The sequence below is a fragment of the Methylobacterium sp. J-067 genome (assembly GCF_022829465.1).
In the GTDB taxonomy this organism is placed as follows: Bacteria; Pseudomonadota; Alphaproteobacteria; order Rhizobiales; family Beijerinckiaceae; genus Methylobacterium; species Methylobacterium litchii.
The window spans coordinates 275420-331687 of the sequence record NZ_JAKSXZ010000110.1 but is presented as its reverse complement, the minus strand read 5'-3'; the positions used below and the strand labels follow the sequence as shown (position 1 = coordinate 331687).

Annotated in this window: 52 protein-coding genes and 1 tRNA gene (1 of these 53 running past the window's edge); 28 read left to right on the top strand and 25 right to left on the bottom strand. The window is 68.5% G+C overall.

All coding sequences use genetic code 11. The features are described 5' to 3' along the window. The first annotated feature begins 86 nt into the window (after window positions 1–86). The 4 genes from MKK52_RS16690 to aat all read left to right on the top strand — a co-directional run bounded on the left by MKK52_RS16690 (window position 87) and on the right by aat (window position 3604). Window positions 87–863 (top strand): DsbA family protein, encoded by a 777-nt coding sequence (locus MKK52_RS16690; RefSeq protein ID WP_243955685.1) that lies wholly within the window; start codon window positions 87–89, stop codon window positions 861–863. 162 nt (window positions 864–1025) lie between these two features. After that, complete coding sequence (gene accB, locus MKK52_RS16685; RefSeq protein ID WP_243955684.1) at window positions 1026–1493, top strand: acetyl-CoA carboxylase biotin carboxyl carrier protein; 468 nt, start codon at window positions 1026–1028, stop codon at window positions 1491–1493. Between the two features lie 20 nt (window positions 1494–1513). Next, window positions 1514–2866, top strand: a complete 1353-nt coding sequence (accC, locus tag MKK52_RS16680) for an acetyl-CoA carboxylase biotin carboxylase subunit (protein WP_243955683.1) — start codon at window positions 1514–1516, stop codon at window positions 2864–2866. Between the two features lie 57 nt (window positions 2867–2923). Then, window positions 2924–3604, top strand: a complete 681-nt coding sequence (gene aat, locus MKK52_RS16675; protein WP_243955682.1) for a leucyl/phenylalanyl-tRNA--protein transferase — start codon at window positions 2924–2926, stop codon at window positions 3602–3604. 6 nt (window positions 3605–3610) lie between these two features. On the opposite strand, the gene MKK52_RS16670 is transcribed toward aat, so the two are convergent. Together MKK52_RS16670 and MKK52_RS16665 are read right to left on the bottom strand one after the other, a co-directional pair. After that, a complete protein-coding gene (locus tag MKK52_RS16670; protein ID WP_243955681.1) occupies window positions 3611–4261 on the bottom strand; it encodes a DUF2155 domain-containing protein in 651 nt (216 codons plus the stop codon). A gap of 87 nt (window positions 4262–4348) precedes the next feature. After that, window positions 4349–4762, bottom strand: coding sequence for an NADH:ubiquinone oxidoreductase subunit NDUFA12 (locus MKK52_RS16665; RefSeq protein WP_243955680.1), 414 nt, complete (start codon window positions 4760–4762; stop codon window positions 4349–4351). 481 nt (window positions 4763–5243) lie between these two features. On the opposite strand from MKK52_RS16665, the gene MKK52_RS16660 reads away from it, so the two are divergent. Continuing rightward, entirely contained in the window at window positions 5244–8948 is a 3705-nt protein-coding gene (locus MKK52_RS16660) for a vitamin B12-dependent ribonucleotide reductase (RefSeq protein WP_243955678.1), read from the top strand. An 84-nt stretch (window positions 8949–9032) separates the two neighbouring features. On the opposite strand, the gene MKK52_RS16655 is transcribed toward MKK52_RS16660, so the two are convergent. From MKK52_RS16655 to MKK52_RS16630, 6 genes are read right to left on the bottom strand one after another with little or no spacing between them, the layout of a single operon-like run. After that, window positions 9033–10748 (bottom strand): alpha/beta fold hydrolase, encoded by a 1716-nt coding sequence (locus MKK52_RS16655; RefSeq protein WP_243955676.1) that lies wholly within the window; start codon window positions 10746–10748, stop codon window positions 9033–9035. Between the two features lie 4 nt (window positions 10749–10752). Continuing rightward, complete coding sequence (locus MKK52_RS16650) at window positions 10753–13188, bottom strand: glycosyl hydrolase 2 galactose-binding domain-containing protein (RefSeq protein ID WP_243955673.1); 2436 nt, start codon at window positions 13186–13188, stop codon at window positions 10753–10755. Window positions 13189–13191: 3 nt separating this feature from the next. After that, on the bottom strand, window positions 13192–14160 hold the full coding sequence (locus MKK52_RS16645; protein WP_243955671.1) for a DUF1839 family protein: 969 nt from the start codon (window positions 14158–14160) through the stop codon (window positions 13192–13194). A gap of 5 nt (window positions 14161–14165) precedes the next feature. Then, window positions 14166–15134, bottom strand: coding sequence for an amino acid--[acyl-carrier-protein] ligase (locus tag MKK52_RS16640; protein ID WP_243955669.1), 969 nt, complete (start codon window positions 15132–15134; stop codon window positions 14166–14168). Further along, entirely contained in the window at window positions 15134–16297 is a 1164-nt protein-coding gene (locus MKK52_RS16635; protein ID WP_243955667.1) for an acyl-CoA dehydrogenase family protein, read from the bottom strand. Before MKK52_RS16635 ends, MKK52_RS16640 begins: the two co-directional genes overlap by 1 nt. Continuing rightward, a complete protein-coding gene (locus MKK52_RS16630; RefSeq protein ID WP_243955665.1) occupies window positions 16294–16548 on the bottom strand; it encodes an acyl carrier protein in 255 nt (84 codons plus the stop codon). The genes MKK52_RS16635 and MKK52_RS16630 overlap by 4 nt, the downstream gene beginning before the upstream one ends. A gap of 360 nt (window positions 16549–16908) precedes the next feature. Here MKK52_RS16630 and MKK52_RS16625 point away from each other — a divergent pair, with 360 nt between their 5' ends. From MKK52_RS16625 to MKK52_RS16615, 3 genes are read left to right on the top strand one after another with little or no spacing between them, the layout of a single operon-like run. Beyond that, entirely contained in the window at window positions 16909–17673 is a 765-nt protein-coding gene (locus tag MKK52_RS16625; protein ID WP_243955663.1) for an ImuA family protein, read from the top strand. Next, complete coding sequence (locus MKK52_RS16620; RefSeq protein WP_243955662.1) at window positions 17639–19117, top strand: DNA polymerase Y family protein; 1479 nt, start codon at window positions 17639–17641, stop codon at window positions 19115–19117. Before MKK52_RS16625 ends, MKK52_RS16620 begins: the two co-directional genes overlap by 35 nt. After that, entirely contained in the window at window positions 19114–22401 is a 3288-nt protein-coding gene (locus tag MKK52_RS16615; RefSeq protein ID WP_243955660.1) for an error-prone DNA polymerase, read from the top strand. Before MKK52_RS16620 ends, MKK52_RS16615 begins: the two co-directional genes overlap by 4 nt. Before the next feature lie 2 nt (window positions 22402–22403). Here MKK52_RS16615 and MKK52_RS16610 read toward each other — a convergent pair whose 3' ends face one another. Further along, window positions 22404–22580, bottom strand: coding sequence for a hypothetical protein (locus MKK52_RS16610; protein WP_243955658.1), 177 nt, complete (start codon window positions 22578–22580; stop codon window positions 22404–22406). 124 nt (window positions 22581–22704) lie between these two features. On the opposite strand from MKK52_RS16610, the gene MKK52_RS16605 reads away from it, so the two are divergent. Then, entirely contained in the window at window positions 22705–23154 is a 450-nt protein-coding gene (locus tag MKK52_RS16605) for a hypothetical protein (protein ID WP_243955657.1), read from the top strand. Here the strand turns inward: MKK52_RS16605 and MKK52_RS16600 are convergent, their stop codons facing one another. Beyond that, window positions 23155–23322, bottom strand: a complete 168-nt coding sequence (locus MKK52_RS16600) for a hypothetical protein (protein ID WP_243955655.1) — start codon at window positions 23320–23322, stop codon at window positions 23155–23157. A gap of 149 nt (window positions 23323–23471) precedes the next feature. Next, on the bottom strand, window positions 23472–24380 hold the full coding sequence (locus MKK52_RS16595; RefSeq protein WP_243955654.1) for a histone deacetylase: 909 nt from the start codon (window positions 24378–24380) through the stop codon (window positions 23472–23474). A gap of 143 nt (window positions 24381–24523) precedes the next feature. On the opposite strand from MKK52_RS16595, the gene MKK52_RS16590 reads away from it, so the two are divergent. Continuing rightward, complete coding sequence (locus MKK52_RS16590) at window positions 24524–25666, top strand: ceramide glucosyltransferase (RefSeq protein WP_243955653.1); 1143 nt, start codon at window positions 24524–24526, stop codon at window positions 25664–25666. A gap of 10 nt (window positions 25667–25676) precedes the next feature. Here MKK52_RS16590 and MKK52_RS16585 read toward each other — a convergent pair whose 3' ends face one another. From MKK52_RS16585 to MKK52_RS16565, 5 genes are all read right to left on the bottom strand, one after another. Further along, a complete protein-coding gene (locus MKK52_RS16585; RefSeq protein WP_243955652.1) occupies window positions 25677–26159 on the bottom strand; it encodes a hypothetical protein in 483 nt (160 codons plus the stop codon). Window positions 26160–26341: 182 nt separating this feature from the next. Then, window positions 26342–26845, bottom strand: a complete 504-nt coding sequence (locus MKK52_RS16580) for a hypothetical protein (protein ID WP_243955651.1) — start codon at window positions 26843–26845, stop codon at window positions 26342–26344. Continuing rightward, window positions 26842–28548, bottom strand: a complete 1707-nt coding sequence (locus tag MKK52_RS16575) for a chromosome partitioning protein ParA (protein ID WP_243955650.1) — start codon at window positions 28546–28548, stop codon at window positions 26842–26844. The genes MKK52_RS16580 and MKK52_RS16575 overlap by 4 nt, the downstream gene beginning before the upstream one ends. 338 nt (window positions 28549–28886) lie before the next feature. Next, window positions 28887–29537 (bottom strand): metallophosphoesterase, encoded by a 651-nt coding sequence (locus tag MKK52_RS16570; RefSeq protein WP_243955649.1) that lies wholly within the window; start codon window positions 29535–29537, stop codon window positions 28887–28889. Window positions 29538–29856: 319 nt separating this feature from the next. Then, window positions 29857–30072, bottom strand: coding sequence for a hypothetical protein (locus MKK52_RS16565; RefSeq protein WP_243955648.1), 216 nt, complete (start codon window positions 30070–30072; stop codon window positions 29857–29859). Between the two features lies 1 nt (window position 30073). Between MKK52_RS16565 and MKK52_RS16560 the strand changes: the two genes are divergently transcribed. Both MKK52_RS16560 and MKK52_RS16555 read left to right on the top strand, forming a co-directional pair. Then, window positions 30074–30412, top strand: a complete 339-nt coding sequence (locus tag MKK52_RS16560; RefSeq protein ID WP_243955646.1) for a hypothetical protein — start codon at window positions 30074–30076, stop codon at window positions 30410–30412. Next, window positions 30412–30927 (top strand): hypothetical protein, encoded by a 516-nt coding sequence (locus tag MKK52_RS16555; RefSeq protein ID WP_243955645.1) that lies wholly within the window; start codon window positions 30412–30414, stop codon window positions 30925–30927. Before MKK52_RS16560 ends, MKK52_RS16555 begins: the two co-directional genes overlap by 1 nt. A gap of 9 nt (window positions 30928–30936) precedes the next feature. On the opposite strand, the gene MKK52_RS16550 is transcribed toward MKK52_RS16555, so the two are convergent. Next, window positions 30937–31021, bottom strand: a tRNA-Leu gene (locus MKK52_RS16550). Between the two features lie 129 nt (window positions 31022–31150). On the opposite strand from MKK52_RS16550, the gene MKK52_RS16545 reads away from it, so the two are divergent. Then, window positions 31151–31732, top strand: a complete 582-nt coding sequence (locus MKK52_RS16545; RefSeq protein ID WP_243955644.1) for a YqaA family protein — start codon at window positions 31151–31153, stop codon at window positions 31730–31732. A 2-nt stretch (window positions 31733–31734) separates the two neighbouring features. After that, window positions 31735–32223 (top strand): disulfide bond formation protein B, encoded by a 489-nt coding sequence (locus MKK52_RS16540; RefSeq protein WP_243955643.1) that lies wholly within the window; start codon window positions 31735–31737, stop codon window positions 32221–32223. Here MKK52_RS16540 and MKK52_RS16535 read toward each other — a convergent pair. The 4 genes from MKK52_RS16535 to cpdR form a co-directional block, all read right to left on the bottom strand. Further along, on the bottom strand, window positions 32220–32672 hold the full coding sequence (locus tag MKK52_RS16535) for a DUF1178 family protein (protein WP_243955642.1): 453 nt from the start codon (window positions 32670–32672) through the stop codon (window positions 32220–32222). The genes MKK52_RS16540 and MKK52_RS16535 overlap by 4 nt on opposite strands. A gap of 19 nt (window positions 32673–32691) precedes the next feature. Beyond that, window positions 32692–33531: a carbon-nitrogen hydrolase family protein gene (locus MKK52_RS16530; protein WP_243955641.1), complete on the bottom strand. Its 840-nt coding sequence runs from the start codon at window positions 33529–33531 to the stop codon at window positions 32692–32694. Next, window positions 33524–33793 (bottom strand): glutaredoxin 3, encoded by a 270-nt coding sequence (gene grxC / locus MKK52_RS16525; protein ID WP_243955640.1) that lies wholly within the window; start codon window positions 33791–33793, stop codon window positions 33524–33526. The genes MKK52_RS16530 and grxC overlap by 8 nt, the downstream gene beginning before the upstream one ends. A gap of 85 nt (window positions 33794–33878) precedes the next feature. Continuing rightward, a complete protein-coding gene (gene cpdR, locus MKK52_RS16520) occupies window positions 33879–34235 on the bottom strand; it encodes a cell cycle two-component system response regulator CpdR (protein ID WP_003603128.1) in 357 nt (118 codons plus the stop codon). 210 nt (window positions 34236–34445) lie between these two features. Here cpdR and MKK52_RS16515 point away from each other — a divergent pair, with 210 nt between their 5' ends. Further along, window positions 34446–35357, top strand: coding sequence for an N-formylglutamate amidohydrolase (locus tag MKK52_RS16515; RefSeq protein ID WP_243955638.1), 912 nt, complete (start codon window positions 34446–34448; stop codon window positions 35355–35357). A 203-nt stretch (window positions 35358–35560) separates the two neighbouring features. Here the strand turns inward: MKK52_RS16515 and MKK52_RS16510 are convergent, their stop codons facing one another. Then, window positions 35561–36427 carry a UTP--glucose-1-phosphate uridylyltransferase gene (locus tag MKK52_RS16510; RefSeq protein WP_243955636.1) on the bottom strand — a complete coding sequence of 289 codons (867 nt, stop codon included), beginning with the start codon at window positions 36425–36427 and terminating at the stop codon, window positions 35561–35563. Between the two features lie 166 nt (window positions 36428–36593). Here MKK52_RS16510 and galE point away from each other — a divergent pair, with 166 nt between their 5' ends. From galE to MKK52_RS16495, 3 genes are all read left to right on the top strand, one after another. Beyond that, on the top strand, window positions 36594–37586 hold the full coding sequence (gene galE, locus MKK52_RS16505; protein ID WP_243955634.1) for a UDP-glucose 4-epimerase GalE: 993 nt from the start codon (window positions 36594–36596) through the stop codon (window positions 37584–37586). Window positions 37587–37589: 3 nt separating this feature from the next. Further along, window positions 37590–38777: a lytic murein transglycosylase gene (locus MKK52_RS16500; protein WP_243955630.1), complete on the top strand. Its 1188-nt coding sequence runs from the start codon at window positions 37590–37592 to the stop codon at window positions 38775–38777. Between the two features lie 91 nt (window positions 38778–38868). Further along, entirely contained in the window at window positions 38869–40269 is a 1401-nt protein-coding gene (locus tag MKK52_RS16495) for a DUF459 domain-containing protein (protein WP_409564685.1), read from the top strand. A gap of 12 nt (window positions 40270–40281) precedes the next feature. Here MKK52_RS16495 and MKK52_RS16490 read toward each other — a convergent pair whose 3' ends face one another. Then, window positions 40282–41715 carry a glutamate synthase subunit beta gene (locus MKK52_RS16490; protein WP_243955628.1) on the bottom strand — a complete coding sequence of 478 codons (1434 nt, stop codon included), beginning with the start codon at window positions 41713–41715 and terminating at the stop codon, window positions 40282–40284. A gap of 103 nt (window positions 41716–41818) precedes the next feature. Next, window positions 41819–46516, bottom strand: coding sequence for a glutamate synthase large subunit (gltB, locus tag MKK52_RS16485; protein WP_243955627.1), 4698 nt, complete (start codon window positions 46514–46516; stop codon window positions 41819–41821). A gap of 499 nt (window positions 46517–47015) precedes the next feature. On the opposite strand from gltB, the gene MKK52_RS16480 reads away from it, so the two are divergent. Further along, window positions 47016–47849, top strand: coding sequence for a hypothetical protein (locus MKK52_RS16480; protein ID WP_243955626.1), 834 nt, complete (start codon window positions 47016–47018; stop codon window positions 47847–47849). Window positions 47850–47852: 3 nt separating this feature from the next. Here the strand turns inward: MKK52_RS16480 and fdhD are convergent, their stop codons facing one another. Further along, window positions 47853–48629, bottom strand: coding sequence for a formate dehydrogenase accessory sulfurtransferase FdhD (gene fdhD / locus MKK52_RS16475; protein WP_243955625.1), 777 nt, complete (start codon window positions 48627–48629; stop codon window positions 47853–47855). A 235-nt stretch (window positions 48630–48864) separates the two neighbouring features. Here fdhD and coxB point away from each other — a divergent pair, with 235 nt between their 5' ends. The 9 genes from coxB to sfnG form a co-directional block, all read left to right on the top strand. Continuing rightward, a complete protein-coding gene (gene coxB / locus MKK52_RS16470; protein WP_243955875.1) occupies window positions 48865–49704 on the top strand; it encodes a cytochrome c oxidase subunit II in 840 nt (279 codons plus the stop codon). Window positions 49705–49755: 51 nt separating this feature from the next. Beyond that, a complete protein-coding gene (gene ctaD, locus MKK52_RS16465) occupies window positions 49756–51387 on the top strand; it encodes a cytochrome c oxidase subunit I (RefSeq protein ID WP_243955624.1) in 1632 nt (543 codons plus the stop codon). Between the two features lie 202 nt (window positions 51388–51589). After that, window positions 51590–52525: a heme o synthase gene (locus MKK52_RS16460; protein ID WP_243955623.1), complete on the top strand. Its 936-nt coding sequence runs from the start codon at window positions 51590–51592 to the stop codon at window positions 52523–52525. 6 nt (window positions 52526–52531) lie between these two features. Continuing rightward, entirely contained in the window at window positions 52532–52696 is a 165-nt protein-coding gene (locus MKK52_RS16455) for a hypothetical protein (protein WP_243955622.1), read from the top strand. A gap of 11 nt (window positions 52697–52707) precedes the next feature. Beyond that, the gene (locus MKK52_RS16450; RefSeq protein WP_243955621.1) at window positions 52708–53337 is read left to right on the top strand and encodes a cytochrome c oxidase assembly protein; all 630 of its coding nucleotides are present in this window, start codon (window positions 52708–52710) and stop codon (window positions 53335–53337) included. A gap of 109 nt (window positions 53338–53446) precedes the next feature. Then, entirely contained in the window at window positions 53447–54304 is an 858-nt protein-coding gene (locus tag MKK52_RS16445) for a cytochrome c oxidase subunit 3 (RefSeq protein ID WP_243955619.1), read from the top strand. Window positions 54305–54422: 118 nt separating this feature from the next. Continuing rightward, the gene (locus MKK52_RS16440; protein WP_243955617.1) at window positions 54423–54782 is read left to right on the top strand and encodes a DUF983 domain-containing protein; all 360 of its coding nucleotides are present in this window, start codon (window positions 54423–54425) and stop codon (window positions 54780–54782) included. Further along, entirely contained in the window at window positions 54779–55519 is a 741-nt protein-coding gene (locus MKK52_RS16435; protein WP_243955615.1) for an SURF1 family protein, read from the top strand. Before MKK52_RS16440 ends, MKK52_RS16435 begins: the two co-directional genes overlap by 4 nt. A 224-nt stretch (window positions 55520–55743) precedes the next feature. Next, window positions 55744–56268 carry the beginning of a dimethylsulfone monooxygenase SfnG gene (sfnG, locus tag MKK52_RS16430; protein ID WP_243955613.1) on the top strand. Its footprint extends 594 nt past the window's final position, so only the first 525 of its 1119 coding nucleotides appear in the window; its start codon is at window positions 55744–55746; its stop codon lies off the right edge, out of view.

The window sequence follows — 56268 nt, the reverse complement described above, 5'->3', positions numbered from 1 at the left end:
GGGCTATTTGACCGCGCGCCGCGAAAACGCCAAACCCCTCCCTCATAGGCTCGCGCCTGTCAGACGCCCGCGTCCCGCGAGGATCCATGCCCTTCACCCGTTCCCTGCCCGCCCTCGCGCTCGTCCTGAGCCTCGGCGCGTCCGCCACCGCCCTGGCCCAGGAAGCCGCCGCGCCCTTCACCGACGCGCAGCGCTCGGCCATCGAGGGGATCATCAAGGAATACCTCGTCAAGAACCCCGAGGTCCTGCAGGACGCCCTCGCCGAGGCTGAGAAGCGGCAGGTCGAGACGCAGCGCCTCGCCCAGGCCGCCGCCCTCAAGGAATCCCGCGAGATGCTTGTGAACGGCAAGCACGACGTGGTGGGCGGCAACCCGACGGGCGACGTCACCCTGGTGGAGTTCTTCGATTACAATTGCGGCTACTGCCGCAAGGCGCTCGGCGACGTGCAAGCGTTGATCAAGTCGGACCCGAAGCTGCGGGTCGTCATCAAGGACTTCCCCGTGCTTGGCCCGGAATCGCTTGAGGCGAGCCAGGTGGCCATGGCCGTGGCGCAGCAGCTGAAGGGCGACAAGCTCTTCGAATTCCACCAGAAGCTGCTCGAGTCGAAGGGCCGGGTGAACGGCGCCAAGGCGCTCGACGTCGCCAAGTCGATGGGCCTCGACACCGCAAAGCTTCAGAAGGACATGGCGTCCCCGGACGTGAAGGCGGCGCTCTCGGAGAATCGCGGGCTCGGCGACCGCCTCGGCCTATCGGGCACGCCGGCCTTCATCATCGGTGACGAGGTGATCCCCGGCGCGGTCGGCGTGGAGCCGATGCGCAAGACCATCGCCGACGTCCGTCAGTGCGGCCACGCCTCCTGCTGAGGCATTCGACGCAACAACCGTTCATCGCCGCTTGTCGCGGGGCGGCCTCGTCGTCTAAGACCACGGGTGCCCGCGGCGAACCGCGGTGCCCCCCGGCGCCCGGTTGAGCCCGAGCCCCCGCCCGCCGGAACATCGGACCCGATGCCAGACGAAGAAGGCCGGATGCCCAAGCACGACTCCATCGATCCCGAGCTCGTCCGCGAGCTCGCCCACCTCGTCACGGAGACCGGTCTCTCCGAGATCGAGGTCGAAAAGGGTGACCTGCGTATCCGCGTGGTCCGCCGGATCGAGCCCGTTTCCGTCCAGGTCGCGGCGCCGGCCCCCATCGCGGCGGCGGCGCCCGCGCCGATGCACATGCCTGCGGCCCTGGCCCCGGCCGAGCCCGCGCGCACGGAGCCTGGCACGGTGCCCTCCCCCATGGTCGGCACCGCCTATCTGCGTCCCTCGCCCGAGGCGAAGGCCTTCATCGATGTCGGCTCGCGGGTCGAGGTCGGTGACAAGCTCCTGCTGATCGAGGCGATGAAGACCTTCAACGAGATCGTCGCGACCCGAGCCGGCACCGTGACGGCGATCTTCGTCGAGGACGGCCAGCCGGTCGAGTTCGGCGAGGCGCTCCTCGTCATCGCCTGACGCCCCGGGAAGCTGCCGCCATGTTCGACAAGATCCTGATCGCCAACCGGGGCGAGATCGCGCTGCGAATCCTGCGGGCGGCGAAGGAACTCGGCATCGCCACCGTGGCGGTCCATTCCACCGCCGACGCGGACGCCATGCATGTGCGCCTCGCCGACGAGAGCGTGTGCATCGGTCCGCCCGCCGCGCGCGACAGCTACCTCAACATCCCCTCGATCATCGCGGCCTGCGAGATCACCGGGGCGGATGCGGTCCATCCCGGCTACGGCTTCCTCTCGGAGAACGCCCGCTTCGCCGAGGTGCTGGCCCATCACGAGATTGGCTTCATCGGCCCCAAGGCGGAGCATATCCGCATCATGGGCGACAAGATCGAGGCGAAGCGCACGGCGCTGAAGCTCGGAATTCCCTGCGTTCCCGGCTCCGAGGGCGGGGTCGAGACCGGTGACGAGGCCAAGCGCGTCGCCGCCGAGATCGGCTATCCGGTGCTGGTGAAGGCCGCCTCCGGCGGCGGTGGTCGCGGCATGAAGGTCGCCCGCACCGAGGCCGACCTCGATCAGGCCATCGGCATGGCCCGCTCCGAGGCGAAGGCCGCCTTCGGGGACGATTCGGTCTACCTCGAAAAGTATCTCGAAAAGCCGCGCCACATCGAGGTGCAGGTGTTGGGTGACGGGAAGGGCAGCGCTGTCCACCTCGCCGAGCGCGATTGCTCGCTCCAGCGTCGCCACCAGAAGGTGTGGGAAGAGGGCGGCTCGCCGGCCCTCAACGAGGCGATGCGGGCCGAGATCGGCGGCATCTGCGCCAACGCCATGCAGAAGCTCGGCTATCTCGGTGCCGGCACGGTCGAGTTCCTGTACGAGGACGGCCGCTTCTACTTCATCGAGATGAACACCCGGATCCAGGTCGAGCACCCGGTGACGGAGATGATCACCGGCATCGACCTCGTGAACGAGCAGATCCGTGTGGCGGCGGGCGCGCCCCTCTCGGTCGTGCAGAGCGACATCAAGGTCGAGGGGCACGCCATCGAGTGCCGCATCAACGCTGAGGACCCGGAGACCTTCCGGCCCTCGCCGGGGCTGATCACCTATTACCACCCACCGGGCGGCCTCGGGGTCCGCGTGGATTCGGCTGCCTTCCAGGGCTACCGCATCCCGCCGAACTACGATTCGCTCATCGGCAAGCTGATCGTCCACGGCCGCACCCGGAACGAGTGCCTGATGCGCCTGCGCCGGGCCCTGGACGAGTTCGTCATCGACGGTGTCGACACCACCCTGCCCCTGTTCCGTGCCCTGGTCCGCAATCAGGACGTGCAGAACGGCATGTACGACATCCATTGGCTGGAGACGGCGCTCGCCAGCGGCGCCCTGAAGACCTGACGCCGCGCGGCTCCCGGGCCTCTGGCCTTTCGCGCGGCGCCGGGCGACATTTCCGCCATGCATGACGGCGCCCGTATCGACATCACGCCCGAGATCCTGCTCAAGGCCTATGCCGCCGGGATCTTTCCGATGGCGGAGGACGCGGACGATCCGACGCTCTACTGGGTTGAGCCCCGCGCCCGGGGCATTCTGCCGCTCGATGGGTTCCGCATCCCGCGCCGCCTCGCCCGCACCGTCCGCTCGGACGTGTTCGAGGTCCGCTCCGACACCGATTTCGGCGGCGTGATCGAGGGCTGTGCCGGGCCGCGCCGGGACAGCGAGCGCACCTGGATCAACGGGCGCATCCGCGACCTCTACGGCGCGCTGTTCGACGAGGGCTACGTCCACACGATCGAGGTTTATGCCCGCGACACGCAGCGGCTCGTCGGCGGGCTTTACGGAGTCTCCCTCGGCGCGGCCTTCTTCGGGGAGAGCATGTTCCACCTCGCCCGCGACGCCTCGAAGGTGGCCCTCGTCCACCTGATGGCGCGGCTGAGGACGGGCGGCTACCGGCTGGCCGACACGCAATTCGTGACCGACCACCTTGCCCAGTTCGGCGCGGAGGAGATTCCCCGCCACGCCTACAAGCGCCGGCTCGCCACGGCCCTCGACGGCGAGGCGGATTGGGGCATCTGGCCGGGGGACGGCAGCGTCAGCGGAGAGCAGGCGCTGCTGGCACTCGCACCGGTCGAGGTGTGACCGCGACTACCGGAAGATCGCGTCGAAGATCGATTGCGGCTGAGGCGGCGGCGGCGGGGCCGGCGCGGGGCCTTCGTTCGACGGGAAGAATTTCCGCGAGGGTTTCTGCTTCGGCTGCACCGGCACGCCGCGCGGCGCTTCCACGTCCACCTGCCCGGCCGAGTTGACCTGCTGGGCGGTCTTCGTCGCGTCCTTGCGCTTGCCCGACTTCTCGGGCTTCGCCGCGAGGGCCGGTACGTCCTCCTGCTCCTTCGCCTCGGCGATCACGTCGCTGCCGCCCTTACAATCCACGAGCCAGACGTCGTAGATCGGGTGCTCGATGGCGTGCAGGCCGGGGCTCGACGCGAACATCCAGCCGGTGAAGATCCGGCGGTACTTGTTGTCGAGGGTCACTTCGTCCACCTCGAGGAAGGCCGTGGTCTTGGCCGGCTCGGTGGGCGGACGCGAATAGCACACGCGCGGGGTGAGCTGAAGGGCGCCGAACTGGACGGTCTCGTCCACGGCGACCTCGAAGGACACGATGCGGCCGGTGATCTTGTCGAGGCCGGAGAACACCGCCGTCGGGTTCTTAATCTTGTCGGCCACGGCCGGCACGGCCGCGAGGCACGCGGCGCCGAAGCAGAGCGCCCGGACGGCGCGGAAGAGGGTGCGGCTCAAGGCGTCTGCCTTTCGGCGGTCTGGGCTAAGCGAGGTGCGCCCGTTTCAACACCGCAACGGTGGCGGCAAAAGGGCGCTACGCCGCGCCTATTCCGGCGACCAGGGGGCGTAGTCGCCCGTCGCGGCGGGACGCGAGCCCCAGGAGAGCTGCGAGCCCTGCGGCCGGTAGGCGTTGGCCGTGCCGGTCTGGTTCTCGACATGCGGCTTCTGCCAGGGCTTGGGCGTGTACTGTTCCTCGCTCGGCGCCACATCGACGTTGTGGCACAGCCAGCCGCGCCAGCCCGGCGGCACCTTCGAGGCGTCCGCGTAGCCGTTGTACACGACCCAGCGCCGCTCGCTGCCGACCGAACGGTCGATCAGCGCGCCCTGCGCCTTGTAGTACTTGTTCCCCAGCTCGTCCTCGCCGACGAAGATGCCCGAGCGCGCGGTTTGGACGGCGACCGAGACGGTCTGGCCGTTCCACCACGTGAAGATGCGCAGCAGGGTGTCTTTAAGTGCCATCACCCGATCCGGTCTGGGCCGCGCCCGCGGGCGCGTCGGAGGCGGTTATGGGCAGGCCGCGCCCGCGAGTCCAGTGCTGCGTTGCGGCCGGCCGACCTGTCGCACGGATGTCACGGCCACGCTCCGGCATTTCCGGGCGGCTCGCGTTGCCATGTGGACGCAAAATAATCCCGACGGAAATCATCGACGCCGGAACGACACTTAGGCGAGGCGCGATGGATATCCACAGGGATTTCTCGCACACCACAAGATGTAGCGGGAAACCTTCCGCCCGCACACCACTTGTTGACGTGAAAGGCGGGTAGGCGTTAATCTCTCGGACATGGTGGTGCCCCTTCGGTCACGGCGTTCAGTGGGCCGCCCCCGTCTCTAAAATTAACGTCGCGGAACCGAACCGAGCCCAGTGCGGGCCGGGTCGGAACCGCTGCCCCCGCCGCTGGCGGGATCGGGGACGCGTGCCCCGTTGGGAGAGGTGTGACTAATGCGGTTCGAGCGTCGCTACACCACGGCCGGGCAGTCGCCCTATGCGGCCATCGCGTTCCGCAAGACGCTGAGCGAGATCCGTAATCCGGATGGGTCGGTCGTGTTCCGCCTCGACGGCATCGACGTGCCGGAGAGCTGGAGCCAGGTCGCGAGCGACGTCCTCGCTCAGAAGTACTTCCGCAAGGCGGGCGTGCCGGCCCGGCTGAAGAAGGTCGAGGAGAACGACGTTCCCTCGTTCCTGTGGCGTTCCGTGCCGGATGAGGCGGCGTTGGCCGAGTTGCCGGAGGAGGAGCGCATCGGCTCCGAAATCTCCGCGACGCAGGTCTTCGACCGTCTGGCCGGCTGCTGGACCTATTGGGGCTGGAAAGGCGGCTACTTCTCTTCGGAGGAAGACGCCTCGGCCTTCATGGACGAGCTGCGCTTCATGCTCGCCCGCCAGATGGTGGCGCCGAACTCTCCGCAATGGTTCAACACCGGCCTTCACTGGGCCTACGGCATCGACGGGCCGGGCCAGGGCCACTTCTACTGCGACTACCGCACCGGCGAGTTGACCCGCTCGGCCAGCGCCTACGAGCACCCGCAGCCGCATGCCTGCTTCATCCAGTCCGTGCAGGACGACCTCGTGAACGAGGGCGGCATCATGGACCTGTGGGTCCGTGAAGCGCGCCTGTTCAAGTACGGCTCCGGCACCGGCTCGAACTTCTCCATGCTGCGCTCGGAGAACGAGAAGCTCGGCGGCGGCGGCAAGTCCTCCGGCCTGATGTCCTTCCTGAAGATCGGCGACCGCGCGGCGGGCGCCATCAAGTCGGGCGGCACCACCCGCCGCGCCGCCAAGATGGTGATCGTCGACATCGACCACCCGGATATCGAAGCCTTCATCGACTGGAAGGTGAAGGAAGAGCAGAAGGTCGCCGCCCTGGTGACGGGCTCGAAGGTCGTCTCGAAGCACCTCACCGCCGTCATGAAGGCCTGCACCCAGTGCGAGGCCGAGGGCGATGCCTGCTTCGACGCCGAGCGGAACCCCGCGCTGAAGCGCGAGATCAAGGCCGCCCGCAAGGCGATGGTGCCGGACGCCTACATCAAGCGCGTGGTGCAGTTCGCCAAGCAGGGCTTCACCAAGATCGAGTTCCCCGTCTACGACACCGATTGGGATTCGGAAGCCTACCTCACGGTCGCCGGCCAGAACTCGAACAACTCGGTCTCCCTGACCGACGGCTTCCTGCGCGCCGTCGATGAGGACAAGGATTGGAACCTCACCGCCCGCGTTACCGGCAAGGTCACGAAGACCCTGAAGGCCCGCGACCTGTGGGAGAAGATCGGCGAGGCCGCCTGGGCGTCGGCGGATCCGGGCCTGCACTTCAACACCACGATGAACGACTGGCACACCTGCCCGGCGGGCGGGCGGATCCGGGCCTCGAACCCGTGTTCCGAGTACATGTTCCTCGACGACACGGCCTGCAACCTCGCCTCCACGAACCTGCTGACCCTCTACGACCGTGAGTCGAAGCGGTTCGACGTCGAGGGCTACGAGCACGTCAACCGCCTCTGGACGGTGGTGCTCGAAATCTCGGTGCTGATGGCGCAGTTCCCGTCCCGCGAGATCGCGGAACTCTCCTACCGCTACCGGACGCTCGGCCTCGGCTACGCCAACATCGGCGGCCTGCTGATGACGATGGGCCTGTCCTACGACTCGCATGAGGGCCGCGCCCTGGCCGGTGCCCTCACCGCGATCATGACCGGCGTCGCCTATGCGACCTCGGCGGAGATGGCGGCCGAACTCGGCGCCTTCCCGGCCTACGACGAGAACGCCGACGCGATGCTGCGGGTGATCCGCAACCACCGCCGGGCGGCGCACGGCGAGGCCGACGGCTACGAGTTCCTGAACATCGCGCCGGTCCCGCTGGACCATGCCAACATCCCGCAGGGCGACCTGGGCGAGCGTGCCCGTGTGGCCTGGGACCGCGCGCTCGCGCTAGGAGAGGAGCACGGCTACCGCAACGCCCAGGCGACCGTGATCGCGCCCACCGGCACGATCGGCCTCGTGATGGATTGCGACACCACCGGCATCGAGCCCGACTTCGCCCTGGTGAAGTTCAAGAAGCTCGCGGGCGGCGGCTACTTCAAGATCATCAACCGCGCCGTGCCGGACGCCCTGCGGACGCTGGGCTACCGGGAGAGCGAGATCGCCGAGATCGAGGCCTACGCGGTCGGCCATGGCTCGATGGGTCAAGCGCCGGGCGTCAACCCCTCGACCCTGCGCGCCAAGGGGTTCACCGACGAGAAGATCGCCTCGGTGGAGAAGGGGCTGAAGTCAGCCTTCGACATCAAGTTCGTGTTCAACCGCTGGACGCTCGGCGACGACTTCCTGACCCAGACCCTCAAGGTCCCGGCCGAGAAGCTGGCCGACCCGACCTTCGAGCTGCTGCCCTTCCTGGGCTTCGGCAAAAAGGAGATCGAGGCCGCCAACACCCATGTCTGCGGGGCGATGACGCTGGAAGGCGCGCCGTTCCTGAAGACCGAGCATTACGCGGTCTTCGATTGCGCCAACCCCTGCGGGCGGATCGGCAAGCGGTATCTCTCGGTGGAGAGCCACATCCGCATGATGGCAGCGGCCCAGCCGTTCATCTCGGGGGCGATCTCCAAGACGATCAACATGCCGAACGACGCCACGGTCGAGGATTGCAAGGCGGCCTACCTGCTGTCCTGGCGCCTCGCCCTCAAGGCGAACGCTCTCTACCGCGACGGCTCGAAGCTCTCGCAGCCCCTCAACTCGGCGCTCATCGCGGACGAGGACGAGGATGCCGACGAGGCGATCGAGGCCCTGGTTCAGGCCCCGGCGGCGGCCAAGGCGGCGGCGGCGGCCGAGCGGATCGTGGAGCGGGTGATCGAACGGGTGGAGCGCATCCGCTCGCGGGAGAAGCTGCCCGGTCGGCGCAAGGGCTACACCCAGAAGGCGGTCGTGGGCGGCCACAAGGTCTACCTGCGCACCGGCGAGTACGACGACGGACGCCTCGGCGAGATCTTCATCGACATGCACAAGGAAGGCGCCGCCTTCCGCAGCCTGATGAACAACTTCGCCATCGCGATCTCGCTGGGCCTGCAGTACGGCGTGCCGCTGGAGGAGTTCGTGGAGGCCTTCACCTTCACGCGCTTCGAGCCGTCGGGCTTCGTGCAGGGCAACGACGCGATCAAGAACGCGACCTCGCTTCTGGACTACGTGTTCCGCGAGCTGGCGATCTCGTATCTCGGCCGCACGGACCTCGCCCACGTCAACCCGAACGAGATCGGCAACACGGTGCTCGGCGGCGGTGAGGCGGGCGACACCACCCGCGAGGGGCCGAAGTCGACCTCGGCGGCCTCCATCGTGTCGCGCGGCCTGCTGCGCGGCTCGGCGGACCGGCTGACCGTGATCCAGGGCGGCCCGGCGGGGGCGACCCTCGCCGTCTCTCCGGCGACATCCGTCGGCACGGTCCACGCCATGCGCGGCGCCACGGCCCTGAAGGCTGAGCCCGTCGAGATGGCGCAGATCGCCGAGACCCTGCCCTTCGCCGCGCCGACGCGCACGGTGGAGGATCGCCGGGCCGAGGCGAAGATGAAGGGCTATGTCGGCGAGGCCTGCCCGGAATGCGCGAACTTCACCCTCGTGCGCAACGGGACCTGCCTGAAGTGCGACACCTGCGGCGGCACCACGGGCTGCTCGTAAACCCTCCGGCACCGCGATAAAAAGAAACCCCGCCCGGCTGATGAGCCGGGCGGGGTTTCTCGTTTCAGTCCTGGCCGGCGGCGATCAGCGGCGCGTGGAAGCGAGCGTATCGGTGATGAGGCGGCGCATCCGGTCTTGAGCGCCTTGCGTGCTCATGTTGTGGTCGGTGTCGGACAGCACGACCATGTCGTGGCCGAGGCGCCGGGCCACCGTCGCGGGCGAGCGTCCGAGATGGACCGCCACCTCGCCGATGCCGGATTCCCCCGCGCTGAAGACGAGGACGAGCTTGGCGCCCCGCTTGCGGAAGGCGGCGATACGGCCCGCGACGCTGGTCGCGGAGGGGAAGGGCTGCATGATCTTCCCCGCGATCTGGCGCAGCCGGCCCATCGCGATCCCGGCGAGCCGCCCGGCGATGGCGCGGACCTTCACTTCACCGCGCAGGACGCGGCGCCACGCATCCTTTTGCTTAAGCAGAGAGGCATAGGCCGCCGGGCTGCGGAAGCTCGGCTTCAGGGCCGCCGCGAGGTCGTTCGCCGGATCCCAATCGAAGCAATACAGGTTCGAGATCACGGCCGCCCGCACGCGCGGGTCGGTGCAGATGAGGTGGAAGCCGAAGAAGGCGCCGCTGCAATTGCCGGTGACGACGACGCCGTTGCCCTCGTCCAGGCGGTCGATGCCGGCGCGGGCCTCCGGCAGGGCGTCGAGGGTGTAGAGGGGCGGTGCCTTGTCCGGCCTGTCCTCGGCATCGCCGACGCCGCGCATGTCCATGCGGAGCGACCGCACGCCTTCGGCGGCGAGGTGGCGGGCGAGTTCCGTGGTCTGGCGCCCGTAACCGGAGCGCGGGTTCACCCCGGAATTGAGGAACAGCACGGCCGGCGTGTCCGGGGCGGGGCTCTCGGGGGCACAGACGATGCCGACATTGTCGGCGAAGCGGATCACGGTCTCGCTCCAGCCCGAACCGGTGATCGGCGAGGCGGCCGGGGCGAGGCTCGGGCTGCCGAACGACGCGGGGGCGCCCTGCGCGACAAAACCCGCCACCGTGGCGAAGACATTCGTGGGGGTCTCGGAGATCAGGGCGTTCGAGAGGAACGGCGCGAGGCCGGGGAACGGCCCCGTCGTCACGGTGCTGCCCCCCGCGCGCAGGCGGGCGGCGAGCCCGGCCGGGTCCGGCCCGAGCCAGAGCACATCCGGCACGGGGGCCGGGGGGCGCTTGGCGAGGTCGACCGTGGCAAGGCTCGCGAGCAGCGAGGGCGCCGGGCGGAAGCCGCCGAAGACCGGCGCCGCCGGGTCCTGCGGGAAGGGGCGACCATCCGGCAATTGGTCGATGGTCTTGGTGCGGATCGTCATCTCGCGCAGATAGGCGCGGCCGGAGGCGAAGGGCGCGAGCAGCACCAGCCGGTCAATGCCGCCCTCTTCGGCAGCCAGCGCGGCGAGGGTGGCGCCGAGGCGGAGGCCGACGAGGACGATCTCCTCGGCGCCGCCCTGCTCCCGCATGAAGCGGACCGCCTTGCCGATGGCGGTGACCAAGGTCTCGACATCGGCGCTGGCGGGATCAGCGGAATCGCCCTCGCCCGGGTAATCGAAGCGCAAGGTCGGGTAGCCGGCGGCGGTGAGGTCGGAGGCGAGGCGCCGCCAGCCGCGCCCGGCCGAGATTTGCTCGTAGCCGAGGGTGCCGCAGAGCACGACGCCCCGTCCCGAGAAGCCGGCGCTGTACCAGCCGAGCATACCATCGAATGTGACGGGCATGGCCGGCGCCGGGGTGGAATGGGCGAAATCGGTGTCGGGTCGGGCGAGCGTCATCGCGTCAGATCCTCACCACAGCGTCGTCGTTGAGGGCGCGCACGGTGCCCAAAGGGTGGCCGGCGAGGCCGATGAATGGGATCCTGCGCCGCAGGCCCGGCATGAGGTGAAACCCGTTCTCGGCGGGTCGCCCGTGTCCTTCGAGGTCGATCTGCACGCCGAGCGCGGGGCGCGCGGTCGAGAGATGCAGGCTCCAGCCTTCCGGACCCTTGGTGCATTCGGCCGCAAGGCCCGTCGCCTCGGGCGCCACGTCCCGGCCGGCGGGAAAATGGAAGGCGTCGGCGATCAGGTCGCCCTGGCTGTCGAGCAGGATGGCGTGGGCGATGCGGTGCTGCGCCGGGCCGAAGCGATAGGCGCAGGTCGCGTCGAAAAATCGCCCGAGCATCTCGGCGGAGGTGAGGGTGATGGCCCCGCGCGGGGCCAGCGTCACGGCACGCTCGGCCTTCACCACCGCCTTACCGGCGGCATCGAGGAAGGCAATGCGGAGCACGGCCTCGACGGGAAGGGTCGTCTCGTTGAGGGCGTGGACATGCAGCCCGTTCAGACCCTCGTCGGAGAGCATCACCTGAACCGGCCGGAAGGCGCGCTTCAGGGCGTACCACGCCGATTTCGGCAGCCCGTCCTGCGCGATCACACCCCAGCCGGCGCCGGGGGCGAGGTCTCGCCAGGAGAGAACGAGCCCGCCCATCGTGCGGGATTGAGTGCGGCGCCATTCGGCGAAGGTCGCCTCCAGGCACTCGGCCACCGCCGCGCGGCCGAGGGCGAGGTAGCGCTCGGGATCGTCATGGCGCAGCCGCGCCGGGTCGGCGCCGTAGAGGGTGGCGACGTAATGGTCGCGCACCGTCTCGAAATCCCAGTACGCGCCCCGGTCGCGGGGGACGCCGGCCGCCCACCGCGGATCGTTCGGGTCGGTGAGGCCCGCGCGGCGCAGGCTCTCGGGCTCCGGCACGTTGGCGAAGGCGAGGCATTCGCTGGCGAAGCCCACTTCGGCCCGGCGGGCATCCTCGAACGGGCGCAGATAGGCGCCGACGCCGAAGTAATGCGCGACGCCCGCGCTCACCGAGAACGGCAGATCGCCGCCGGAGGGGGAGTTCGGCACCACGATCAGGTCGGGCCGCATGTCGGCGACGAGGCCGGGCAGGGTCTCGGCGGGGAAGCCGCCCGACCATGTCTCGCGGGGGAGCCCGAGCATCGAAGCCTGCTGCCAGACCTCGCTGCCGCCGCAGATCACGCAGAGCGAGGGGGAGGTCTGGGTGCGGTCGAGGAACGCCGCGGTCTCGGCCGCGAGACTGTCGCGGAAGGCGGGATCGCCGTGCGGGTAATCGAAATTGGCGAGCATCTGGTCCTGCCAGACCAGGATGCCGAGTTCGTCGCAGAGGTCGTGGAAGGCGTCCGCCTCGTAGAGGGTGATGCCGGGCACGCGCAGCATGTTCACCCCGGCCTCGCGGGCGAGGTCGAGGAGCGGGCGCAGGGTGTCCCGGTCGCCGGAAAGGCCCACGAGGTCGGCGGGCGTCCAGATGGCGCCCCGGCAGAAGACCCCCTCGCCGTTGATGGCGAGGCTCAAGCCGTCCTCGAACGGGCGCGTCATGGTGATCGCACGGAAACCTACGCGGCCGAGGTCGAAGCGGCGCCCGCCGATCTCGGCCTCAACCGGATGCAGGCGCGGCTCGCCATGGGTGTGCGGCCACCACGGCGCGACGCCCGGCAGGAGGAGTTCGCCGACGTAGAGGCCGGGCGACTCCTCTGTGAGGGCAGCTTCGCGGCCGTCGCAGCGGAGCACGGCCCTGCCCTCACCGCCGCGCAGAGTGAAGCGCGCCACGAGGTAGCCGGTGGTCTTGTCGAGGCTGGCGCGCAGCTCGGCCGTCGGCGTGCCGGTGGGCTCGCGGAGCACCGGCCGGAAGGGGCCGACATGGTCGATCACCGGGGACCAGCCGGGCATGAAACCCAGCAGGCTCGTGCGCGCGTTCCGCAGGGAGCCCGGCGTCGCGAGGCGAGGCCGCCAGCGGCCCCGCTTCTGCGGCTTGGCGAGGGAGGCGGCGAGCGAGCGGAAGCAGAGGGTGAGTTCGCTCCGCGCAGTCAGATCCGCTTCGACGGTGTAGGGGCGGAACATCGAGTCCGTCGCGAGGAGCAGCACGCCGTCGAGCCAGATCTCGGCGTTCGTCGCCAGACCATCGAAGCGCAAGCGCTCGCTGCCCGATCCGGAGATCGGCGCGCGGTACCAGATGTCCTTATCGTGGAGCGGTGCTGGCTCGGCCTCGAACCATTGGCCGGCCTCGCGCAGGGCCAGCGCGGCGGTGCCGGGCACGGGGGCCGGGATCCAGCCGTCCCGTCCATCGAGGTCGCCCGGCCCGGTGCAGGCGCCGGCTTCGGTGACGAGCAGCCGCCACGGGCCTTCGACGGCACGCGAGAGCGCCCCATCGATGGCATGGATCCGGGTCACGGCTCAGGCCAGGGTGTTGCGCAGGCCGGCGAAGACCTCGTCGTAGGTCTCGGCGGCCTTGTCGAGGCGCTGGGGCAGGCCGGCGGCGCTGCGTTTGGCGAAGGCGCGGGCCAGTTGGAACTGGAACGCCTTGGCCTCGCTCCCGAGGCGGGTGGCACTCTCGGCGGCGGCGGTGAAATCGCCCGCGCCGGAAGCCGTCAGCCACCCGAGGTGGCTGCCCAGCATCTCGAAGTTGGCGCCGAGCTGGCGCGTCGTGTTGAACGCGTATTTGTGGAACACCGAAAGCGGACGCACGACCAGCCCGTCGCCGGTCTCCGCGAGGGCGCCCGCGAAGGCCCTCACCGGGTTGCGCCGGGGGGCGCCCCGCAGGTTCGTCCGCAGCAGGTCGAGGGCGACGTGCGGCAGGCGCGCCGCCGGCACCGGATCGGCCACTTGCCTCACGAACTCGGCATAGGGCGGCAACGTCGTCTCGGCGAAGATGCCGTCGTAATCGGCACCGGAGAGCGTGAAGCGGCCGGCGTTGTGAAGGTAGTCGAGCCGGCGGCCCGCCTTGTCGATGGCGAGGATGCCGATCGTGGTCTTGGAGTGCTCGCGGCCGTAGGTCGTGCCCGCCGTGTCGGGCAGGAAGATCGCGTCCACCTCCACCATCACGACACTGCCGCGCGCGGCCTGGATGAGGGCGTGCCGCTCCAGGCCATCGTAGACCGCGAGCTCATCGAGGCGCAGGCCGTACAGCGCCTCGATCTCGGCCATGGACGGCTTGAAGAAGGTGAACTGGTCGCCCTCGAAATCCTGCTTCACCGTGAAGCCCAGCATCGCCTCCGGGGCGAGCCCGCGATGGTGCAGAAGCTCGATCCAGAGATCCACGTAGCAGTTGGTCTCGGGCCAGGCCCGGTCCTGCACGTGAAGCGGATGCGCCGCATGAGCGGGCGCCTCCGTCCGGTCTTCACGGATGGCAAGGCTGACGGACACGTCGCTCAGCCCCAGAGCGTCGCGCGGACATCCGCCGGCCAGCGGGCGAGGTCGAGCCCGTGGTGGCGCAGCAGCGCGAGGGTGATCCGCTCCAGCCCGAACCCGACGCAGGCCGTGTGCGCGACGCTGCCATCGGCCTGGGTGAGGCCCCAGGTCGTGCCGAAATGGTCCTGGTGATAGTTGAAGCTGAGGCAGGCGGTCGGCTTCTCGACGCTGTTGACCGGTACGTTCAGCTCGAACTTCAGGTTCTGGTTGCGCTGGTTGTTGGCGAGCATCTTGCCGGCGCGGCCGAAGAACGGATCGTTGGCGAGGTCCACCGCCAGCGGCAGGCCGAGGCCGGCCATCATCTTGGTGCCCCGGTCGAGCCATTGCTCGCGGAAGGCCAGCACCTCGTCCGGGCTGCCCATGCGCACGTATTCGCGCATGCGGAACAGCTGCATCCGGGTCGGCTCCAGCGAGGGCTCGTGCCGGAAGCAGTAGGATTGAAGGTCGAACAGCAGGCCGCCTTCCGGCAGCGGGCCACGGGCGGCGGCCGTCGGGTAGAGCGGGTAGCAGGCGGCCGGCGTCAGCACGATGTCGGTCGCGGCTTGCTTGTCGGTCCAGTCCTTGCCGGCCTCGACGCAGGCCAGCAGGCGGGCATGGTCCGCCTCGTTGCCGCAGAAGCTGTGCACGGTGCCGGCGAGGTGCGGGAAGCCCTTCAGGTAGCCGCTGCGCTCGAAGGTCGCCCGGCTCATGCCCGGCGGGAAGCGCATCACCTCGGCGCCGTCCTCCGCGCCGAGGCGGGAGACGAGACGGTCCAGGGCCTCGACGACGGATTCGAACGCGCCGCTGCGGCCGTAGAGGCCGTCCACACCGGTGCGAACGAGGAGGCCGGCATCGAACAGCCGGTCGAGGAAGGTCGGGGATTCCACGGTGGTGGAATCCTGCGGCACCTCGGTGGAGGTGTCGATGTCGAGGGCGGGCAGGCTGTCCATCAGGCGCTCAGGAGCTGGCCGCCGCCCTTCTGCACGAGCAGGAGGTTGGCGGTGTTGGAGAGGATGCGGTCGTTGGCGATCATCAGCGGCGCGGACATCACGTCGCGCAGCGGGCGGCCGAGGCTGAACGGCGTGTCGTTGCGGTAGCCGGAGATCCCGACGATCCCGAGCGAGCGCTGCACGATGTCGACGGCCATGGAGGAGGCGGTCGTCTTGACGTTGTTGAGGCTCACCGCGAACCCGATGGAGCTGAGCTCGTCCGGTTCGTGCTGGGCGCCCTCGTATTTACGCAGGCCGGAGAGGACGGTGGCCTTCATCGATTGCAGGGCGCTGGCGGCCTCGGCGAGGCGCATGGCGCTGGGGGGCACCGTGCCGGGGCGGCGGCGGGCCTCGCCCTGGACGAAGCTGCGCGCCCGGTCCACCGCGTAGCTCGCGATGCCGAACCACACCGCGCTCCAGAGGAGGTGGGAGGAGGCGAGCATCGACTGCGCCGCGATCTCGGCGAAGGGCTTCGGCATGATCTGGACAGTGGGCACGCCCTTGGCTTCCAGGCGGAAGCCCTCGCTGCAAGTGCCGCGCATCCCGAGCGTGTCCCAGGTCGAGGTCCGGTTCAGGCTCATCTGGTCGCGCATCAGGGCGACGAGGACCTGATCGGAGGTCGGGGCCTCCGGGTTGCGCCGGGCGGTGACGAGGACGACGTCGGCCTGCGCCCCGTAGGAGATGACGCTGGCGTCCTTGCCGAGGTTGAACAGGTCGCCCTCGGCCTCGACGGCGCACAGGCTGTTGCGCAAGTCACCGCCGATGCCGGCCTCGGTGGTCGAGGAGGCGATGAGCAGTTGCTCGTTGGCCACCTTGGCCATCAGGCCGCAATGCCAATCGCTGGTGAGCCCGTGGGTGACGAGGCTCGCGAGCTTGATGTGGTGCATGGCGAACACCATCGCCGAGGCGCTGCACGCCTGGCCCAGGGTGCAGCACACCTCCGCGATCTGCGCGAGGCCGGCGCCTTCGCCGCCATACTGGCTCGGCACCTGAAGCCCGAGCAGGCGCTCGGCCTTCAGCGCGGCCACGGCCTCGGCGGGGAAGCGGCCCTCGCGGTCGACCGCATCGGCGTGCAGCGCGGCGACCTCTGCGACGCGCTTCGCCCGGCGAGTGAGGTCGTTCACGCGGCGGCTCCCATGGAGAGCTTGCCGACCGTCTCGCGGATGATGCGGATGGTCGAGAAGGAACGGCGGTTCAGAAGCGTGTCCGGGAACTCGACCTCGAAGCGTTCCTCCAGGGCCAGCATCAGCTGAACAGAACCGAAGGAGTCGAGACCTTTCTCGAACAGGTCTTCGTCTTCGCCCAAGCTGTCTACGATCCCGGACATGGCTTCGTTCTGCCGAAGGATGTCCCGGACGACTTCATCGGAAACCATTGCGCTGTCCTCTATTGGAGGTTGTACTCATACGCCGCGCTGGCGCCTTGTCAAAGCTAACGGTGATCTATCGTAAATTTGAGCTTGTTAACGCAAATGCGTTAAGCTTTGATTCCGAAATAGACTGCTCTTCCGGACACACATTCGCAGACGATCACGAATGAATCGTTCCGGAATGCCGCTGAGATGAGAGATTCTCATCCTTAGGGTTGTGGAATTTCCATACCCCGGGGGGCATCCACAGCCATCCACACCAGTCCACAGGCCAAGCCGCTGGCAGGGCGTCAGATTCTGGAATGGCCAAGGATCGGGTTGAGTTTGTTCCTGTTATGTTCCTATCTCGAAACATGACCGGACCCGATGACGATGGCACAGGCGCCGACGAGCCCCCCGAAGCCGGCGAGTCCAACGGACCGCTTGGCCCGGCTGCGCGCGGAGCTTTCCGCCGAGACCTCCCGCGCCGTCGCCGTGATGCCCCTCGGGCATCCGGTGATCGACGCTCATCTCCCCTCCGGTGGGCTGTCCCTAGGGCCGCCTCACGAGATCGTACCCGCCGAACCCATCGACGCCATCGCCGCCCTGGCCTTCGCCCTGGCCCTCTGTGCCCGCCGCCTCGCGGAGGCGCAGGGAGAGGCGATGATCGCGTCTTCGGGGCACCCTCTCCCCTATGGGCACGGGCTCGCCTCGCTCGGCCTCAATCCGGGGCGCCTGCTGCTGCTGGAAGCGGGGGGCGACGGGGAAGTGTTCCGCGCCCTGGAGGCGGCGCTCCACGCGAATTGCCTGTCCGCGCTGATCGGGCTCGTGGGCGAGGGGATGCCGCTCAAGGCCGGGCGGCGCCTGCAACTCGCCGCCGAGACGGGCGAGCCGCCCCTCCTCCTCGTCCTGCGTCAGGCGGGGCCGGGCCTGCCCAACGGGGCGGCCACCCGCTGGCGCGTCGCCGCCGCCCCGGCCGGGTCCGACCGCTTCGGCGGCCTTCACGCTCCGCGCTGGCGGGTGCGCCTCGAACGGTGCCGCAACGGACGCGGCGGATCCTGGCTGGTGGAGTGGGACAGTGCCGCGAATCGTTTGCATCTGCCTGAGCGACTGGCCGATGACGCGGCTGCAGCGGGCCGGGCTCGCCCCTGAGGAAGGCCCGCACGCGGTCGCCGCCATCGGGTCCGGGGGCCTGCGCCTCGTCGCCCTCGACGAGCAGGCCCGCGCCCTCGGGTTGGCGGTCGGGGAGTTGCTGGGCCGGGTCCGCGCGCGGATCGGCGTGCCCCTGCGCGTCCACCCGGCCGAACCGGAGGCGGAGCGGGATGCCCTGCACCGCCTCTGCCGCTGGGCGATGCGCTACGCCCCCATCGTCGCGCCCTTCGGCCCGGCCGAGGGGTGCCACGGGCTCGCCATCGACATCGCGGGCGCGTCCCATCTCCATGGCGGTGAGGCAGCGCTTCTCGACGATCTCGCCGGGCGCCTTGCCCGGTCGCGGATCCCGGCGCGGATCGCGCTGGCCGACACGATGGGCGCCGCCTTCGCCCTGGCACGGAGCGGCCGGACCTCGCCGGCCCTGGTTCCGCCGGGCGAGCACGGGGCGCACCTCGCCCCCCTCCCCGTCGAGGCCCTTCGCCTCGATCCCGAAGTCGCCGCCGGGTTGCGGCGGCTCGGCCTGCGCCGGATCGCGGACGTGGAGGCCCTGCCCCGCTCCGGCCTCGCCCGGCGCTTCGGGCTGGCGCCGTTGCTGCGGCTCGACCAGGCCTATGGCCGCCGGGCCGAGCCCCTGGCACCCCTGGACGAAGCCCGCTCCTTCTCGGCCGCGCGCGGTTTCCTCGATCCCATCGGGCGGCAATCGGACGTGATCGCCGCCGCGCGCGCCCTCATGGAGGAGATCGCCCCCCGGCTCGAACGAGCCGGGCTCGGCGCCTGCGCCCTGCGGCTCTCTCTGCACCGGGTCGATGGGGCGGTTCGGACCCTGGAGATCGGCCTGTCGCGGCCAGAGCGCAGCCCGGAGCGCATCGCCGGCCTGATCGCGCTGCGGCTCGAACGGCTCGGCGCGGGCCTCGATGCCGGGTTCGGGTTCGAGACGGCGGACCTCGCCGTCACCTCCGCCGAGCCGATGGCCGAGAAACAGGCCAGCCTCGGCGGATCGGGTGCAGGGGAGCGTGTGGCCAACCTCGCCGACACCATCGCACAGCGCATCGGCCGGCGGCTTCAGCGCCTCGCGCCGCGCGAGAGCCACGTCCCCGAACGGGCCGAAGGCATCGTCTCGTGGGTCGCCCCGCCCCTGCCCTATCCGGCCATCCTCCCGGCGCGGCCCCTCGTGCTCTTCGCCCGCAGCGAAGCCGCACAGGACGTCTTCGCCACGGCGCCGGACGGGCCGCCCCACCGCTTCCGCTGGCGGGCGCGGGAATACCGGGTCGCCCGCGCCGAGGGGCCCGAGCGCATCGCCCCCGAATGGTGGCGCGAGCAGGCCGAGCCGCGCGACTATTACCGCATCGAGTGCGAGGCCGGTCGCCGCTTGTGGCTCTACCGAGATGGGCCGCACGGGCAGGAACGCCCGGCCGCGTGGTTCGTCCATGGGATGTTTCCGTGAGCGGCTATGTCGAACTCGGTGCCACCACCAATTTCTCGTTCCTGCGCGGCGCCTCGCACCCGCAGGAATACGTGGTCCAGGCGGCAGCTTACGGGCTCGCGGGGATCGGCATCGCCGACCGCAACACCGTCGCCGGTCTGGTGCGGGCGCATTCGGCCGCCCTGCAGATGACGCAGGACGGTACGCCGATCCGCTTCCTGCCGGGGGTACGCCTCGTGACGGAGGACGGGTTCGAGGCCCTGACCTACCCAATGGACCGGGAGGCTTGGGGGCGCCTCTGCCGCCTGCTCACCGCCGGCAACCGCCGCGTCCGCAAGGGCGAGTGCCGCTTCTCCTTCACCGAGATGCTGGAGGCCGCCGAGGGCCAGGTGTTCATCGCCCTGCCGACGGGGCGCCGGCCGGAACCGCACGCCGGGTTCCTCGCCCGCCTCGAAGCCCTGGCCGCCGCCGCGAGGGGCCGGGTCTGGCTCGGCGCCAGCCATCGTCGCCGGGGGGACGAGCGCCTGCGCCTGCGGCTCCTCGACGAGATCGGCCGCCGGACGGGCACGCCGATGGTGGCCGTGGCCGACGCCCTCTACCACCACCCGGACAGGCGCCCGTTGCAGGACGTGCTCACCTGCATCCGCGAGGGCTGCACCCTCGATGCGGCCGGCTATCGCCTGGAAGCCAATGCCGAGCGGCATCTGAAGCCCGAAGCCGAGATGGCACGGCTGTTCCGCGACCATCCCGAGGCCCTGACGCGCACCGCCGAGATCGCCGCCCATTGCGATTTCGAATTGTCGCAACTCCACTACGAATATCCGGATGAGCCCGTGCCCCCCGGCCGGGAGGCCCAGGAGTATCTGGCGGAGAAGACGTGGCACCGCGCCCGCTACTGGCGCTATCCGGACGGCATCCCCGAGACGGTCGAAAAGACCCTGGCGACGGAACTCGCCTTCATCGCCAAGCAAAAATTCGCCCATTACTTCCTAACGATCAGCCAGATCGTGGATTTCGCCCGCGACAAGGGCATCCTGTGCCAGGGGCGCGGCTCGGCGGCCAATTCCGCCGTGTGCTTCTGCCTCGGCATCACCGCCGTCGATCCGTCGAAGCACTGGCTACTTTTCGCACGCTTCATCTCAGAGAACAGGGGCGAGCCGCCGGACATCGACGTCGATTTCGAGCACGAGCGGCGGGAGGAGGTGATCCAGCACCTCTACGAGCGCTACGGCCGCGAGCGGGCGGCCCTATGCTCGACGGTGATCCATTACCGCCCGCGCATGGCGATCCGCGAGGTCGCCAAGGTGCTCGGCCTGTCGGAAGACGTGGCCGCCTCCGTCGCGGATACGGTCTGGGGATCGTGGGGCAAGGACCTGCCCGACGCCCATGTCATGCAGGCCGGGCTGGACCCCGCCAACCCGGCCCTGCGGCAGGCCCTGAACCTCGCCCTGCAACTGATCGGCTTCCCTCGGCACCTGTCGCAGCATGTCGGTGGGTTCGTCCTTACGCGCGGGCGTCTGGACGAGACCGTGCCCGTGGGCAACGCCGCGATGCCCGACCGGACCTTCATCGAGTGGGACAAGGACGACATCGACGTCCTCGGCCTGATGAAGGTCGACGTGCTGGCTTTGGGGATGCTCACCTGCCTCAAGCGCGGGCTCGACTTCCTGAAGCGCGACCACGGCATCGACTACCCGACGCTCGCCGACCTGCCCTCGGAGGATCCGGCCACCTACGCGATGCTGTCGAAGGCCGATTCCGTCGGTGTGTTCCAGGTCGAGAGCCGGGCGCAGATGTCGATGTTGCCACGGCTGAAACCGAAGGAGTTCTACGACCTCGTAGTGCAGGTCGCCATCGTCCGCCCCGGCCCCATCCAGGGGGACATGGTCCACCCCTACCTGAAGCGCCGTTGCGGGCAGGAGCCGGTGGTGTACCCGGCCCCACACCCGGATCACGGGCCGGCGAACGAATTGGAGGAGGTGCTGAAGAAGACCTACGGCGTTCCGCTCTTCCAGGAGCACGCCATGCAGATCGCCATCACGGCGGCGGGCTTCTCCCCGGCCGAGGCCGATGGCCTGCGCCGGGCCATGGCGACGTTCCGCCATGTCGGCTCCATCGGCGGGTTCGCGGAGAAGTTCGTGGGCGGGATGACCCGGCGCGGCTACCCGCAGGCCTTCGCGGAACGCTGCTTCGCGCAGATCCGCGGCTTCTCCACCTACGGCTTCCCCGAGAGCCACGCGGCGAGCTTCGCGCTCCTCGTCTACGCGTCGGCCTGGATGAAATGCGCACACCCGGATGTGTTCCTGGCATCGATCCTCAACGCGCAGCCAATGGGCTTCTACCAGCCGGCCCAGCTCGTCCGCGACGCCCGCGCCCACGGCGTCGAGGTGCGCCATGTCTGCGTGAATGCCAGCGAGTGGGATTGCACCCTCGAACCCTCCGAGACGCCGCGCCTGCACGCCGTCCGCCTCGGGCTGCGTTTGGTGAGCGGCCTGCCGGAGGGCGCGATGCGCCGCCTCGTGCGGCTGCGGGCCAACGGCTATGCCAGCATCGAAGGGTTGCAAGCTTCCCTCGCCCTGCCGCGCAACGTGCTGGAACGGCTGGCGGAGGCGGATGCGTTCCGGGCGCTCGGCCTCTCGCGACGGGATGCGCTCTGGGCGGTGCGGGCCCTGGAAGGGCTGTCGCGCCGTGCCTCGGCGGCCCATGCGGAGAATGGGCGCCGGGCCGAATTGCTGGACGCGCCGCTGCCGCTCTTCGCGTGGCACGCCGATGACGGCCTGTTCCGGCACGAGCCGGCGGCGGACCTGCCGGCGATGGCCCCCTCGGAGACCGTCGCCGACGACTACGCTACGACCAGCCTGTCCCTGCGCGGCCATCCGGTGGCGTTCTTCCGGGAGCGTCTGGGGCGGATCGGCGCCATGACCGCCCGCGCCCATCTCGACCCCGCCCTGCCCCAGGGAACGCGGGCGATGGTGGCGGGAATCGTGCTGGTGCGTCAGCGGCCGGGCACGGCCAAGGGCGTAGTCTTCCTGACCATCGAGGACGAGACCGGCATCGCCAACATCATCGTGTGGAAGAAGGTGTTCGAGGCGAACCGTCGGATCGCCATGCAAGGGCGGTTCCTGGCGGTTCGGGGTCGGGTCCAGCGGGCCGGAGAGGTGGTCCACCTCGTCGCCGAGGGGTTTCGCGACCTCACTGAGTCCCTGCGGGACCTGCGGGAAGCCGGGCTGGCTCTACCGGCGGAGACCACCGATTTCGGGGCGCCGACACACAGGCAACCCTATCGCAGCCGCGACTTCCATTGACATCAACGCTGGGCCGACTCGTCCAAGCGGATCGTCGGGAGCATTGCGAGGGCCTTCGCGGTGATCCGCTCGAGATGCTCGCCCTTGAGACCTTTCTCGGCCCCCAGCTTCTTGATGCGCTCGCGGTGCTGCGCGAGGGTGAGCCCATAATACGTCTGTTCGGTAGTCTGCTCGGCCATATATCACTCCTGTGGCGGGAGGGGTGATTTGGCAAAAGAACCCCATCGTTTCAAGGGCCTGGCGGCTGCCGCGAGCCACCGACAGCCCCTGTTTAATGCGCCAGATCGAAGGGACCAACACCTCATGCCGCGCCTGCCCATCCTCCTCGCCGCCTGCCTCGCCCTGGCGCCTCTCGCGGCCCATGCCGACGAGTGCGACGACCTCACCCGACAGATCGCGGGCGCGATCGGCGGCAAGGTCGGCAAGCGCTCCGGCCCGAGCATCGACATCCGCCTGCCGGGGCCGAACCGGTTCGACGTGACCTGCCGGGCCGAGCCCATCGTTCAGGCGATCTCGGCCGAGCCGCAGCCCTCGGCCACGTTCTTCCGCGAACTCTCGACGGCGTCCGAAATCCTGACCGGGGAATCGGCCTCGACGGTGGAGCCGATCATCGCGAAGGCCTACCGCACCGCCGTCTCGGACGGGCGCAAATCCTTCATCCAGCAGAACGGCTGGTCCGCGAGCTGCTACGCCGACCCGACGAGCAGCACCATGCGGACCCTCTGCTCGGTCGGCCGCATCCCGCCGGGCTGATCAGCGCGCGGGCGGGATCGCCCCCGTCACGATGGGCTCGACCAGGGCGGCGTCCCGCGCGGGCGACGCTTTCTGTCGGTCGAGCTTGTCCGCCGAGATCAGGGCGGCCGCGATCAGCGCCGCGACCGCGAGTGTCGCCTTGATCGCTTCCCAGCTCCGCGCGAACATGGTCGAACCTCGACGGCGCCCCGGTTGATCGCACCCGGGCCGTCCATCGGCACCGGGCGTCGTTACCGTGATCCTCGGGTCCGCACCTTCTCAAAACCTTACGACGAAACGATTTCACCGCATTGCACAAGCGACGTGGCCGGGAAGCCTCAGCCCAGTTCCGCCTCGGCCGCCAGCGCTTCGAAGACCATGGCGTGCCGTCCGGCCAGGGCCTCGACATCGGTCGAGTAGCCGCCGCCGATCACCCCCACGATGGGGATACCCCTCACCCGGGCCGCCCGGACCACGAAGCAGTCGCGTTCCCGCAATCCCTCGTTCGACAGGTTCAGTCGGCCGAGTCTGTCGTCCCGGTGCGGGTCCACCCCGGCATTGTAGAAGACGATGTCCGGTTGAAACGCATCAAGCAGCGGCGGCAGGCGTGCGTCCAGCACAGCGAGATACGCGGCATCGTCCAGCCCATCGGGCAGGCCGATATCCAGATCGCCCGGGATCTTCTGCGACGGGTAGTTCCGCTCGCAATGGATCGACAGGGTGAAAAGGTCGGGCTCGCGGCTCAGGCAATCGGCGGTGCCGTCGCCCTGGTGGACGTCGAGATCGACCACCATCGCCCGGCCGATCAGGCCCTCCTCCCGCAGGGTGAGCGCCGCCACGGCCACGTCGTTCAGGACGCAGAAGCCCGCCCCCTGCGCCCGCCGGGCATGGTGACTTCCACCGGCCGCGCTCCCCGCGAACCCATGCTGGAGCGCCAGCCGGCCCGCCAGCACCGTGCCGCCGACACTTGCCCGCGAGCGGCGGACCAGCGCCTCGCTCACCGGCAGACCGATCTCCCGCTCGATGGCTTTCGGCACGTCGCAGGCGAGGATGGACGCGACATAGGCCGGGTCGTGCGCCCGTTCGAGCATGGCCGCACTCGCCGGTTCGGGCTCGACGAACCCATCGGGCACGAGCCCGCGCGCCTTCAGCGCCTCCGCGAGGAGCCCATATTTGCGCATGGGAAACCGGTGGCCTTCCGGAAGCGGGGCTTCGTAGGCCCGATGGAAGCAGATGGGGGGTCGCATGCCTCTCGCAACGTGCCGTAGGGGGACGCCGGAGGGAGCTGCACCGCGTCACACAACTGATATGCTGCGGCTGTTAGCCGGACGCCACGGGCGCAGGTGCGCTCCCACGACGCGCCCGGCTCGGCGCCCGACGGCTTTCCCGCATGATCAGCGCGCTGGACGGCGTCTTTCTTGCGCTAACGGCCTGCCTCGCGATGGCTCTGGTGAACCTCGTGAGCCTCGCCCTGGCCGGCTTCCGCCTCAGGCGTCACATGCCCCGCTCGACCTTCCCCGACGGTGCGGCGGTGTCCCTGATCCGCCCGGTCTGCGGGCTGGAGCGGTTCAGCGAAGAGACGCTGGAGAGCGGCTTCCGCCTCGCCTACCGCGACTACGAACTGATTTTCTGCGTCGCCGACGCAGGCGATCCCGTCCTGCCCCTGGTGCGGCGGCTGATGGCCCGGCATCCGCGGATCCGCTCGCGGATCATCGTCGGCGAGGAGCGGGTTAGCGACAATCCCAAGCTCAACAATTGCGTGCGCGGCTGGGACGCGGCCGAGCACGATTGGATCGTGCTGGCCGATTCCAACGTGATGATGCCGCCCGACTACCTTCAGACCCTTCAGGCCGCGTGGCGGCCGAACACCGGCCTCGTCTGCGCGACCCCCATCGGCGCCCGGCCGGACGGGTTCTGGGCCCTGGTGGAATGCGCCTTCCTGAACACCCTTCAGGCGCGCTGGCAATATGCCGGCGAAGCGGTGGGCCTCGGCTTCGCCCAAGGCAAGAGCATGCTCTGGCACCGCCCCTTCCTCGATGGTGTCGGCGGCATACGCGCCCTCGCCGCCGAGATCGCGGAGGACGCCGCCGCCACGAAGATCGTGCGGGCGGCCGGACGGCGGGTGAACCTTGTCGCGGCGCCGTTCTCGCAGCCCCTGGGCCAGCGGAGCTTCGCCGAGATCTGGTCCCGCCAGATCCGCTGGGCGCGTTTGCGCCGGGTGACGTTCCCGCTGTTCTTCGCCCCGGAGATCGCCAGCGGGATGCTCGTCCCCTGCCTGCTGGCCGCGCTCTACGCCCATTCGGCGGAGGCTTCCCTCGGCCTCGGCGCACTGGTCGCCCTGATTTATGCCGGCGAATACGCCCTTGCCATCCGGGCCGGGTGGTTGCGCTCGCCCGCCCTGATTGCGGCTTTCATCGCCCGCGACCTGCTCATTCCCTTCGTCTGGACACGCGCCTGGATGCGCAGCTGCGTCGTCTGGCGCGGCAATGCGATGGCCATCGAGACGAAGCCCGGGCGGATCCGGACCGCCTGAGGCGCGCGGCCTACGGGAAGTTCAGATTAGAGCGCACCGCCTCGGAGATGCGGTTGAGCCAATCCTCGGCTTCGCGGGCGCGGTCTTCGGCCGCCTGAAGCTTGTCTTCGAGGGTCTTCACCACATTGGTCGCCCGGTGCTGCACGTCCTGCAGCATCCGCTCGGCCGCCAGGGCGCGGGCATTGGCGGCGGCGATCTCGTCCTGCATGTTCGCAAAGATCTTCTGGGCCTGCATCTCCTGCTGATGCCGGCTCGCCTCGATCTCCTGGATGTACTCCGCCGCATCCTGGATGCGTTCGCAGACGGCCGCCCATTCCTCCTGGCCGAACCGCTTGATCGGCTTTGGCAGGTCGGAGCCCGATTTGGCGATCTCGCCGCCGCGCTCGATCGGGCTGAGCGCCTTCAATTCCTTACGCATGGTCGGCGTCATCATGAGCGGCGCGGTATCCAGCGTCCTGTCCCGCGTCTCGACCACCCGGTTGCCCTCAGCCATCGCTCCGCCCCGTTCCAGATCGCAACGCCGCTCACGGTGAGGCCGGGCGCCGAGACGGCCGGTCCCCTCAGCATGATTCCGACAGGGCCACCGCGCGGCTCAGAGACCGTAGGGTGCCCGAACGGATACCTTCACGGCGCCCCCCGGCGCCGGACCCGCCACGACCTGCGCGCGGATGAACCTCAGTGCGACTCGCCCTCACCGGGGTGGAGCGGGCGGCGGAAGCTGGTGATGATCGTGTCGTGCAGGCGCGACAGCCACGTCTCTGCATCGTTGGCGCGGACCTCGGCGGCGCGGGCGCGCTCCTCGGACTTGATCAGCCGGCGCTCCAGCGCGGCGACCTGAAGTTCGAGGGCCTTTACCTGCTCGGCCGCGCGGCCGGAAACCTGATGGAGCTGCTGCTCCAACTCGGAGGCGCGCTCCTCGGAGAAGCGGATCGCCTCGCTCGCTTCCTTGATGAGGTCGATGGCCGACTTGAAGTCGCGGACGGGGCCGCCCTCGCTCGGCTGCGGCTGCGACGGGAAGAACGAGACGTTGCCCGGCAGCGGTACCGGCTCGAAGTTCTGCACGGCTTCGGCCGCGGCGGCGGCAGCAGCGGCATGAGCCTTGAGCGCGGCATAGGCCGCCGCATCGGCGTCGTCCTCGATGGGCATGCGAACCTGTTCCATCATGGTGACTTCACTCACGCATTCATGTCGTTATTGGGCTTCGTGTCACGTCCCTCGCGCTCCGGCGGCGCGAACGGGGTGACATTGCTCTCCTCGGCGCGCTCGGTCCGCGCCTCGGGCATCGAGAGCCCGAGCAGCGTGGCCGGATCGACCCCATGGAGGTTGCGGACGGCGCGCTTCAAACCCTCATGCTGCTTCTGCAGCGAGGCGCGGGTCTCGCGGGCGATGTCGAGGGCGCCCTGCGCGAGGGCCCGCTCGGAGCGCTCGTTCTGCAACTCCTCGACGAGACGCCGGTTGGCGGCCTGCAATTCAGCCTTCTCGGCCTCGTGCCGACGGCCCAGCTGTTCCATCCGGTCGGCCAGGGCGGCGACGCGGGTCTGCGACTGATCCATGGCGGCTTCCTTGGCCGCCAGCGCCTTGGTGAGCATGTCGGCGCGGCTATCCGCCTCCGCCCGCAGGCGCTGGATCTCGGAGACGCGCTCCGTCTGCCGCTGAAGCTCGGCCTGCAAGCCTTCAAGGCGCCGGTCGAGGGTCGTCCGCTCGATCTGAAGCTCCTTGAGCGTCCGGTCGGCGGTGCGGGCGTTCTCCTCCCGCTCGCGCAACTGGCTGCGCACCTGGGCGAGGAGCTGTTCCAGCGTCGCGGCCCGGCCGAGGGACGCGTCCAGCTTCATGGCGAGGTTCGCGCGGTCGGCGCGGATCGCCGCCATCTCGGTCTCGAACTGGCCCTCGGCCCGCTCGCGCGTGGCGATCTCGGTGCTCAGCTGCGTTTCAAGATCGCGGGCGCGCTGGCGCAGCACCTCGATCTGCTGGGTCAGCTCGACCACCCGCGCCTCGGCCTCGGACAGGCGCACCGCCTGCTCGCCGGCCAGGGCCTGAAGGCGCCTTGCGTCCTGCTCGCTCAGGGACAGGCGCTCGCCCAGGTCGTTCAACTCGCGCTCGGCGCGGGTCATCGCCTGGTCGGCGGCCTGCGCCTCGATGCGCAGCGACTTGTTCTCGCCGGTCAGCGCGCGGACCTGCTCGGTCTCCGCGAAAAGCTGGCGCTCCATGTTCTCGACCGCGACCGTCCGGTCGCGGACGCGCACCCGCAACTCCTCGTTCTCAGCGTCGCGCTCGCGCAACTGCGTTTCGAGGCGCTGCAACTCCGTCGAGACCGCCGCGAGTTCGTTGGACGAGGACGCGGCCCGGCCGTTCACCTCGTTCAGTTCGCGGTGCAGGTTGCGCATATGCTCCTGCTCGCGGGCGAGCAGGACTTCGAGTTCGGCGATCTTGATCTTCGCCTGCGGAAGCTCGTCCGCGACGCCGGCCAGGGGCTCGAGGATCTGCGCGAAATCCGCCTGAAGGGTCTTCAGGTCGTCCAGCCGCTCCATCATCTGGCTGATGCGCACGCGCACCATCTCGTTGCGCTGGCCGATGGCGTCGAACGCGCTGTAGGGATGCGCCGCCGGCGCCTCCTGCTGCTGGCGCGGCTGCTCGCGCGGCGCCTGCCGCATCTCTTCATACTCGTCGGGGTCGCGCTCGCGCGGCGGCGGCGGGGTGGGCTGCTGCTGACGCGGCTGCTGCTGCTGCGGCTGGCGCTGCTGCGGCGGATGCTGCTGGCGCTTCGGCTCCGGCCTCAGGGACTCAAGTTCCAGTTCCGGCAGCCACGCGGAGTCCGAGTTCCGCGACGAATCCGACGATCCCGATCCCTGCCCCAGCAGGCGTTTGATCGGCATCCATGCCATTGCCCGATCTCCTCCGCGCTCAGCCACAACCCGGCCACCCCTCGTATCGCGCGGTTGAGAGACCCTATTGATTTACAGGCATCAAGACCAGAGCGGCACCGCCCGCCGTGAACAGCCCGAGGGGCGTTTCGCGAGGTTGCGCCGGCCCACCGAGCCGTTCTCGTCGCTTAACTTCTGCCCCCGGCGCCAGTCAATTCGGGATTTTGCCAGACGGATCTCAATTTCCACGTGAGCGCATTGCCTGTGAAAACACTCCAAAGTAGAGGTTTTTCTGCTTGTTGCATATTTGCAACCTTCAGCCATCGTCTTCGCGGCATCCCCGGCAAAAGTAAGCCGGGCTAACGCACCTGGATGATATCCACCGGATCAGGCTGGGACTCGTCGAAGATGCCGCAGGTAAACACGCCCGTGCGGCATCCGTCCGTGTCGAGGTTGCAGCGGTGCGGCAGGATCTCCGGCAGCCCATCGGCCTGCGGGAAATGCCCGTGGACGAGGTACGGCGCACCGAGATCGGCTGCGGGGGCGAGCGGCGTCCGCGCGCCGAGCAGCATCGTGTCGTCCTGATATTCCATGTTCCCGACCGCCGGGTCGATGGAGGCGTGGACGAAGACGCGCTCGGTGTCCTCGACGTAGCGCAGCAGCTTCTGCCGCAGGAAGTCGATGTAGAGAGCCGGGATCTCGGCGGCCTTCGCGACCCCGAAGCTGCGCAGGGTCGCGCCGCCGCCATGATAATCAAAGTTCCAGATGGAGCGCGCATCGCCCCGCGCGGCGGCCAGCAGCATCATGTCATGGTGCCCGCGCAGCGCCATGACCGCGGGCCGGTCAATCAGCAGATCGAGCACCTTGCGCGTATCCGGGCCGATGTTGACGTAGTCGCCGAGCAAGACGATCCGGTGCGGATCCTCGCCCGCATGCGTCGCGATCCGCTCCAGGACGAGACGAAGGCCATCGACGCAACCATGAATATCGCCGATGGCGTAGGTGTTCATCCCATCCAAGCCTGCGGTGACGGAATTGGCTGCTCTCGCCCGTCTCGCGCAGCGGATTGATCACATTTTTCGTTTTCCCTGGAAAGGTTGCACACGGTCAGTTTCCACACCCGTGGGCTGGGTGAGGCTGCCCAACCCCAATTGTACAACTCTAGGCAGCCGGCCGCAGCGATTGTCGCGGGGCTCTAAAGCGAAGTTCTCGCGCGCCGATGGACATTAACTGTCATTGCGGATGAACGGGCGAAACGCCCTCGAAATCAGGGAAAACTTGGCCGCTCCGTGGCGGCGGGACTTGAGTCGCAGGCCAATTCAGACAAAATTAACGACAAGGCTCAGCGTCGAGCCTTGCCTTCCTGCGGGCACCGTCCACCATGTTTCCGAACATCAATCCCGTGAAGAAACTGCGGTTTGAACGGAGCGAAGACTTCGAGACACCGACCGTGACCGCCCCCGCAGCCGCGCAGCCGACGGGCAGCATTGCGACGATCCTGAGGGCCTTCGGGTCTTCCATCGACGATGACTTGTCGAGGTCCACGATGCGCGAGCCCAATACGGACTGGTCCGTCCTCATCGACCGCATCCGTTCGACGGCGTCCCGCATCCGCGAGGTCGAGGCGCAATCCCGCGAGCGGGAATCGCATGTCGAGGAATTGCTGGAACGCGCCCGCGCCGACATGAGGATGGCGGAGGAGCGCGTCCGGGCGGCGGAGGCGCAGGCCTCCGATCTGCAAGTCGCCGCGATGGAGCGGGTGCGCGCCGCCGAGGAGCGCGCCGCCCAGGCCGAGGAGCGCGCCCGGATCTCGGAAGCGTGGCTCAAGCAGATCCACGAGACGATCTTCAACGAGTTCACCGTCCTCGACGAGGCCCCGCGCTGATGTCGCGCCAACTCCACGATCGCCCGGACACCGACGGGGACGCCTTGTCCGACAACGATTGGGAGAACCGCCCGACTCTGCGCCAACTCTTGGCCCCAGGGCACGGAAGCGGCGTGGTGCAGCTCTTCCCCGAGCCGGCTCGCGCGGACGAGATGGAGGACGAGCCGAACTGGCCCGCCGCCATCGAGTTGATCCGCGATGTCGGCTCGCGGATGCGCCAGGCACGCCGCTTCGCGCAGGACGTCGTGCAGCATTCGCAGGCTGTCCTCGACGGCACGATGCACCGCCTGGAAGAGACGGAGCGCCGCCTGCGCCTCGCGGAATCGGCGGCGCGGGACGCGCATCTGCGCGCCGAGCGGGCCGAACTCGCGGCGCAGATGGCCGATGCCCGCGCGCGGCGCGCGGAGGAGGAAACGGAGCTGAACCGGGCCAAGCTCGCGGAAGCGCAGATGTGGCTGAAGCGGCTCTACAGCTCTGTGCAGATCGAGTTCCGCGACCTGTCCGAAGAGGACTGAGCCGGCTTGTGGTGCGGGTAGAGGGAATCGAACCCCCACGCCTTGCGGCTGGCGATTTTGAGTCGCCCGCGTCTACCAATTCCGCCATACCCGCGCGGTGGCGCTCATCGCACAGGTCGCCCCGTGCGGCCAAGAGTTTTCTCCCGCCCTCCGCCTCTCTGGCGTTACGCGGTGGGCTGTGCTTGAAGGGTCGCCGCTTTCCTCGCACTCCCCGGACGACTTGATGCTGCGGCGGCTCTACGCCTGGATCCTCGCCCTGAGCGACCGGCCCTCCGCGCCCTACGCCCTCGGCGCGGTGGCGTTCGCGGAAAGCTCGTTCTTCCCCGTGCCCCCGGATGCCATGCTGGTGCCGATGGCGGTGAGCCGCCCGGATCGGGTCTGGTTCTACGCGACCGTCGCGACGGTCTGCTCGGTCCTCGGCGGGTTGGTCGGCTACGGCATCGGCGCGCTGCTGTTCGATTCCCTCGGCGAATGGGTCATCAAGCTCTACGGCCTGCAGAACTCGGCGGATGCCTTCCAGCGCTCCTATGCCGAGTACGGCCATTGGGTGATCCTGCTGAAGGGCCTCACGCCGATCCCTTACAAGCTCGTGACCATCACGTCGGGACTGGCCCATTACAGCCTGTTCTGGTTCACGGTGCTGTCGATCATCACCCGCGGGGCGCGGTTCTTCATCCTCGCCGCCCTACTGGGCCGCTACGGCGTGCAGATCCGCGGCGTGCTCGATCGGCATCTCAACGCGGTGGCCGCCATCTCCATGGCGGTGATCGTCCTCGGCTTCGTCCTGTTCAAGGTGATTTTGTAGTGATGGATACGCGTGCTGCCGTCCGCCTGAAGACAGCCGGCCTCTGGCTCGCCCTCGTCGCGGCAGTGACAGTCGGCGCCGCGCTCGTGCTGCAATACGGCTACGGCTACGTGCCGTGTAAGCTCTGCCTGACCGAGCGTCTGCCCTATTACGCGGCGGTGCCGCTCGGCCTCGTGGCCCTATTCGCGCCGGAGCGGCTCGCTCGGCTCGCCCTCGGCCTCGCAGCCCTCGGCCTGCTCTATGGCGCGGGTGTCGGCGTTTATCATGCCGGCGCCGAATGGGGCTTCTGGCCGGGCCCGACCGATTGCGGCGGCGGCACGGGCGCCAACCCTGCCGCCGTCGGCGACTTCATGAACTCGCTCCAGAGCGTGCGCGTGGTGGATTGCTCGGTGGCGGCCCTGCGCGTCCTCGGCGTCTCCCTCGCCGGATGGAGCGCGCTCGTATCCTTCGTCCTGGCGTCCTTCGCGGGGACGACGGCGCTCCGGCGCTAGTTCCGGTCGTCCGGTAGCATCGGGATCGGGGCGACCTCGATCCCCTCATCGATCAGGGCGCGGGCCTCGTCGAGGCTCGCATGCCCGTGAATCGAGCGGCCTTCGGCCTCGCCGTAATAGATCTTCCGCGCCTCCTCGGCGAAACGCTCGCCGACATGCTCGGAATGGGCCGCCACATGGTCGTGCAGCGCCTTGATCATCTCGCGCAGCTTGCGCTCCGGCTCGGCGATCATCCGCACCGGCGTCTCGGGCGTCGGCGCCGGGATGGGCACCTCCGCGCGGTCCTTGCGCGCAATCATCGGCGCCATGATGGCCTTGGAGACCGACCCGCTGCCGCAATGGGGACAGGTCACGAGGCCGCGCGAGACCTGGATCTCGTACGAATCCGAGGAGGAAAACCAGCATTCGAAGCCGTGCGCGGCCTCGCAGACCAGATTGTACCGGATCATTCGCGTGCGGTTCGGTGTCTCAGGACTTCGCCACGATCCGTTCGACGCTGAACGGCCGGGCATGGCGAAGCGACGGGATGCGCGCCCTCGCATCCGCGACTTGGGAAAGGTCGATCTCGGCCAGGATCACCCCCGGCTCGGTGCCGCCCTCGGCGAGGACGCGGCCCCACGGATCGACGATGATCGAGTGGCCATACGTCTCGCGGCCGTCCTCGTGGACGCCGCCCTGCGCAGCGGAGATCATGAACGAGCCGGTCTCGATGGCCCGCGCCCGTTGCAGGACCAGCCAATGGGCCTCCCCGGTCTGCCGGGTGAAGCAGGCCGGGCCGGTGAGGACCGTGGCACCGGCCTCCGCCAGCGCCCGGTAGAGGGCCGGGAAGCGGATGTCGTAGCAGATCGTCAGGCCGAAGGTGGCGAGCGGCGTCTCCGCCACCACGGCACAGCCGCCGCCGGTATAGGTTGAGGATTCGCGCCAGCTCTCGCCGCTCGGCAGATCCACGTCGAACAGGTGCAGCTTGTCGTAGGAGGCGGCGATGCCGCCCTCCGGGTCGATGAGGAACGCGCGGTTGGCGATCTTCTCGCCGTTGCGCACGGCGATGGAGCCGACCTGCACCCAGGCGCCAACCTCCCGCGCCGTCTGGCGCAGGGCGGTGAGGGTGGGATCGGAGTTCTCGTCCGTGACGACCGCGAACAGCCGCTCGCGGCTGCGCTCCACCAGGGAGGTCATCTCCGGGGTCTGGATATAGCTGGCGCCCTGCCCCGCCGCCTCGCGCAGGCCCGCGACGGCGGCATCGCGATTGGCCGCCGGGTCGCGCCCGGATCGCATCTGGACGCAGGCGGCGATGAAGCGCTCAGGCATCGGCCGGTGCCTTCAGCAGCGGATCGAGCTTGCCCGAGCGGTCGAGGGCATAGAGATCGTCGCACCCGCCGACATGGGTCGCGCCGACGAAGATCTGCGGCACGCTCGTGCGGCCGCCTGCCCGCTCGACCATCGTCGCACGGGCGCCGGCCGCGCGCTCCACGTCGATCTCCTGGAAGGCCACGCCCTTCTGCGACAGCAGGCTCTTGGCCGCCGCGCAATATGGGCACCAGGACGTGGTGTAGATGGTGACCGGCTGCATTGTCGCTGCGTCCCGCGCGGAAGATCACCCATATAGGGGCTTCGCGCGGAACTTGCCTATGGCAGCGCGGTCACGCGCAGCCGTGTCAGGCGGCGAGCAGCTTCTCGACCTCGTTGACGAGATCGCGCAGGTGGAACGGCTTCGAGAGCACCTTCGCGTCCTTCGGGGCCTTCGAGTCCGGGTTCAGCGCCACGGCCGCGAAGCCGGTGATGAACATCACCTTGATGTCCGGGTCGAGCTCGGTGGCCCGGCGGGCCAGTTCGATCCCGTCCATCTCCGGCATCACGATATCGGTGAGGAGAAGTTCGAACGGCTCCTCCCTCAGGCGGTTATACGCCGAGAGGCCGTTGTCGAACGAGAGCACGTCGTAGCCTGCGTTCTGCAGCGCCTTGGCCAGGAACCGGCGCATGTCGTTGTCGTCTTCCGCCAGCAGAATTTTCATCGGACGGTTCCGAGACCTTGAGTCGAAGCGTTGATCCCACAAAGGGACGGCTTGGTAAACAACGGGTAACCAAAGCGGGTACCGCAAACTGATGACCTACGGGCCGTTGTGTCGTTGCAACCGAGCACGCGGCCAGTGGACAGGCGCGAATCCGCGCCCCAGACTGTGCAGACGGGATACGGGATCGCAGCCGGAGCGTCCACGCCGACGATGACAATCTCCGACACGGAAACGTCAGGGCCGACCGGGCCCGCCTCTCTGTTCGCCCCACCCTTCGCGGTGGACGAGCCGGAGAGCCATTCCATCCCGTTCGTGTTCAACACCGGGCATTCGGGCGCGGTCTATCCGCCGAGCTTCCTCGCGGCCTCCCGCCTGGACGGCTTGAGCCTGCGCCGCTCGGAGGACGCGCATGTCGACCGGCTGTTCGAGCCGGTGGTGCGGCTCGGCGCCCCGCTGCTGCGGGCGAACTTCCCCCGCGCCTATCTCGACGTGAACCGCGAGCCCTTCGAACTCGACCCGCGGATGTTCGAGGGGCGGCTGCCGCCCTACGCCAACACGCGCTCCATGCGGGTGGCGGGCGGGCTCGGGACCGTGCCCCGCGTGGTGGCCGACGGGCAGGAGATCTATGCCGGCCGCATCACCGCGCAGGAGGCGGTGGCGCGGATCGAGACACTGTACAAGCCGTACCACCGCATGTTGCGCGCGCTGATCCAGCGCACGGCGAAGGCGCATGGCACCTGCATCCTGATCGATTGCCACTCCATGCCGTCGAGCAGCCTCGGGCGGGAGGAGGCGAAGGCCGACGTGGTGCTCGGCGACCGCTACGGCACCGCCTGCAGCCCGGCACTCATCGACGCCTTCGAGGCGCAGTTCCAGGCGCACGGGTTCCGCGTGGTGCGCAACAAGCCGTATGCCGGCGGCTTCATCACCGAGCATTACGGCGAGCCGAACCTCGGGCGCCATGCCCTTCAGATCGAGATGAACCGCGCACTGTACATGAACGAATCCAGCCTCGCCCTGACCCGGGATTTTCCCGCGCTGGTCACGGCGCTCGAATCAATCGTCGCGGCGGTGGCGAAGGGGGCGGGCAACGTCTCCCTGCCCCGGATGGCGGCCGAATAAAGCCTACCGCACAGAAAAAAGGCCACTCCCGAAGGAGCGGCCCGAAGTCTAGGGAGGAAACGCCCAAGAAGGGCAACAGGACCGCGACGCCATCGCGTTCCTGCGATGCACAAAATACAGTGCGGCGCACAAAAGACAAGGTCCGTTCTTGCCGCAGATCCTGCTTTCGGCGCATGGCACCCCCGCCGAAACAGGGGACTCGCTCACTGGTCGGCCAGCAGCTTCGCGATCTCGGCCTTGAGCGGGCCGGCGAGGTCCGGGCGCTCCAGCGCGTAGGCGACGTTGGCAGTGAGGAAGCCGAGCTTCGAGCCGGTGTCGTAGGTCCGGCCCTCGTAGCGCATGCCGTAGAAGGACTGCTCGGCCATGAGGTCGATCATGGCGTCGGTGAGCTGGATCTCGCCGCCCGCGCCCTTCTTGCCATGCTCCAGAATGCCGAAGATCTCGGGCTGCAGTATGTAGCGGCCGGAGATGATGAAGTTCGACGGCGCGGTGCCCTGCTTGGGCTTCTCGACCATGCCGGTGATCTCGAAGGTCTGGCCGAAGGTGTCGCCGACGCTGACGATCCCGTACTGATGCGTCTCCTCGGGGGCGACCTCCTCGACGGCGATGACGTTGCCGCCGTGCCGCTCGTAGGCGGCCAGCATCTGGCCCATGCAGCCCCGGCTCAGCATGTCGGGAAGCAGCACGGCGAAGGGCTCGTCGCCGACGATCTCGCGGGCGCACCACACGGCGTGGCCGAGGCCCAGCGGCGCCTGCTGGCGGGTGAAGCTCGTCTGGCCCGCCTGGGGCAGGTCCTTCTTCAACTCGTCATAGGCGGCCTGCTTGCCGCGCTCAACCAGGGTCTTGTCCAGCTCGTAGGCGATGTCGAAATGGTCCTCGATCACGGCCTTGCCGCGGCCGGTGACGAAGATGAAATGCTCGATGCCCGCCTCGCGCGCCTCGTCCACGACGTGCTGGACGACCGGCCGGTCCACGACGGTCAGCATTTCCTTCGGAACGGCCTTGGTCGCCGGCAGGAAACGCGTGCCCAGGCCCGCGACGGGGAGGACGGCCTTGCGGATCGGTTTCATCGTGCGTTGGCCCTGAAGCGATAGAGTTGAGGATGGACCCGACGATGAGACAGACCGCAACGGTCATCGCAAGGTCCGTTTCATGATACTGCCCAGCAGTCCGCCGTAAATATATCGGCGGACGCTACGGGTAGCGTTAATTCTCGGCTTCAACGGAGACAATGCGATGGCGGTGCTGGTGACAGGGGGGGCCGGGTATATCGGCAGCCATATGGTGCTCGCGCTGCTGGATGCCGGACACGAGGCCGTCGTGGTGCTCGATGACCTCTCGACAGGCTTTGATTGGGCGGTGCCGGAGGGTGTGACCCTCGTGGTGGGCGATGTGGCCGATCAGGACCTCGTCACCCGCACCATCCGCGAACACAAGATCGACGCGCTGGCGCATTTCGCGGCCAAGATCGTGGTGCCGGAATCGGTGTCCGACCCGCTGGGCTACTACCTCGCCAACACGGTGAAGACCCGGGCGCTCATCGAGGCGGCGGTGAAGGCGGGCGTCCGCCACGTCATCTTCTCCTCCACGGCGGCCGTCTACGGCGAGCCGGAGGTGGTCCCGGTGACGGAGACCGTGAGCCTCAACCCGATCAACCCCTACGGCCGCTCCAAGCTGATGAGCGAGTGGATGATCGCGGACGCCGCCGCCGCGCTCGGCTTCACCTACGTGGTGCTCCGCTACTTCAACGTCGCCGGGGCCGATCCGAAGGGACGCTCGGGTCAATCGACCCCGAACGCGACGCACCTCATCAAGGTCGCGACCCAGGCCGCCCTCGGCCAGCGGGAACGCCTCGACGTCTACGGCACGGATTACCCGACCCCGGACGGATCGTGCCTGCGCGATTACATTCAGGTCACAGACCTCGCCGAAGCCCATCGCCTCGCTCTCGATTATCTCCGGGGCGACGGCGAAAGCCTCGTGCTGAATTGCGGCTACGGACTCGGCTATTCCGTGCTCGAAGTGGTCGAGGTGGTGAAGAAGGTATCGGGCAAGGACTTCCCGGTGCGCATCTCCCCCCGTCGTCCCGGAGACCCTGCGCGGATCGTGGCGGCGGCGGACAAGATCCGCGAGCGCCTCGGCTGGGTGCCCCGTTATGACGACCTGGAGACCATCGTGACCCAGGCCCTCGCTTGGGAGGATCACCTCAGCAAGCGCAACCGGGTCTGAGCCATGCGCCATCTCGCGGTGTCCCTCGTCGCCTTCGGGCTGCTGGCTGCCGCGCCGTCTTCGGCCAAGCCGGAGGGAAGCCCATCCTTCGTGGGCTTCCTCGCCGACCTGCGCCGGGATGCCGCCGCGCGCGGGGTGTCGGACGGGACCTTTGCGGCGGCCTTCCGCGACGTGAAGGGTCCTGACCCGGCCGTCCTCGCGCGGACGAAGAAGCAAGGCGAGTTCAGCCGCCCGGTCTGGGATTATCTCGTCGGGGCGGTGACGCCGGGGCGGATCGCGCGGGGCCGGGCGCGGGCTCAGGCCCTGGCCGCGACCCCGAAGGGCATCGAATCGCGCTACGGCGTACCCGAGAGCGTCGTGCTGGCGATCTGGGGGGTGGAGTCGGACTTCGGCGCCAGCGCCGGGACGATCTCCACCGTGAAGGCCCTCGCCACCCTGGCTGCCGCCGGCCATCGCGGCGACTTGTTCCGGAACGAATTGCTCGACGCACTTCAGATCCTGCAGCGCGGTGACATCACCCCGGCGACGATGAGCGGGAGTTGGGCCGGCGCGATGGGGCAGGTGCAGTTCCTGCCCTCGACCTATCTCGGCCATGCGGTCGATTTCGACGGCGATGGACGGCGTGACATCTGGCGGGACGAGGCCGACGCCCTCGCCTCCATTGCCGCCTACCTCAAGGATCTCGGCTGGAACCCCGCCGTCTCGTGGGGCTACGAGGTGCGCCTGCCGGACGATTTCGACCTCAGCCGCTATGCCGGCGACCTCTCGGATTTCGCCGCGCGGGGCGTGGCGCGGGCGGATGGCGGCGCCCTTCCCCGTTCCGGGAAGGCGAGCCTGTTCCTGCCGGGCGGGCGCGGCGGGCCGGTCTTCCTCCTCACCGACAATTTCGAGGTGATCCGGGGCTACAACACCTCCGATTCCTACGCCCTCGCCGTAGGCCATCTGGCGGATCGTCTCGCGGGCGGCCCAGCCCTCGCCGCCCCCTGGCCGACGGCTGCGCCGCGCCTCGACGGCGCCGGCATCAAGGCGCTGCAGCAGGGCCTCGCCGATAAGGGCTTCTACCAGGGCGAGGCGGACGGCCGGGCCGGGCCGAAACTGCGCGAGGCGGTGCGCCGCTACCAGATCGATGCGGGTCTTCCGGCGGATGGCTACGCCTCTCCCGCCCTGCTCGCGCATCTAAGGGGGCGGTGAACCATCGCAGGCCTGCGCGCTTAGACGGCGCAGGTTCGTTCCGCTATCGTGGGCGCTTCCTCCGGGTAAGCTGGACGGAAGGCGTGAGCGTATGACGAGATCCTTCTCTCCCCTCTCCCTGGCGGCCGTGCTCGCCCTGATGGTCCTGGCGCCGGGTGAGGCCGCCGCCCAATGGGGCGACGGCTATTCGGATCCGCGCGGCGGCTATTATCAGGCGCCCCCCCGCCGCCGGCCGCGCGACGCCTATTATCGCGATGACGGCGCCTACAACCGCCCGCCGCGCTACGCGCCGCAGCCCGAACCGCAGCGCCAATTCTATTGGCCGTGGGAGGACAGGCCGCAGCAGGCCGCGCCGCAGCCCGAGCGCGCCTATCGCCCGCCGCCGCCGCGCCAGCGCAACTACGGTAACGCGGACAGCCAGCGGTCACCCAGCGTCCAGCGGCGACCGCAGCGGGTGCGCCCGCCGGAGCCGCCGAAGGCCGTCGCCGCCAAGACCGATCCCAGCGTGCAGATCGCGGTGTTCGGCGATTCCCTGGCCGACCATCTCGCCAAGGGCCTGGACGACGCCTTCGAGGACAATTCCGATATCGCCGTGGTCGACCGGGCGAAGGGCGATAGCGGCCTCGTCCGCAAGGACGTGGTCGATTGGCCGAAGGTGGCCGACGATTACCTGACCGCTAACCCCAAGGTCCGTTACGGGCTTGTCATGGTCGGGGCCAACGACCGCCAGCCGATCAAGGACGGCGACACGACGGTCGATCCGCTGACCGATCGCTGGAAGGAGCTTTACCGCGCACGAGTCGAGGCCCTGGTGAAGCCCTTCACCGACCGGAAGATTCCCTTGATCTGGGTCGGGCTGCCGCCGATGCAGAGCCAGAGCCTGACCCGCGACCTCGAAGCGATCAACGACATGGTGCGGGAGACGGTGACGAAGGCCGGCGGGACCTATGTCGACATCTGGCCCGGCTTCGTGGACGACCGCGACCGCTATACCGCGTCGGGTCCGGACCCGGAGGGGCAGATCGCCAAGCTGCGCACCTCGGACGGCGTGCATTTCACCAAGGCCGGCAACCGCAAGCTCGCGCATTTTGCCGATGTCGAGCTGAAGCGGCTGATGGGGACGGCCGCGCCGTCCCTGCCCGAGCAGCCTGCCACGGCCGCCGTCGCGCCGGGTGTGCCGGCCGGCGTGCCGGGGGCGAGCCTCGACGGTGGCGACGCGCAGCCCGGCGACACGGCGGCCATCGACCGTCAGATCACCGCGATGCTGCCGAGCCTGCCCGAGCCCGCCGGGATTCCCGCCCTGCCGGTGAAGCCGGCGGCGGGACCGGTCGTGCCGCTGCTGCGCAACGAGACGTCGCCCGGCGGCGCTTTGCTGAGCGGCCGCCCGCAGGAAGGCGATTCCATGGGAACGGTGGAGCGCACCCTCCAGCGCGGCAACGCCCCCGCCCCGCAGCCGGGACGGGCCGACGATTTCCGCTGGCCGCCCGGCTGAGTCCCTGCCGCCTTAGCGCGGCAGGACGCTGGCGCCCATCAGCGCTTCGTCGATGGCGCGGGCGGCCTGACGGCCCTCGCGGATCGCCCAGACGACCAGGGACTGGCCGCGACGCATGTCGCCCGCCGCCCAGATCTTCGCATCGGAGGTGCGGTAATCCTCTTCGTTGGCCGTGATGTTGCCGCGCTTGTCGACGGTCACGCCGGACTGCTCGACGAGGCCCTTCTGTACCGAACCGGCGAAGCCGATCGCCATGAAGACGAGATCGGCCGGAAGCACGAATTCCGAGCCGGGGATCGGCTGCCGCTTGGCATCGACGCGGGCGCAGACGACGCCGGTCAGCACGCCCTTCTTGTTGCCTTCGAGGCGCAGGGTCGCCGCCTGGAACTCGCGCTCGGCGCCCTCGGCCTGGCTGGAAGAGGTCCGCATCTTGGTTGGCCAGTAGGGCCACACGGTCAGCTTGTCCTCGCGCTCCGGCGGGCGCGGGCGGATGTCGAGCTGCGTCACCGACAAGGCGCCCTGGCGGAAGGCCGTGCCGACGCAATCGGAAGCCGTATCGCCGCCGCCAATCACCACGACGTTCTTGCCGTTCGCCAGGATCGGCGCCTCGCCGTTGCCTCGCATCGGCTCCTGGCCGACCCGGCGGTTCGACTGAACGAGGTAGGGCATCGCGTAATGGACGCCCTCGAACTCCTGGCCCGGCAGGTTCGGGTTGCGGGGATCCTCGGCGCCGCCGCAGAAGATCACCGCGTCGAACTTGGCCTTGAGCTCCTCGACGGACTTCGTGACGCCGATGTTCTCGTTGTAGTGGAAGACGACGCCCTCGGCCTCCATCTGCTTCACGCGCCGGTCGATGTGGCGCTTCTCCATCTTGAAGTCCGGGATGCCGTAGCGGAGCAGGCCACCGGCTTTCGGCTCGCGCTCGAAGACGTGGACGTCGTGCCCGGCGCGGGCGAGCTGCTGCGCCGCCGCCATGCCGGCCGGACCGGAGCCGATCACCGCGACGCGCTTGCCGGTGCGGATCTCCGGCACCTCGGGCTTGATCCAGCCCATGTTCCAGGCGCGATCCGCGATGGCCTGCTCGATCGTCTTGATGGCGACCGGCTGGTTCTCGAGGTTCAGCGTGCAGGCTTCCTCGCACGGGGCGGGGCAGATGCGGCCCGTAAACTCGGGGAAATTGTTCGTGGAATGGAGGTTGCGCGAGGCCTCCTCCCAATCCGACTGGAAGACGAGGTCGTTCCAATCCGGGATCTGGTTGTGGACCGGGCATCCGGTCGGCCCGTGGCAGAACGGGATGCCGCAATCCATGCAGCGGGCCGCCTGCTTGGTCAGGTCATGCTCGTCCAGCGGGAGCGTGAACTCGCGGAAATGCCGAACGCGGTCGGCGGCGAGCTGGTACTTTTGCTCCTGCCGATCGAATTCGAGGAAGCCCGTGATCTTGCCCATCGATCAACCCTTGAGGCCGTCGCGGATCGTCCGATCCGGGGCCTGAAATTAGTGCTGGCTCCGGCGCGCGGCCCTTTCCGCGCGCCGACTGGTCGCGGCTGGATTACTCCGCCGCCACCGGCATCCGCGCCATCTCCATCTCGCGCAGCGCCCGGCGGTACTCCACCGGCATCACCTTGACGAACTTGGTGCGATAGCTCGCCCAATCCTCGAGGATCGCCTTGGCCTTCGGGCTGCCCGTGTACTTCAGATGGTTGGTGATGAGCTGGCTCAGCCGCTCCTCGTCGTGGCCCGACATGTCCGCGAGGATGTCCACCCGTCCCTTGGTCTCTAGGTCGCCGTCCTGGTGGAAGCGACGCATCAGGTCGTCCTCCTCCTCGACGGGCTCCAGATCGACCATCGACAGGTTGCAGCGCTTGGAGAACGAGCCGTCCTCGTCGAGCACGTAGGCGAGGCCGCCCGACATGCCCGCCGCGAAGTTGCGCCCGGTCTCGCCGATGGACACCACCACGCCGCCGGTCATGTACTCGCAGCCGTGGTCGCCCATGCCCTCGACCACCGCGATGGCGCCGGAATTGCGCACGGCGAACCGCTCGCCGGCCGAGCCACGGATGTAGCACTCGCCCGCGATGGCCCCGTAGAGCACGGTGTTGCCGACCATGATCGTCCGCTCGGACGGCGACTTGAGCGCGTCGCTCGGCCGGATGATCAGCTTGCCGCCCGACAGGCCCTTGCCGACGTAGTCGTTGCCGTGGCCGGTCAGTTCGAGGGTCACGCCCGCCGCCGCCCAGGCGCCGAAGCTCTGGCCGGCGGTGCCGGTGAGCTGCACCTTGATCGTGTCGTCGGGCAGGCCGTCATGGCCGTGCGCCTTGGCGACCTCGCCGGAGAGCATGGCCCCCGCCGCACGGTCCGAATTGCGGATCGTGTCGGTGAGCACGACCGGCTCGCCGTTGGCGATGGCACTCCGCGCCCCCTCGATCAGCCGCCGGTCGAGGACGGTGTCGATCGGGTGATGCTGCCGCTCGACATGGCGGATCGCCATCTCGGGGCCGACGTCCGGCCGGTGGAACAGCTTCGTGAAGTCGAGACCCTTCGCCTTCCAGTGCGAGATGGCCGCGACCTTGTCGAGGATGTCCGAGCGGCCCACGACCTCTTCCAGCTTCGTGAAGCCGAGGGCGGCCAGGATCTCCCGGACCTCCTCCGCCACGAAGAAGAAGTAGTTCACCACGTGCTCGGGCGTGCCCTTGAAGCGCTTGCGCAGCACCGGGTCCTGCGTCGCCACGCCCACCGGACAGGTGTTCAGGTGGCACTTGCGCATCATGATGCAACCGGCCGCGATCAGCGGCGCGGTCGAGAAGCCCATCTGGTCCGCGCCGAGCAGGGCCGCGACGATCACGTCCCGCCCGGTGCGCAGGCCGCCATCCGCCTGGAGGGCGACGCGTCCGCGCAGGCCGTTGAGCACCAGCGTCTGCTGGGTCTCGGCCAGCCCCGTCTCCCACGGGCCACCCGCGTGCTTGAGCGAGGTAAGCGGCGCCGCGCCCGTGCCCCCGTCGAAGCCCGAGATGGTGATGTGGTCGGCCCGCGCCTTGGCGACGCCCGCCGCGACGGTGCCGACACCGACCTCGGAGACGAGCTTCACCGAGACGTCCGCCGACGGGTTCACGTTTTTCAGGTCGAAGATCAGCTGGGCCAGATCCTCGATCGAGTAGATGTCGTGGTGCGGCGGCGGCGAGATCAGGCCGACGCCCGGCGTGGCGTAGCGGACCTTGGCGATCTTCGCATCGACCTTGTGGCCGGGCAGCTGGCCGCCCTCGCCGGGCTTGGCGCCCTGGGCCACCTTGATCTGCATCATGTCGGAGTTGACGAGGTATTCCGTCGTCACGCCGAACCGGCCCGATGCCACCTGCTTGATGGCCGAGCGCCGCGAGCGCCCGTCCGGCAGGGGCTTGAACCGCTCCACCTCCTCGCCGCCCTCACCCGAGTTCGAGCGACCGCCGAAGGAGTTGAGGGCGATGGCTAGCGTCTCGTGCGCCTCCTTGGAGATGGAGCCGTACGACATGGCGCCGGTGGCGAACCGCTTCACGATCTCGGCGGCCGGCTCGACGGCATCGAGCGGCACCGGAGCCCGGCCGATCTCCTCGGCCGACTTGATGCGGAACAGGCCGCGTAGGGTCTTGAGCTGGTTCTCCTGCTGGTTCACCAGCTTGGCGTATTCCCGGTAGCGCTCGGGCACGTTCATGCGCACCGCGTGCTGCAGGGTCGCCACCGTATCCGGCGTCCAGGTGTGGACCTCGCCGCGCAGGCGGTAGGCGTACTCGCCACCGACATCCAGCGCGTTCCGGTAGACCGGGGCATCGCCGAAGGCGTCGCGGTGACGGCGCACCGTTTCCTCCGCGACCTCGGCCATGCCGACGCCCTCGATGGTCGTCGCCGTGCCGAAGAAGTCCCGGGCCACGAAGGCCGAGTTCAGGCCCACCGCGTCGAAGATCTGCGCGCCGCAATAGGACTGGTAGGTCGAGATGCCCATCTTGGACATGACCTTCAGCAGACCCTTATCGATCGCCTTGATGTAGCGGTAGATGATCTCGTCGTCGGTAAGGTCCGGCGGGAACTCGTCCTTCATCTCGACCAGGGTTTCGAAGGCGAGGTACGGGTTGATCGCCTCCGCGCCGTAGCCGGCGAGACAGGCGAAGTGATGCACCTCGCGCGGCTCACCCGACTCGACCACGAGGCCGACCGAGGTGCGCAGCCCCTTGCGGATCAAGTAGTTGTGCACGGCCGCCGTGGCGAGCAGCGCCGGGATCGGGATGCGATCCGGCCCGACCGCCCGGTCGGTGAGCACGATGATGTTGTAGCCGCCGCGCACCGCCGCCTCGGCGCGGTCGCAGAGACGGTCCAGCGCCCCTTCCATGGCCGCCGCGCCATTCTCGGCGGGGTAGGTCATGTCGAGGGTCTTGGTGTCGAACCGGTCCTCGAAATGGCCGATGGAGCGGATCTTCTCCAGATCGCCGTTGGTCAGGATCGGCTGGCGGACTTCCAGCCGCTTGCGGCGGGAGGCGCCCTCCATGTCGAGCAGGTTCGGCCGCGGCCCGATGAACGAGACGAGGCTCATCACGGCCTCCTCGCGGATCGGATCGATCGGCGGGTTCGTCACCTGCGCGAAGTTCTGCTTGAAGTAGGTGTAGAGTAGCTTCGATTTCTCGGAGAGCGCCGAGAGCGGCGTATCCGTGCCCATGGAGCCGACCGCCTCCTGGCCGGTGACGGCCATGGGCTGCATCAGCAGCTTGAGGTCTTCCTGCGTGTAGCCGAAGGCCTGCTGGCGATCGAGCAGTTTGACGTCGCCCCGCGACTCGCGCGGCTGCACCGGGCGCAGGTCCTCCAGCACGATCTGGGTGTTCTTCACCCAGTCGGCATAGGGGTGCGCCTGAGCGAGTTCGCCCTTGATCTCCTCATCAGAGACGATCCGGCCCTTCTGCAGGTCGATGAGCAGCATCCGGCCCGGCTGAAGGCGCCAGGACTGGACGATCTTCTCGTCCGGGATCGGCAGCGTGCCGGCCTCGGAGGCGAGCACGACGAGCCCGTCGTCGGTGACGATGTAGCGCGCCGGGCGCAGGCCGTTCCGGTCGAGCGTCGCGCCGATCTGCCGGCCATCGGTGAAGGCCACGGCGGCCGGCCCGTCCCACGGCTCCATCAGGGCGGCGTGGTACTCGTAGAAGGCGCGCCGCTCCTCATCCATGAGCGGGTTGCCCGCCCAGGCTTCGGGGATGAGCATCATCATCGCGTGGGCGAGCGGGTAGCCGCCCATCACGAGGAATTCGAGCGCGTTGTCGAAGCAAGCGGTGTCCGACTGGCCTTCGTAGGAGATCGGCCAGAGCTTCGAGATGTCGTTGCCGAACAGGTCCGAATCGACGCTCGCCTGCCGGGCGGCCATCCAGTTTACGTTGCCGCGCAGGGTGTTGATCTCGCCGTTATGCGCCACGAAGCGATACGGGTGAGACAGCCGCCAGGTCGGGAAGGTGTTGGTGGCGAAGCGCTGGTGCACGAGCGCCAGCGCCGAGACGAACCGCTCGTCCTTCAGGTCGAGGAAGTAGTTCCCGAGCTGGTTCACCAGCACCATGCCCTTGTAGACGATGGTGCGGGTCGAAACCGAGACCGGATAGAACTCCTTCATCCGCTGGTCGTCGTGCTTGTAGATGGTGTTCGAGATCGCCTTGCGGGCGACGTAGATGCGCCGCTCGAACGCATCCTGGTTCGACACCGAAGCCGGGCAGCCGATGAAGACCTGCCGGTGGCAGGGCTCCGTCGCCAGGACCGCCTTACCGAGATCGGACGAATCGACCGGCACATCGCGCCAGCCGAGCAGGGGCAGACCCTCGGCCGCCAGCGTCGCGGCGACGATGCCCTCGATCACCCGGCGCGGCTGCTCGGCCTTCGGAAGGAAGAGCTGCGCGATGGCGTATTGCCCGGCGGGCGGAAGCTCAAAGCCGAGGCGCGAGCACTCCTCCGCGAAGAAGGCATGCGGGATCTGCGTGAGGATGCCGCAACCGTCGCCCATCTTCGGGTCCGCGCCGACGGCGCCCCGGTGGTCGAGGTTTTCGAGGATCTTCAGGCCCTGCTGCACGATGGAGTGGCTGCGCCGGTCGTGCATGTCGGCGATGAAGCCGACGCCGCAGGCGTCGCGCTCATGGGCGGGGTCGTAGGCGCCCTGGGCTTTCGGGAAAGCAGGGTCGCGCACGATGAGCGGCGCCGTGGTGGCGCCGCGGGGAGCGTTCGGCTCGGGGGCGAAACCGCGTCCAGCCATGCTTCCTCTCGTCCTTCCCTCGTCACGAGCCGCGCCCGATCCTTCGGGTTCCGCCAGCAGGTTTCGTGCCTCGATATCACCTTCGACCGGCCGGAGCGCAAAAGACGCAGGGGGCCGCCCCGTGTGGCGGTGCCCGGAGGCCCGCTCGCACAACAGCGGCGCGGTCTCTTCTGCCGACGATTGCGCCCGCGCGCGACGCGCGATCAAGGCGAATGGGACAGTGCTACTGTCCTAATCGGCGAAGTTGGCAGATTGGAGTGGTTTCAGCAAGGGCTCCAGCGCTTTGCCGAGGTTGCGACCTCCGGTGGTTGCACTTCCGGCGCGATACGGCCGGCGCCATTCGCAATATCGCCAGAATCGGCTTGTCTACGGAAAGGGCCGAGCACAAGCGGCATGCGGGGCAACGACCTCGCCGGCATGGCCGAGAACCGGGCGAACCGGGCGGGCCATGCCGGAACCGGACTACCCGGCCGGGTCTCCAGAAACGGGAACGAATGTGATGAGCGTGAGCGCCAATCCGATGAGCGCCAAGCTGCGATCCCGCGTGCTGCGGGCCGCCCTTCTGTCGGCGGGCCTCGTCGCGGCCTCGGCCGGCGGCGCGAGCGCGCAGGGCTTCGCCCGGACCTTCTTCGAGGATGACGTTTTGCCGCCGCGCGTCATCGCGTGGCGTCTGGCCGACCGGGGCTTCACCGGGGTGACGCGCCCGCGCTACGACGGCCGCTTCTATCTCGTGGACGCGATCAGCCCCGCCGGCATGCCGGTGCGTGTGGTGGTCGATCCAACCAGTGGCGCCATCGTCGGCCGGGAGCGGATGCCGGGCCAGGACGTCTACGCCCGCCTCGAACGGCCGCCCGTTCGCTCCATGCCCGGCTACGGCTGGACGGAGGATGACGTCGCCCGACCGCCGCAGCCTGCCCCCTACGAACCCGGCCCGTCCTTCCGCCAGCCGCGCCGGCCCGGCGCCGAGGCCTTGCGTCCGCCCGAGGGCAATCCCCTTGGCCTGAACCCCGATGGCAGCCACCGTGCCGAACCCCCGCGCAAGGTCGCCCGCACCAGCCCGACCAAGGCGCCGGAGAAGCCGTCCCTTGCCAAGGTGAGCCCCGTCGCCCCCGCGCCGAAGCCGGCGCCGGAGGCCGCGCAGCCCCCCGCCGAACCCGCGACCCCGACGGCCATCGCCAACCCGCCGGCTGAGCCGAAGCCCGTCGCCGCCGTGGCGACGCCGAAGCCGGATTGGAAGGACCCGCCCGCCGAGGGCAAGCGCAACGTCCGCGTGATCGGCGGCGCGACCGTCGTGCCGGGCACGCCTGGGAAGGACGGCGAGGCCGCGCAATAATCGTCAGCGTACGAGCCTCTCGCCACCCGTGAAGACGGTGAGGGAATCGGAGCGGGCGATGGCGCACAGGGTGATCCCGTGCTCCTTCGCCCGTTCGAGGGCGAGCGAGGTCGGCGCCGAGATCGCGACCACCATTCCCGCCCCGAGGCGAGCCGTCTTCTCCACCATCTCGAACGAGCAGCGGCTCGTGATGACGAGGAATCCCTCGGCCGGGTCGGTGCCGGCCCGCATCATCGCGCCAATGAGCTTGTCGAGGGCGTTGTGGCGGCCGACATCCTCGCGCACCGCGAGCAATGTCCCGTCGAGCAGCGCCCAGGCCGCCGCATGGACCGCCCGTGTCCTCGCGCCGAGCGTCTGCGCCGAATCGAGGGCTTCGAGCGCCTTGGCGATCGACGCGACCGGCACGCGCAGCGACGTCCCCTCCCGCGTCTGGGCCCGTGGCAGGGAGTCCAGATTCTCGATCCCGCAAACGCCGCATCCCGTCCGCCCGCTGATCGCGCGCTTCCTCGCGAGGTGTTCGCGCAGCCGGCCGGGGGCGAGCTCGACCAGGAGACGAAGCCCGCCCTCGACCTCCTCGACCTGGACGTCGCGGATCTCGGAAGCATCCTCGACGATACCTTCAGTCAAGCTGAAGCCGTAGGCGAAATCTTCGAGATCGCCCGGTGTGGTCATCATCACCGCATGCGGCACGCTGCCGTAGACGAGGTTGACCGGCGCCTCGACGGCAAGCGGCCTCGTCCCGTCGCGGAATGCCATTTGGGCGTAGTCGACCACACTCATCTGTGCATCGACGGAAAGAAGCGAGTTGTGTTGCTGCTGCGCGACGCTTCCAGCCTTTGGAAAGCCCTCCATGCGACGCTTGGGTGGTTGCACCACGATCGTCCTTGTGATCTGAAGCCATCCGCGGAAGCCCGTTCAGTGAATGATCGGGCATTCCGTCAGGTCGGCGATGGTCCCCGCGCAGTCAAGACGGGGCGAACGACCTGCAGCGAATGGACGGGGAGCCATGAGAGGAATGCGGACGGTGCGGACGATCACCAGGTCCTTGACGACCTTGCCGTTCCTCGGCGCATTGCTTGTAGGCGCCGCTCCGGCCTCGGCCGGCGGGTTCGGCCAGCCTGTGCCGTGGGAGATGAGCCGGCAGATCCCGGTCACGGAAAACGCCCGCGACATCCTGAATTTCGAGATCGGCCTGCACTGGCTTTCGCTGGCAATCTCCCTCTTCGTTTTGGGCCTGATCCTGTGGTGCGTGTTCCGCTTCGGCGAGAAGCGCAACCCGTCCCCCTCGCGCTTCACCCACAACACGGCCATCGAGGTCGCCTGGACCATCGTGCCGGTTCTGATCCTCGTCGCCGTCGCGATCCCCTCGTTCCGCCTGCTGCGCACGCAGCTCTCGGACCCGAAGGCGGACATGATCGTGAAGGTCATCGGGCACGCGTGGTACTGGTCCTACGAGTATCCGCAGACCGAGCAGGGCGGCGGCTTCACGTTCGACGCCAACATCGATGAGGACAAGCAGCCCCGCCTGCTGCAGACCGACAACGAAATGGTCGTTCCGGTGAACAAGGTCGTAAAGATCCAGGTCACCGCCGCCGATGTGCTGCATTCCTGGGCGATGCCGGCCTTCGGCTTCAAGATCGACGCCGTCCCCGGCCGCCTGAACCAGATGTGGTTCAAGGCCGAGAAGGAAGGCACGTTCCACGGCCAGTGCTCCGAGCTGTGCGGCCAGCGGCACGCCTACATGCCGATCGTCGTGCGCGTCGTCAGCGACCAGGCCTACGCGGAATGGCTGAAGGAGGCCAAGACCAAGTACGCCGCCATCGACAACGGCAAGAGCTTCGCCGAGGCGCGCTGACCCGCGCCCGGCCTCCGCAACGCACCCGTCCATCCTTAAGGCACGTCTCAGATGGCAACACACGCCACCCATGCCGGGGCCCACGACGCCCACGACCACCACATGCCGGGGTTCTTCGCCCGCTGGTTCCTCTCGACGAACCACAAGGACATCGGCACGCTGTACCTGCTGTTCGCGTTCTGCGCGGGCATGATCGGCGCCTTCCTCTCCTTCGGCATCCGCATGGAGATGGAACAGCCCGGCCTGCAGTACTTCTCCAACCCGGCGACCTATAACGTCTTCGTCACGGGCCACGGCCTCATCATGGTGTTCTTCATGGTGATGCCCGCCCTGATCGGCGGCTTCGGGAACTGGTTCGTGCCGCTGATGATCGGCGCGCCGGACATGGCGTTCCCGCGCATGAACAACATCTCGTTCTGGCTCACCGTGGCGGGCTTCTGCTCGCTGCTGTGCTCGCTGTTCGTCGAAGGCGCCCCAGGGGCCAGCGGCGCCGGCACGGGCTGGACCGTCTATCCGCCGCTCTCGACCGCCGGCCATCCCGGCCCGGCCGTCGACTTCGCGATCTTCGCCCTGCACCTGTCCGGCGCGGGCTCGATCCTCGGCGCCATCAACTTCATCACCACCATCCTGAACATGCGCGCCCCCGGCATGACGCTGCACAAGATGCCGCTCTTCGCCTGGGCCGAGCTGGTCACCGCGTTCCTGCTGCTGCTCTCGCTGCCGGTGCTCGCGGGCGCCATCACGATGCTGCTGACGGACCGCAACTTCGGCACGACGTTCTTCGACCCGGCCGGCGGAGGTGATCCGATCCTGTACCAGCACCTGTTCTGGTTTTTCGGTCACCCCGAAGTGTACATCATGATCCTGCCGGCCTTCGGCATCGTGTCGCACATCATCGCCACGTTCTCGCGCAAGCCGGTCTTCGGCTACCTCGCGATGGCCTACGCGATGGTCGCCATCGGCGTCGTCGGCTTCGTGGTGTGGGCTCACCACATGTACACGGTCGGCCTGTCGCTTCAGACGCAGTCCTACTTCGTGTTCGCCACCATGGTGATCGCGGTGCCGACGGGCGTGAAGATCTTCTCCTGGATCGCGACCATGTGGGGCGGTTCGATCCGCTTCACCGCCGCGATGCACTGGGCGGTGGGCTTCATCTTCCTCTTCACCGTCGGCGGCGTGACCGGCGTGGTGCTCGCCAACTCGGCGGTCGATAAGTACCTCCACGACACCTACTACGTCGTCGCGCACTTCCACTACGTGCTGTCGCTCGGCGCCGTGTTCGTCATCTTCGCCGGTGTCTACTACTGGTTCCCGAAGATGACCGGCCGCATCATCCCGGAATGGGCCGGCAAGCTGCACTTCTGGCTGGCCTTCATCGGCGCGAACATCCTGTTCTTCCCGATGCACTTCCTCGGCCTCGCCGGCATGCCGCGTCGCTACGCCGACTATCCCGAGGCCTTCGCCGGCTGGCATAAGGTCTCCACCTACGGCGGCCACATCTTCGGCCTTGGCATGTTCGTCTTCGTCATCGGCGTCGTCCTGGCGTTCCGGTCGAAGGAGCGGGCTGCGGACAATCCGTGGGGCGAGGGTGCCACCACCCTGGAATGGACCCTGTCCTCGCCGCCGCCCTTCCACCAGTTCGAGACCCTGCCCCGCATCATCGACGAGCCGGGCGTCCACTAAGTCATCCATCGCCGGGGGCCGTTCGCGGCCCCCGCCCTTCCCCGGAGGCCGCCGCAAGCGACCTCCCGGCAAGGGCGCCCCGGGGCCGATTGCCGGGGGACGCGGGCCGCAGAGCCCCGACACCTTGAACGGACTTGCACCTGAGTGACGACCCCGTGGCGCATGCCGCCCCGTGGTCGCGGGCCGAGCAGCAGCGAACCTGATGACGAGTGCCACCAACACCCTGAGCCCTGCGGTCGCGTCCGTCGGCGGCGACGTTCCAGACTACTTCGCCCTGCTGAAGCCGCGGGTGATGGTGCTCGTGATCTTCACGGCGCTGGTCGGAATGAGCGTGTCACACGGCCATGTCTCGCCGGCCATCGGCGCGATCTCGCTCTTCGCCATCGCGGTGGGCGCGGGCGCCTCGGGCTGCCTCAACATGTGGTGGGACGCCGACATTGATGCGGTGATGACCCGCACTTCGAGCCGGCCGATCCCGGCCGGCAAGATTACCTCCAGCGAGGCGCTGGGCTTCGGCCTGTTCCTCTCCGTGGCGTCGGTGATGGTGCTCGGGCTGGCCGCGAACTGGCTCTCGGCGGCGCTCCTCGCCTTCACCATCGTCTTCTACGCCGTGATCTATTCGATGTGGCTGAAGCGGGCGACCGCGCAGAACATCGTCATCGGCGGCGCGGCGGGTGCCCTGCCCCCGGTCATCGGGCAAGCGGTCGTCACCGGGCAGGTCGGCATCGAGTCGCTGGTGCTGTTCGCCATCATCTTTATCTGGACGCCGCCGCACTTCTGGGCGCTGGCGCTCATCAAGGCCGGTGAATACGCCCGCGCCGGCATCCCGATGATGCCGAACGTCGCCGGCCCGGATTCGACCCGCCGTCAGATCGTCTGGTACTCGCTCTTCCTGGCGCCGCTCGGCCTCGTCCCGGTTGCCCTCGGCTTCGGCGGCCTGCTCTACGCCGTGGTCGGCACCGTGGGCGGGATCGGTATGGTGGCGCTCAGCGTCCGCGTGCTGAAGAACAAGACCGGCGAGGCCGAGAAGAAGGCCGCGATGGGCCTGTTCGGCTTCTCGATCCTCTATCTCTTTGCGCTGTTCTCGGCGCTGCTGGCCGAGCAGAGCCTCGGCCTGTTCCGTGCAGTCGTGGCCTGAGCCATGATGCCGGATCCGAAGGTCGAGTATCGTCCGCTCACCCCTGAGGAAGAAGCGCGCCGCCGCAAGCGTTCGGTGGCGATCGCCCTGGCGCTCGGGGCGATGGTCCTGCTGTTCTTCGTGCTGACCATCGCGAAGCTCGGTCCGCAGGTTCTCAACCGGCCGCTCTAGAGGGAGACGCGATGACTGCCCTGTCCCCCGGTCCCTCCCCTCGCCCCCCGACCACACGCGGCGCCGCCCGCACGGCGGTGATCTGCGCGGGCGTGGCCTTCGGGATGGTCGGCCTCGCCTACGCGTCGGTGCCCCTCTACAACGCCTTCTGCAAGGCGACGGGCTACGACGGCACGCCCCGGCAGGGCCCGGCCCTCTCGGTCGCCGCCGCGCACAGCAACGACAGCATGGTCGTCCATTTCGACACCAACGTCGCCCCCGGCCTGCCGTGGAAGTTCGCGCCAGAGGCGAACCAGGTCGAGGCGAAGCTCGGCGAAACCAAGACCGTCTTCTTCCGCGTGAAGAACGCGAGCGACAAGCCCACGACGGGTGTCGCGACCTTCAACGTTCAGCCCGGCCTGATGGGCGGGTACTTCGTGAAGGTGGCCTGCTTCTGCTTCAATGAGCAGACCCTGCAGCCGGGTGAGACCATCGACGTGCCTGTCGTCTTCTACGTCGATCCGGCCGTGCGCGACGATTCGAACACAGCGCATCTGTCGGAGATGACGTTGTCGTACACGTATTTCGCCTCGAAGAACGGCCAGCCGGTGACGGCATCCGTGGCCAACACGGCACCGTCGGGGACGAAACGCGATTTCTGATCGCGGGCGCGTGACAATAAGGGCCCGGAGCGATTAAAGCTGCGGGTAAGCTGGGCAAGAGCGGTGGTGCCGGAAGGGCTTACACCGCCGCGTGAGGAGCGACGGGACGATGGCTGAGGCGCACGCCAAGAATCACGACTTCCATATCCTCGCGCCGAGTCCGTGGCCGCTGATCGGCGCCTTCTCCGGGTTCCTCATGGCGTTCGGCGCCGTGTTCTGGATGAAGAGCCTGCAGATCGGCACCCTGTCGCCGGGCCCCTACGTGTTCGGCCTGGGCGCGGTCGGCGTGCTCTACACCATGTACTCGTGGTGGAAGGACGTCGCGCACGAGGCCGATGCCGGCGATCACACCCGCGTCGTGCAGCTCCATCACCGCTACGGCATGATGATGTTCATCGCCTCCGAAGTGATGTTCTTCGTCGCGTGGTTCTGGGCCTTCTTCGAGGCCGCCCTCTACACCGCCGACCCGATCCAGGTGTCGCGCGTGGAGTTCACCGGCGGTGTCTGGCCGCCGAAGGGCATCGAGGCGTTCGACCCGTGGCACCTGCCGCTGCTCAACACGCTGATCCTGCTCACCTCCGGCACCACCATCACCTGGGCGCACCACGCCCTCCTCGAAGGGGACCGGAAGGGCCTGAAGTACGGCCTGTGGCTGACGATCGTCCTCGGCGTCATCTTCACGGCCTGCCAGGCCTTCGAGTACAGCCACGCGGAGTTCGGCTTCGCGGGCAGCATCTACTCGTCCACGTTCTTCATGGCGACGGGCTTCCACGGCGCCCACGTCATCATCGGCACCATCTTCCTCGCCGTCTGCCTGATGCGGGCCTATGCCGGCTCGTTCACGCCTAAGCAGCATCTCGGCTTCGAATTCGCGGCCTGGTACTGGCACTTCGTCGATGTGGTGTGGCTGTTCCTCTTCGCTGCCATCTACGTGTGGGGCTCGGGAATCGGTCACGCGGCCCACTGACGGGCGCGTAACCGAAAAGAACACTGATCCAAACACATGACGGGGCGGCTTTGGCCGCCCCTTCTTCGTTCCGCGGCGATCCCTTATCTCAACGATAGACTCAACGTACTGGATCGCCATGCCCACCCCCCCGCCGATACCGACAGGTTTGCGCGGCGCCTGTCCGCGCTGCGGCGAAGGCCACCTGTTCCAAGGCTATCTCGCGCTGCGGCCCCGCTGCGAGGTCTGCCACCTCGACTATTCGGGTTTCGATTCGGCGGATGGGCCGGCCTTCTTCGTCATGTCGATCGTCGGCTTGATCGTCGTCGGCACCGCCCTCTGGCTGGAGATCAGCTACGAGCCGCCGATTTGGGTCCATGCCCTGGTGGCGGGTACCCTCTCCATCGGCTTAAGTCTGTTGCTGGTGCGTCCGCTGAAGGGGCTGCTGATCGCGCTGCAGTTCAAGAACAAGGCCGAGGAGGGCCGCTTCGAGCTGTGAGCGGTATTCGGGCCGGTGCGTGGCGCGACCTGATTGCGCCGGGTCTGTCTGCCTTGATCGCGCTGGCGATTCTGATCGGCCTCGGAACGTGGCAGGTCGAGCGCAAGTCGTGGAAAGAGGATCTGATCGCGCGGATCATCGCTCAATCCAGGGCCGAGCCGGTGGCGCCGCCCGCTTCGGCAGCCTGGGATCCGGCCGACGAGTTCCGGCATGTGCGCGTGGCGGGCCATTTCCTCAACGACAAGGAGACGCTGGTTCATGGTCTCGCCGCAGGCGAGACGCCGGGACGGGCGCTTCAGGGCTACTACGTCATCACCCCCTTCGTGCGCGACGATGGCGGGACCGTCCTCGTCAATCGCGGCTTCGTGCCGACGGAACTGAAGGCGCAGGCCGACCGCTTCGCAGGGCTGATCGAGGGTGAGACTAATGTCACCGGCATCCTGCGGGCGAGCGAGCCGCGTGGGATGTTCGTGCCGGCGCCGGATCCCGCGAAGGGCGAATGGTTTAACCGCGACGTGGCCGGCATCGCCGTCGCGCGGGGGCTCGGTGACGTCGCGCCCTACCTGATTGAGGCCGATGCGGTGCCGGGTCAGACGACGTGGCCGCGCGGCGGCCAGTTGCGCGTCGACCTGCCGAACAACCACCTGCAATATGCCTTCACCTGGTACGGCATCGCCGCCTGCCTCGTCGGCGTGTTCGGCGTGTTCGCGTGGCGGCGGCTGCACGAGCCGGCCTGACCCACCCCGTTTCTGCATACATTTGGACAAGAGAACGAACCGCCCTCGCAGACGTGGGGGCGGTGGCACGTCGTTCCGGGTCCTCGTTCGAAAATAGCCGAACGTTCCTTTGACGGGACGAAATAGGCTGGCGATACTCTGACGGTCGGATCAGCCGAAGTACTTCAGCGGACGCCATGAGACGTCGCGATGTACATCGCCCTTCAGAAGGACTTCGCCGCGCCATGAGCATTCGTCGCGAGCACACCAATTCCGAGCCCGTTCGTTTCGCCTATTGGGTGCCGAACGTGTCCGGCGGCCTCGTCATCAGCCGTATCCCGCAACGGACGAGCTGGGACGCGGAATACAACCGCAAACTGGCACAAATCGCGGAAGAGGCGGGGATCGACTACGCGCTCACGCAGATCCGCTTCACGGCCGGCTACGGCGCGGAGTACCAGCACGAGTCGGTCGCCTTCAGCCACGCCCTGCTTGCCGCCACGACCAAGCTGAAGGTCATTGCCGCGATCCTTCCCGGCCCATGGAACCCGACGCTCGCCGCCAAGCAGATCGCCACGATCTCGCAGCTGACGAGCGGACGCATCGCGGTGAACATCGTCTCGGGCTGGTTCTCCGGCGAGTTCCGCGCCATCGGCGAACCCTGGCTCGACCATGACGAGCGCTATCGCCGCTCGGAGGAGTTCATCCGCTCCCTGCGGGGGATCTGGACGCAGGACAACTTCACCTTCCGCGGCGATTTCTACCGCTAC

Coding starts and splice junctions, on each gene's coding strand:
- MKK52_RS16690 (WP_243955685.1), top strand. CDS start 87: ATGCCCTTCACCCGTTCCCTGCCCGCCCTCGCGCTCGTCCTGAGCCTC.
- accB (WP_243955684.1), top strand. CDS start 1,026: ATGCCCAAGCACGACTCCATCGATCCCGAGCTCGTCCGCGAGCTCGCC.
- accC (WP_243955683.1), top strand. CDS start 1,514: ATGTTCGACAAGATCCTGATCGCCAACCGGGGCGAGATCGCGCTGCGA.
- aat (WP_243955682.1), top strand. CDS start 2,924: ATGCATGACGGCGCCCGTATCGACATCACGCCCGAGATCCTGCTCAAG.
- MKK52_RS16665 (WP_243955680.1), bottom strand. CDS start 4,762: ATGGCACTTAAAGACACCCTGCTGCGCATCTTCACGTGGTGGAACGGC.
- MKK52_RS16660 (WP_243955678.1), top strand. CDS start 5,244: ATGCGGTTCGAGCGTCGCTACACCACGGCCGGGCAGTCGCCCTATGCG.
- MKK52_RS16655 (WP_243955676.1), bottom strand. CDS start 10,748: ATGACGCTCGCCCGACCCGACACCGATTTCGCCCATTCCACCCCGGCG.
- MKK52_RS16640 (WP_243955669.1), bottom strand. CDS start 15,134: ATGGACAGCCTGCCCGCCCTCGACATCGACACCTCCACCGAGGTGCCG.
- MKK52_RS16630 (WP_243955665.1), bottom strand. CDS start 16,548: ATGGTTTCCGATGAAGTCGTCCGGGACATCCTTCGGCAGAACGAAGCC.
- MKK52_RS16625 (WP_243955663.1), top strand. CDS start 16,909: ATGACGATGGCACAGGCGCCGACGAGCCCCCCGAAGCCGGCGAGTCCA.
- MKK52_RS16620 (WP_243955662.1), top strand. CDS start 17,639: ATGACGCGGCTGCAGCGGGCCGGGCTCGCCCCTGAGGAAGGCCCGCAC.
- MKK52_RS16610 (WP_243955658.1), bottom strand. CDS start 22,580: ATGGCCGAGCAGACTACCGAACAGACGTATTATGGGCTCACCCTCGCG.
- MKK52_RS16605 (WP_243955657.1), top strand. CDS start 22,705: ATGCCGCGCCTGCCCATCCTCCTCGCCGCCTGCCTCGCCCTGGCGCCT.
- MKK52_RS16600 (WP_243955655.1), bottom strand. CDS start 23,322: ATGTTCGCGCGGAGCTGGGAAGCGATCAAGGCGACACTCGCGGTCGCG.
- MKK52_RS16595 (WP_243955654.1), bottom strand. CDS start 24,380: ATGCGACCCCCCATCTGCTTCCATCGGGCCTACGAAGCCCCGCTTCCG.
- MKK52_RS16590 (WP_243955653.1), top strand. CDS start 24,524: ATGATCAGCGCGCTGGACGGCGTCTTTCTTGCGCTAACGGCCTGCCTC.
- MKK52_RS16585 (WP_243955652.1), bottom strand. CDS start 26,159: ATGGCTGAGGGCAACCGGGTGGTCGAGACGCGGGACAGGACGCTGGAT.
- MKK52_RS16575 (WP_243955650.1), bottom strand. CDS start 28,548: ATGGCATGGATGCCGATCAAACGCCTGCTGGGGCAGGGATCGGGATCG.
- MKK52_RS16570 (WP_243955649.1), bottom strand. CDS start 29,537: ATGAACACCTACGCCATCGGCGATATTCATGGTTGCGTCGATGGCCTT.
- MKK52_RS16560 (WP_243955646.1), top strand. CDS start 30,074: ATGCGCGAGCCCAATACGGACTGGTCCGTCCTCATCGACCGCATCCGT.
- MKK52_RS16555 (WP_243955645.1), top strand. CDS start 30,412: ATGTCGCGCCAACTCCACGATCGCCCGGACACCGACGGGGACGCCTTG.
- MKK52_RS16545 (WP_243955644.1), top strand. CDS start 31,151: ATGCTGCGGCGGCTCTACGCCTGGATCCTCGCCCTGAGCGACCGGCCC.
- MKK52_RS16540 (WP_243955643.1), top strand. CDS start 31,735: ATGGATACGCGTGCTGCCGTCCGCCTGAAGACAGCCGGCCTCTGGCTC.
- MKK52_RS16535 (WP_243955642.1), bottom strand. CDS start 32,672: ATGATCCGGTACAATCTGGTCTGCGAGGCCGCGCACGGCTTCGAATGC.
- MKK52_RS16530 (WP_243955641.1), bottom strand. CDS start 33,531: ATGCCTGAGCGCTTCATCGCCGCCTGCGTCCAGATGCGATCCGGGCGC.
- grxC (WP_243955640.1), bottom strand. CDS start 33,793: ATGCAGCCGGTCACCATCTACACCACGTCCTGGTGCCCATATTGCGCG.
- cpdR (WP_003603128.1), bottom strand. CDS start 34,235: ATGAAAATTCTGCTGGCGGAAGACGACAACGACATGCGCCGGTTCCTG.
- MKK52_RS16515 (WP_243955638.1), top strand. CDS start 34,446: ATGACAATCTCCGACACGGAAACGTCAGGGCCGACCGGGCCCGCCTCT.
- MKK52_RS16510 (WP_243955636.1), bottom strand. CDS start 36,427: ATGAAACCGATCCGCAAGGCCGTCCTCCCCGTCGCGGGCCTGGGCACG.
- galE (WP_243955634.1), top strand. CDS start 36,594: ATGGCGGTGCTGGTGACAGGGGGGGCCGGGTATATCGGCAGCCATATG.
- MKK52_RS16500 (WP_243955630.1), top strand. CDS start 37,590: ATGCGCCATCTCGCGGTGTCCCTCGTCGCCTTCGGGCTGCTGGCTGCC.
- MKK52_RS16495 (WP_409564685.1), top strand. CDS start 38,869: ATGACGAGATCCTTCTCTCCCCTCTCCCTGGCGGCCGTGCTCGCCCTG.
- MKK52_RS16490 (WP_243955628.1), bottom strand. CDS start 41,715: ATGGGCAAGATCACGGGCTTCCTCGAATTCGATCGGCAGGAGCAAAAG.
- gltB (WP_243955627.1), bottom strand. CDS start 46,516: ATGGCTGGACGCGGTTTCGCCCCCGAGCCGAACGCTCCCCGCGGCGCC.
- MKK52_RS16480 (WP_243955626.1), top strand. CDS start 47,016: ATGAGCGTGAGCGCCAATCCGATGAGCGCCAAGCTGCGATCCCGCGTG.
- fdhD (WP_243955625.1), bottom strand. CDS start 48,629: ATGAGTGTGGTCGACTACGCCCAAATGGCATTCCGCGACGGGACGAGG.
- coxB (WP_243955875.1), top strand. CDS start 48,865: ATGCGGACGGTGCGGACGATCACCAGGTCCTTGACGACCTTGCCGTTC.
- ctaD (WP_243955624.1), top strand. CDS start 49,756: ATGGCAACACACGCCACCCATGCCGGGGCCCACGACGCCCACGACCAC.
- MKK52_RS16460 (WP_243955623.1), top strand. CDS start 51,590: ATGACGAGTGCCACCAACACCCTGAGCCCTGCGGTCGCGTCCGTCGGC.
- MKK52_RS16455 (WP_243955622.1), top strand. CDS start 52,532: ATGCCGGATCCGAAGGTCGAGTATCGTCCGCTCACCCCTGAGGAAGAA.
- MKK52_RS16450 (WP_243955621.1), top strand. CDS start 52,708: ATGACTGCCCTGTCCCCCGGTCCCTCCCCTCGCCCCCCGACCACACGC.
- MKK52_RS16445 (WP_243955619.1), top strand. CDS start 53,447: ATGGCTGAGGCGCACGCCAAGAATCACGACTTCCATATCCTCGCGCCG.
- MKK52_RS16440 (WP_243955617.1), top strand. CDS start 54,423: ATGCCCACCCCCCCGCCGATACCGACAGGTTTGCGCGGCGCCTGTCCG.